The organism is Amycolatopsis samaneae, from assembly GCF_039541975.1.
Lineage (GTDB): Bacteria > Actinomycetota > Actinomycetes > Mycobacteriales > Pseudonocardiaceae > Amycolatopsis > Amycolatopsis samaneae.
Genome location: NZ_BAABHG010000015.1, coordinates 55254 through 110034 on the forward strand (window position 1 = coordinate 55254; position 54781 = coordinate 110034).

Genomic DNA, 54781 nt, shown 5'->3' on the forward strand with positions numbered 1-54781 from the left:
TGATCCTGACCTGGCAGGCGCTGCGGGGACAGTCGGTCGCGCACCCCGACTTCTGGACACTGCTGGCCGCCGCGGGCGTGCTGGCGGCGATGGCGGGCGCGGCGGCGCTGTCGGTGCGCGCCCGGCCGGTATTCCGCTCGGAAACCGTCGTGGGCGTCGGCTAGTCTTCCCGGTGGAAAGAGGGGGTAACAGTCGATGCAGACCAACCTGAACATGTCCGCCGCGAGACCCGGTTCCGTGGGTGTCCGCCTGATCGGCGCCGGTCTCGCCGCCGTGGTGCTCACCGTGGTGGTGGGCTGTTCGTCCGGGACTGAGACCGGTACCGCGCCTTCCGCCGCGCCCGCGCCGGAGGCCTTCGGCCCGGCAGGCTACCGCGGCCTGGTGCCGGGGATGGCCAAGGAGGCGGCACTGGCCTCCGGAAAGCTCGCACCGGCGCCGACGTCCACTTTGGACGGCTGCACGGACTTCAGCTACACCGGCGGCCCGGCACCCGATCCGGCCAGGATGGCGGCCGAGGACGCGGCGGAGAAGAAGGCGAAGGAGCTGCGGCAGAAGTCCGAAGACTCCGCCGGCGCGGGGCAGGTCCGGCAGGGGGCCTCGGCCCGGGAATACGCCGACTCGGCGGCGAAGCTGGCGGGATCCGCGAAGCTGGCCGCCGACGCGGCGCTCGCGTCGGCCGATGTCGCGGGCAAGCGTGAGGCACGGGACAAGGCCTTCGCCGCGGCCGGGGGCGCGTCCTTCGGCAAGGACGGTTTGCGCGAGCTGGGTGCTCCGCAGGACGCGAAGACCGCGGAGGGAATCGGGGCCGGATCCTCGCTGGAGGAGCTGAAGAAGGCCTACGAACCTCGTGGACTGAAGCTCGGCGAGAACAAGCGGTACCAGCTGCCGATCGCCGAGAAACCGGGCTGGAGCTACGAGTTCACCACCACACCGGACGGGAAGGTGGGCGCGGTGTCGCTCATCAGCTCGGCGAAGTGCGGCTGAGCCCCGGTCAGTCCACTGTGGACCAGTAGCCCGCCATGAGTTCGCGCGACCACGCGGGCTGGCGGACCGGGCCACGGGGACCGAACTCCGTCAGGTACGGCTTGACGTCCAGTACCGGGGTGCCGTCGATCGCGTCCAGTCCGGCCAGGGTGAGCGTCAGGCCGTCGACGCCGACGAGCGCGCAGGTGGTGACGCCGATCCGGTTCGGCCTGCCCTTGCCGCGCTGGGCGAAGATGCCGACCGGGGGCCAGGCCGGGTTTCCGCGCGGGCGGCGGGCGCCGTACTGGACACGATCCGGGTCGACGCGGTCGAAGAGGTAGACGACCTCGACGTGGGAGAACTCGTCGAGCCCGGCCAGCGCTTCCGGCGTGAACCGCGTGCTGTCCAGGGTGATCGTCGCGGCGACGGTGTCCCAGTCGTCGTCGAGGGGTTCGGTGCGCGCCGAGCTGACCAGCCCGATGGGTTCGACTTGCATGAGCCGCATCCTCCCACGCGGTACCGCTTCGTGGCGGTGCACGCGGAAGGTCCCCGCCGCCACGGCGAACGTGGCGGCGGGGACCTTCGCGTGTTCTTCCCGGGGGTGGTCAGACCCCGGCGGTCGACTTGATCCAGTCGCGGCTGTGCGCGACGCTCGCGTAGTTCTGCGTGCCGTGCGGGTCCGAACCGCTGTTGCTCCCGGTCGAGCAGACGCCGACCTGCACCCCGTCGGCCAGCTGCGGGCCGCCGGAGTCGCCGTGCCAGGCCGAGCCGTTGACGCCCTTGCTGGCGATGGCCTGGCCGCCGAAGGCGTCCGTGCTGGTCCCGGTGACCTTCACGTTCGCCGTCTTGAGGGTGCTCGCCGGCGGGCTGCTGCCCTCGGTGCGGCCCCAGCCGTAGATCTGGTTGGTCGCGCCGGTGGACGGGTTGCCCGTGCCCAGCTTCATGAAGGTGGTGTTGACGGCCTTGCTCAGGTGCAGCAGCGCGATGTCCCCGTTGGGCGAGGCCTTCTGCTGGTCCACAGCGGCCTCGGTGCCCTTCTGGAGCTTCACGTCGCCGACCTTGACGTGCATGCCCGGCTTGTTCAGGCAGTGCTGCGCGGTGAGCACCCACTGCGGGGCGATGATCGTCCCGGAGCACTCGAAGCCACCGTTGTCGGTGACGTTGTTCCAGTAGATCTGGGCACCCCACGGCGCGGAACTGACCGTTCCGCCGCCGATGATGTCCTCCTGGGCGTTCGCGGCCCCGGCCGAGACGATGCTCAGCGCCGCAGCGGCTCCGGCTGCCACGGCGACAGCCCTCGACATTCGCATGAAAACGTCCTCCGGCCAACGAGTTCGGGGAGTTCGTTCCGGTTGAAACGATTTCACCAACCTAGGTGTCCGGTTGGGGATTTCGTAACCTACCGAAGTCGGTAGCGCGCAGGAGGAACGTAGTGGGCCAACCGGGTGACGCTCTGGTGGCCCGAGCGCCCCAATGTGGCATTGGGTGCGTTGGACGCACCCAATGTGGCGTTCGGTGCGTTGGACGCACCGAATGTGGCATTGGGGCGCATGGGCGTTCGGGACACGGACCTCGGGGCGCGGCGTTCAGGAGTCGGTGGGCTTGGTCCAGGCGACCTGGATGAGGCCGGTGCCGTGCCGCCGTGAGACCAGGGTGCCGCGGCCGGCGGGCTGGGGCGACGGCTTCACGTCGCCGAGCAGCGGGCCCTCGTCCTTGGCGCCGGACATGATCAGACCGGGCGAGCCGAGTTCGCGCAGGCGTTGCAGCACCGGTTCGTAGAGCGCCCGGCCCGCGCCGCCGGAGCCGCGCGCGATGATCAGGTGCAGGCCGATGTCGCGGGCCTGCGGGAGGAATTCCAGCAGCGGCAGCAACGGATTGCGGCCCACGGCGGCGACGAGTTCGTAGTCGTCGACCAGGACGAACAGTTCGGGGCCGCGCCACCAGGAGCGGTTGCGCAGCTGGTCGGGGGTGACGTCGGGGCCGGGCAGGCGGTTGCGCATCGCCGTCTGGCACTGGGTGACCAGATCCGTCAGCGTGTTCTCGGCGCCCGCGTAGCCCAGCAGGTGCGGCTCGTCGACGGCGCCGAGCAGGGCGCGGCGGTAGTCCCCGACCAGGATCAGCGCCTCGTCGGGGGTGTAGGCCGCCGAGATGCCGCGGGCCAGCGCGCGCAGCAGGGCGCTCTTGCCGGATTCGACGTCGCCGAAGGCCAGGAAGTGCGGGTCCGCGGCGAAATCGAGATGGACGGGCCTCAGCGTCGACTCCGCGATGCCGAGTGTGACCCGTTTGCCCGGCGCGGCCGGGAGCGAGTCCAGCGGGACCTCGGCCGGGAGCAGCCGGACCTGCGGGGCGCGTTCTCCTTGCCAGGCGGCGGAAACGCGGCGGACCAGGTCGACACCGCCCGTCCCGACGGTGTCCGGGCGCTGGTCGCCGTCGATGCGCGGGAGCGCGGCGAGGAAGTGCAGCTTGTCGGCGGTCAGGCCGCGGCCCGGCGCGTCGGCGGGGACGTTCTGCGCGATCTTGCGGTCGATCGAGGAGTCGGCGGGATCACCCAGCCGCAGTTCGAACCGCGTGCCGATGGCGTCGCGCAGCTGCGCGCGCACCCCGATCCACTGGTTCAGCGAGACGATGACGTGGATCCCGAAGCCGAGACCCCGCGCGGCGAGCCCGGTGATCTGCTCCTCCAGCTGTTCGTACTCCTGGCGGATCGTGGTCCAGTTGTCCACGAACAGGAACACATCGCCGAATTCGCGCCCGTCGGTGCTTTCGGTGAGTTCCGCGCGGCGGGCGCGGAAGGCCGCCATCGACTCGATGCCCTGCGCGGCGAAGAACTCCTCGCGCTGCTCCAGCAACGCCGTCAGTTCGGCGACGACGCGGCGGCAGCGCTGCGCGTCGCGGCGGGTGGCGTAGCCGGACACGTGTGGCAGCCCGGCGATCGGCGCCAGCGCGCCACCGCCCATGTCCAGCACGAAGAACTGCACCTCCGACGGCGTGTGCGTCAGCGCGAGCATCGCGGCGACGTCCCGCATCAGCGTGCTCTTGCCGCTCTGCGGGGCGCCGACGATCAGTGCGTGCCCGGCGGCACCGGAGAAGTCGGCCCACAGCATGTCGCGCCGCTGCTCGAAGGGCTTGTCCACCAGCGCGACCGGGATCATCAGCTTTCCGTTGCCGCCCCAGCCGAGCGGGCACAGGCCCCGCTCCGGATCCTCGCCGAGCGGGGGAAGCAGCTGGTCCAGAGTGGGCGGTTCGGCCAGCGGCGGCAGCCAGATCTGGTGCGCGGCGGGACCTTGACCCTCCACTCTGGACAGCATCGCGCCGATGATGGTCTCGCCGGTGCCCTTCGCCTCCGGCACACTGTCTACAATGGTCTCTTCGGTCACCGGGACTTCCACCGCGGCCAGGGAAAACGGCAGGACGCCGAGCCGTTCGCCGTCTTCGCGCACGACCTCGCTACGCGGCGGGAGCTCGCCGGAGACGTAGGCGGCCTTGAGCCGGGTGAGCGAGTCGTTGTCCGACTTGAGGTAGGCCGAGCCCGGCACCGGCGGCAGCTGGTAGGCGTCGGCGACACCCAGCACCGCGCGGCTTTCCGCGGCCGAGAAGGTCCGCAGCCCGATCCGGTAGGACAGGTGCGAGTCCAGCCCGCGCAGCCGCCCCTCCTCCAGCCGCTGCGACGCGAGCAGCAGGTGGATGCCGAGGCTGCGGCCCAGCCGCCCGATCGCGACGAACAGGTCGATGAACTCCGGTCGCGAGGAGAGCAGCTCGCTGAACTCGTCGATGATGACCAGCAGCGACGGCAGCGGCTTCAGGTTCGCGCCGCCCTCGCGGGCCCGCTCGTAGTCCCGCACCGAGGCGTAGTTCCCCGCCGCGTGCAGGAGTTCCTGCCGCCGCAGCAGTTCCCCGTTCAGCGCGTCCGCCATCCGGTCGACCAGCGCGAGGTCGTCGGACAGGTTGGTGATGACCGCGCAGGTGTGCGGCAGCCCGGTCATCCCGGCGAACGTCGCGCCACCCTTGAAGTCGATCAGTGCCAGGTTCAGCTTTTCTGAGGAGTGCGTGACGGCGAGCGCGGTGACCAGCGTCCGCAGCAGCTCGCTCTTCCCGGACCCGGTCGCGCCGATGACCAGCCCGTGCGGCCCCATGCCGCCCTCGGCCGACTCCTTGAGGTCCAGGTCGACCGGCCGCCCGTCCGGATCGACGCCCAGCGGGATCCGCAGCCGGTCCCGCGCCGAACGCGGCGCCCAGGTCACCGCGACGTCGGTGTCGCGCGGATCGCCGATGCCGAGCAGCCCGGCCAGCCCGAACGTCGCGGACATCGGCTTTTCGGCCACCACGGCGGCGGCCTGGTGCCGCGGGGTCAGCATCCGGGCCAGCGCCTCGGCCGCGCCCCGGTCGAGCTGGTCGGGCGTACCGAGGAAGCCGAGCCGCTGCTCGGTGCCGTCAGCGACCACCATGCCCAGCTGTTCCGGCGCGGCGTGCAGGCTCAGCAGCAGCTCGCTCGACGCCGTCCGCGGCTGCTCGCCGGCGATCTCCAGCACGGAGACCCCGAGCCTGCCGTGCTCGTCCACCAGCCGGGAATCGCCGAACGCCTGGCCGCCGTCGACGACGACCACGAGGTGCGGCAGGTCGGGCAGCGCGGCCGGGCGGCGGCTGAACACCGGGCGGTCGCCGAGATCGGGCCCGAGCAGCTCGGCCAGCGGCCCCAGCTCGGCGGCCACCAGCCGCCGCGGCCCGGTCGCGTCGGCCGCGGTGGCCGACGCGGCGTGCGGCAGCCACTTCACCCATTCCCAGTCGTGCCGCCGATCGTCCGCGACACACAACGCGATCCGCAGATCGGCGGGGGAGTGGAAGGTGGCGAGCTGGGCCAGCAACGCGCGCGTCATGCCGAGTGTGTCCGGGCGCCGTCCGGACAGCGACACCGCGGCGAACGACCGCAGCGACACCGCCACCGGCAGCCCGTCGACCGTGGAGTACGTGCGGATGAAGTGCTTCAGGCTGGTCGAGGACACCGGGTCGAGGTCCTCCAGCGGCACGGTCTGCGGCGCCTTGAGCGGCGTCGCCAGGCGCTGCGGCCCGGTCCCCGCGCGCACCTGCCCGAAGTGCCCGTCGCCGCGCCGCCGGTCCCACAGCCTGCCCGTTTCCACGTAGGCCCACAGATCCGCCGGGGCGGGCTGCGCCGCCACCAGCGTGGCCCGCTGCGCGTCGGCGATGTCGCGCACCTGGCCGCGCAGCCCGGTCAGGTACCGCTGGTAGTCCCGGCGCTCGTCGTTGATCTGCGCCTTCTTCGCCATCCCGCCGCGGCCGAGCGACATCACCACCATGCCGCCCATCGCGGTGACGAACAGGGCACCGAAGATCCAGGTCATCACCCCGCCGTCGCGTCCGATGTAGACGAACGACATGGCACCCATGCCCAGCATCATCGGCAGGAACATCATCAGCTGCATCAGCCCGCCGGAGCCGCTCTTCGGCAGCAGGGGCGGGGACTGCAGGACGATCTCGCCGGGCAGGTCACCGAGGACGTCCAGACGATCGCGGGACGGGTTCATCGAGGGGCGCTTCCTGGCTGCTCTGTGGGTAGTTCGCCGCCCATTCTGGTCACTCTTCCCGCCGTGCTGGTGGGTACTTTTGCCGTCCGCCCGCCCGCGAGAGCGAACTTAACCTGCTCGTCAGCACAACCCAGCGGGAAGGAGGGCCATGGTCAGCACGGGCGAGTACCGGGCCGAACCCGAGGCCATGCGCTCGGCCGTCGGCAACGTCGGCGGCATCATCGCCCACGGCATCAACGCCGTCGCCGACCTGGAGCGCATGATCGTCCAGCCGACGTCCTTCGCCTCCTTCGGCAGCGCGGTCGCGGCGGCGAACGCGGCGCTGCACAGCAGCCAGATCACCGCCGTGCGCACGCTGTTGCAGTTGCTGCAACAGATCAACAACCTGGTCAAGGACAGCGCCGACGCCTACCAGGCCGCCGACGAGGCGGTCGCGGGCGGCTACGGCGGTGGCCACGCGCCCGGTGGCGGCGCGACGACGGGCACGTCGATCTGGGGCAACTCGCACGCGGCGGAGCTGGCCACCCTCGCCATCAACGACAGCGCGGGCGCCACCGGCGAACCCGGCTCGGTGGGCAACGTGCTGCGCTACCTCGGCGACGCCCAGCTGGGCCAGCTCGGGCACCACCCGATCACCGACGCCCGCTTCCACGGGGTCGCCGACTTCAACGACTGGCTCGCCCGCGACGCCGACAACCAGGCGCGGGCCGGGCTGATCGAGGTGTACGCGGGCACCGCGCGCAGCTTCGGCGACGTGCCGGGCGGCGTGCAGAGCGGCGACGTCGTCGTGGTCGAGCCGTTGCTGGCCGCCGACCGCGCCCCGGTCATCGGCGTAGCCGGTGACGGCGGGCAGCTCTACAACCACGGTCTCGTCGACGCCGGGACACACGGTCTGGCGAAGCTCAGCGTGTACCGGCCCGCCTCCGTTTGACCTTCCTCCCCCGGCCGTTCCCTAAGTGAGGTCCGATGCTGACTTTCCCCAACTCCAGCGCGATGGACGCCACCGCGTCCTCCGGCGGGCCGATCACCGTGCTGCCGCAGATCGTCACCGGCCAGCCGGAGCAGATCGCCAAGCACGTGCTCGACATGCTGCGCAAGGCCAACGAGTTCCTGTCCCTGTATAACGACCTACACAAGGCGGCCGAGCAGCTCGGCAAGATCTGGTCGGGTTCGGCCTCGGAGTCGGCGATCAAGAAGATCACCGACTCGCTGGACCAGCTGACCAAGATCGTCGGCGTGGTGCAGAAGGGCGCCGAACTGCTCGGGGTGTCCGGCACCCTGATCAAGGCCGCGCAGGAGGCATACCGGGCGGTGGTCTCGGCGGTGAACCCGACCGTCGCCGCGCTGATGTCGAACTGGTGGACCTACGGCGCCGCGGTGGCGCTGTCGACGGCGACGAGCGCCTCGCTGCGGGCGTTCATCACCGCGATCGGCGCGCTGCTCAAGGCACTGGGCGTGGTCGACCTCGCCAACCAGGTCACCCAGCTCGCGCAGATCATCGGGGAGATCGAGAAGCTGTTCGGCCACCACGATTCCGGGGCGGGCGCGGGATCCGCGGGCAACGCCGCGGTGGCGGGCAAGCCGGTCACCGCACCGCAGCTGCCGCCGCCGGTGGCCAGCGAGACGGGCCAGCAGGCGATCGGCGGCTCCGGCGGTGGCGCCGGTGGTGGTGCCGGTTCCGGGGGTGGCGCGGCGATCCCGACGCAGCCGTCGTTCACCCAGTACCAGCCGCCCGCGCTCTCCGGGGGCGGCGCGTCCTCGGGAGCCTGGGGCCACGGCGGCGTGGACGCGTCGAACAGCTGGATCCCGGTGGACCGCCCGGCCACCCCGCCGAGCGTCCCGGCGCCCTCGCCCGCGCCCGGCGGGGCGAACGAGGTCGTCATCCGCACCGACCTGTCCACCGGCCAGTCGGTGATCGAGGCGCCGGGCGGCAAGGACATCGACATCGATATCGACATGACCTACGACGGCAAGCACTTCGAGCAACATGTCGACATCGACTCGGGCGCCGACTCACCGGTGAAGGGCCGCTGACGATGTGGGGCTCCGGGGTCGTCGACGCGTCGGGGGCGGTCGGTTCCGTGCTCTCGGCCTACCGGCGCGTGCTGGTGGAATACCGCCGTCGGGTGACCGGCGACCCCGGTGCCCTGTCCGCCTCGGCCCAGCGGTGTGCCGCGCGGGCCTCGACGATTTCGGGGCGGGCCACTGCGATCGGGGACTCCGCGCGGGCGCTGAACGCGGACTGGGAAGGCGCGGCCTACACCGCGTTCGCGGCAGCCGCGCGGGAACTGAGCGCCGACCTGACGGCCGTCGCGTCCGAATTGGACGATCAGGCGAAGCGGCTTTCCGTTGCCGCCCAGCTGTTCCGCTCGGCGGCCTCGGCGGTGGACGCGATCCTCGCGCGGTTCGACCAGTACGCGGCCCTGCTGACCGCCCAGTCCCGCGCGGTCAGCCCCGGCGCCGTGAGCGCGTTCCTCACCGCGGCACGGGACTTCGGCGAGCAGGCGGTGACGGCGGCGCGGCAGATCGCCGACGAGGCGGACGACGCGCTCGCCGGGCTGTTCCCGCCCGAACGGCCGGGCAGACTCGAACACGAGCTCGGCAAGTGGGGATCCGGCGCGCTGCACTGGCTCAACGGCGAACCGCTGGACGGCCGCTCCCGGCCGCGCACGGCGGCCTACTCCTGGTTCGGGAACTCCGGCTGGAAGAAACTCACCTGGGACGGTCTCCAGGGCACCCGCGCGCCGAGGAAGGCCGACACCCCGTTCGGGCAGCCCGAGCCGGAAGGCTTACGCGACAAGGCTTTCCGCAACACCGAGATCACCTACGCGAAGTGGGCCCACGAGCAGGACGGCTTCACGCCGGGATGGGACGCGAAGATCTCGTCGCAGGGCTGGGACGTGAAGGCGTCCGGGCACGCCGAACTCGCCGCGCTGCGCGAAGAGAGCGAGCTGAAGGGCGAATGGGGCGTCGCCGAAGCGCACGCGAAGGGCACGGCGTTCGCCGGCGGTGAGATCGGCGGCTCGCTGCAGGGCGGCGCGCACGGTGTCGGGCTGCACGCCAACGCCTTCGTCGGCGGCAAGGTCGAGGGCGAGGTCGCCGCCGACGTCGCGGGCCTTGGCGTTGGCGCGAACGGGACCCTCCAATATGGACTCGGTGCCCAGCTGGACGGCCAGGCCGTGTACGAGTCCGGGCACCTCAAGGTGAACTTCAAGGCCGGGGTCGCGCTCGGCCTCGGCGCGGGCGTCGGCGCCAAGATCGACATCGACCTGCCCAAGATGGCCGACACCATCGGCGAATACGGCGGCGCGGCGGTCGACGCCGTGGGCTCGGCGGCGGGCGAGGCCGCCGACGCGGTCGGATCCGCCTGGGACGACGCGGTTTCCGCGGTGAGCTCGTGGTGACCGCCGTGACCACCCTGCCGCTCGGCTTCGACGTCCCGGACGGCTGGACGCCGGTGGATCCCGGGCAGGTAGGCGCGGAGGGCGCGGCGTTCGTCGCGGTGCGGTCCGGGCCAGGCGGGGAGTTCACCGCCAACATCACCGTGGGTGTGCGGCAGCGGCCCGATCCGGCGTCGATCGCCGAGATCGCCGAGGAGGCCGTCGAAGGGCTCGGCCGCACCGTGGCCGGGCTGGAGGTGCTCAGCCGCCGTCCGGTCGGCGGGCAGGCCGCGCCCGGGATGACCCAGGTGCTGCGGCTGCGGACCGGCGAGGGCCTCGACCTCGTGCAGACCCAGGTGCACCTCACGGTGCCCGGCGCGGAACCGGCCGGCCGGATCGTGCTGGAACTGGCCTGCACGGCCACGCCCGAGGACGCGCGGGCACTCACCGGGGATTTCCAGCGGTTCGTGGGCAGTGTCCACGTGCGACACACAGAAGGAGAAACGCAGTGACCGACCCGTACGCGGCGCCGGACATGGACGAGCTGCTCGCGCAGGTGCGCAGGCAGACCGAAGAGGTCCAGCGCATTCAGCGCACCGTCGAGGCGATGGAGGTCAAGGCCCACTCGCGGCAGAACGAGGTCACGGTCGTGCTGCGGGGCGACGGCCGCTTCACCTCGATCGACATCGACCCGCGCGCGATCCGCGAGTACGACGCGCGCAACCTGTCGGAGATCGTGCTGGAGGCGGTGAACGCGGGGCTGCAGAAGCTGGCCGAGACCTCCAGCGCCAAGTTCGCGCCGGTGATCGAGGCCGCCAAGGCGGTCGGATGAGCGGCGGCGGACGCACCGAGGGACGCCTTCGGTGCGGTGGGGGCGACGAGGGCGTCCCTCGGTGCGCCCAACGCGCCCAGGGCGTCCCTCGGTTTCGGCGCGCCCAACGCACTCAAGGCGTCCTTCCGCTTCCGGCGGTGCGGACGTGAGCGCGCCGAGCGTCCCGGCCATCTCGGGGACGACCCGGCGCGTCACGGTGGTGACGCCACGGGCACGCGTCGACGTCGCCCTGCCGCAGCAGAGCACGTTCGCCGAGCTGGTCCCGCAGCTGGTGCGGCTGGCGGGCGCGTCGGGACAGGCTTCGGCCGAGCATCCGGGCTGGGTGCTGTCCCGCCTCGGCGGGGCCCCGCTCGCGCTCGGCCTGACTGTCGCCGCGGCCCAGGTCCGCGACGGCGAGGTGCTGCACCTGACCCCGCGGGAACGCCCGCGGGGTCCGCTGCTGTTCGACGACGTCGTGGACTCCATCGCCAGCGTCGCGGACACGCGTGGCGGCTGGGGACCCGCGGTGGCCCGCCGCGCCGGCATCGTGGCCGCGTTCGTGCTGCTGCTCGCGGGCGGGCTGCTGGTGCAGTCCGCGGCGGCGGGCAGCGTGCTCGCCCCGGTCGGGACCGGGCTGCTCGCCCTGGTGCTGCTGCTCGGCGGCGGCGCGCTCAGCCGGGCCTACGGCGACGCCGAGGCGGGCGCGGCCGGCGCGTTCGCCGGGGCCGGGGTGGCGCTGCTGGCCGGGATGTCGATCCTGCCGCCGCACCCGCTGTTCTCGCTGTCGGCGGGGCCCCTCGCCGCCGGGCTCGCGGCGGTGACGGTGTACGGCGTGCTCGCCGCGGTGTCGGTCGCCGACCGGCTGCCGTGGTTCGTGGCGATCATCGGCGCGGCGGGGCTCGGCGCGCTCACCACCGGAGTGGTCCTGGTCGGCGACGTCCGCCCGGTGGCCGCCGCGTCGGTCGTCGCGGTGCTCGCGACCGCGCTGGCTTCGGTGGCGCCGATGCTCGCACTGCGTCTCGGACGGCTCCCGCTGCCGCGGGTGCCCGACGACATGGATTCCTTCCGTGCCAACGAACAGCCCTCACTCGGCGCGGACATGGTCGGCCGGACCACGCGGGCGCAGGCGCTGCTGACCGGGTTGCTGGTCGCGCTGGGCCTGGTGGTGCTGGCCGGTGGCGTGGTGCTCGCCGGTGCGGGCGGGCCGTGGGAGGCGGGGCTGGCCGGACTGCTCGGGCTCGCCTGGATCCTGCGGTCGCGCTCCTACGCCGGCCGCGCGCAGCGGCTCGTCCTCCTCGGCTTCGGCGTGCTCACGCTCGTCACGGCCGGCGTGTGGCTCGCCGCGAGCGGGCAGCGGACCGCGGTGTTCGCCGCCGGGTTCGCGGTCGTGCTCGCGGCGATCGTGTGCCTCGTCTACGCGACGCGGGTGGCGCGCGGGGTGCGTTCGCCGTACTGGTCGCGGCTGCTCGACGTCACCGAGTTCCTCACCCTGCTCGCGCTCATCCCGTTCGCCGGCGTGATCGCCGGGGTCTACGACCTCGTCAGCGGCTGAGCTTTCCCGAAGGTCCGTGGGGGCCTCCTTGAGGGACTCTAGGTCCCTCAAGGAGGCCCCCACGGACCGTTTCAGTGTTCCAGCGCCAGGGGCAGGGTGCGGCGGACGGCGGAGGCGTGCCGTCCGTACAGCGGGACCGCCGAGACCCCGGTCAGCGACGGCACCGGCGAACCGGGCCGGGCGCCGACGCGGATGGTGACGTCGGCGCGTTCCCGGCCCCCCGGGGTCCGCCGCAGCGTATACGACGTCGCGGTGAACGCCGCGCCGGTGGCCGAGAAGTCCAGCGTCCGCGCCAGTCCCCGTGCCGAGCGCGGGGTGAAGCAGGCCTGCGCCGACTCGCCCCACTGCCAGGCGCCCCAGCCGTCGGCGGCGGGGATCTCCGGCGAGTCCGGTTCACGCCGGACACCCAGCGCGACACGCAGTTCCTTCGCCAGTTCCCCGGCTTCGAGCACGGTGCTGACGTACCCGGCCTCGGCCAGCGCGCCCATCAGCCCCAGCGCCGCGCACGCCGTGCTGCGCAGGGCTCCCAGCTCACCGCCGCCCCTGGCCAGCGCCGCGATCGGCGCCTCCTCGGGCCGGTACCGCACGGTCAGCCAGCGCACCCGGAGCACCGGGCCGTCCTCGCGCGGCACCGCCCAGGTCAGTAGCTGCGCGCTGGACAGCGGGATCGCGGCGTCCCGGAACCGGTCCCGTAGGATGTCCACGAGTGCCTCCGGTGACGGCGTTCCCGGCCCCGGCGTGAGCCGCACGATCGCGCTCCAGCCGTCGTCGATTTCGGCCACGCCGAACCGGTTCCCGGCCCGGTCGACGTGCTGGCGCACCCGTACCGGACCGGCGATCACGTGCAGCGGGTCCGGGCTGTCGCGGCGGTCGTCGTGCCGGCGCAACCGGTATCCGAGCCAGGTGAGCGCCCAGCCCGCGGCGTGCTTGCCCGCGAACCGCACCGAGGTCACGGCCACCAGCACCGCCGCGACGGACGCGACGGTGATCCGCACCGGCTGGGCGACCCCGGGGAGCGCGAACACGACGAGCACCGCGATCCCGGCGATCTCCCACACGGCGGCCTGCAACGGCCGGATCGGCAGCAGCCACGGCAACGGCGCGGACCCGGCGGGGCCGGACCGCGGCGGCGGGCGATGAGCCCCCGGTGGTGTGGCGGGCGCGGTTTCGGCGGGTGCAGCGGCTACGGCGTCGGCGGACACGGCGTTCCCTCCCTTACCCGGACCGGCAGGGCGACGCTAGTCCTTCCGCGTGCGCGCGTGGGCGTAAAAATTACCCTCGTCATCCGGGCGGACCCACGCTTAGCATCGGCGCCTCGGCAAGGGGCGATCGAGGACGACCGGGGGTCTTGGGAAGCGTGTGGACGCAGCGGGACCAGATCCAGGCGTACCAGTTCCTCCGCCGCAGGCTGGTGTCCGCGCTCGTCGCCGCCGACGCCAATCACCCGGTCTCGCCCAGCCGTCGTCTCGTGCTGGGCACCGTGCTCGGGCTCGCGGTGGCGCTGCTGGTCACGGCGGTGGTCGGGGTGATCGGCCTGCTCAACCCGTCCGGCGGCAAGGACTGGCTCGCCGGCGGGAAGGTGATCGTCGAGGAGGGCACCGGCGCGCGCTACGTCCTCGGCCAGGACGGCGCCCTGCACCCGGTGCTCAACTACGCCTCCGCGCGGCTGCTGGCCGGCGGCAACGGCGACGCCACGGTGTCGGTCCCGGCGAAGAAGCTCGGCACCGCGCCGCGGGGTACGCAGATCGGCATCCCCGGCGCCCCCGACTCGCTGCCCGCCGCGGCCGCGCTGGTCACGACGCCGTGGATCAGCTGCAGCCGGACCACCACCGACGCCCCGGCGTCCGCCGAACCGCTCACCGCGGTCGTGCTCGGCGTGCCCGTCACCGGCACCGAACTGCCGCGCGACCAGGGTGTCATCGTCCGGATCCCGGCCGGTGACCAGTACCTGATCACCGCGGGCCGCCGGTTCCGGCTCAGCCCCGAGGCCGCCACCGCGCTCCAGTTCGACAGCTATCCGACGATCGCGGTCTCGGCGCGCTGGATCGACACCGTCCCGGCCGGACGCGACCTCGGCGCGATCCCGGTCGCCGACGCCGGGGCGCCGGGACCGCGGGTCGGCGGCACCGCGACCCGCGTCGGCGAGGTGCTCTCCGTCGTCGACGCGATGGCCTCCGCGGCCGAAAACACCTCCTACTACCTCGTCCGGCGCGAGGGCCTCGAACCGATCGGCCAGACCCAGGCGAGCCTCGTGGTCACCACCGCGGAGAACGCGCGCGCCTATCCCGGGCGCCCGGCGCCGGTCCCGGTGAAGGCCGCCGACGTCGCCGCGGTGCGGAAGGCGGGCGAACCACGCTCCGGCGGCGCCGACCCGGCGGGCTACCCCGACCGCATTCCGGGGAAGGCGGCGATCAGCGGTACCTCGGTGACCCTGTGCGCGCAGGACGGCCGCGTCGTGGTCTCCGCCGACGTCCCGCTGCCGCGCGGCGCACGGGCGATCGGGGTGCCCGCCCGCGCCGACGCGCGCGTGGCCGACCAGGTTTTCGTGCCGCCCGCCGGCGGCGCGGTGGTCGCCGAGGCCGGTTCGGGGACGGTCTACGTGGTGACCGAGATGGGATTGAAGTACCCGGTGGCGGACGCCAAGGCGCTGGCGTCGCTCGGTTACGGTTCCGTAGCCCGCCAACCGGTTTCCAGTGGTTTGCTGGCACTGATGCCGACGGGACCCGCGCTGGACCCGGCCGCGGCCGGGCAGGCGGTGCCCTCGGGTGGAACGGGGTGAGCGAGTCTTGCAGATGACGGACGAACGACCGGGCGGGACGGCGGAGACCGCGGGCAGCACGCGGATCCGGGTCGCGGTGATCGAGGACCACCCGCTGTACCGGCGGTCGGTGGAACGGGTGCTCGCCGAGGCCGGGGGCATCGAGCTGGGTGCCGTCGTGGACTCGGTCGCCCGCTTCCACGTGCACCGCCAGCCGCCGGGCAGCGTCGTGCTGCTCGACCTCGGGCTGCCCGGGGTCGCCGGTGCCGCCGCGGTGCTGGAGGTGTGCGAGCTCGGGCACCACGTCCTCGTCGTGTCGGCGCAGGCGGAGTCCGAGCAGGTGCTCGGCGCGATCGCGGCCGGGGCCAAGGGTTTCCTGTCCAAGGACGTCGACATCGACGAGCTGCTCATCGCCATCCGGACGGTCGCCGAGGGTGGCGCGTACGTCTCCGCGGTGGTGGCCGGGATGATCATCAAGGACAACACCGACCGGCCCGCGGTGGGCCCCGACGCGGAGCTGTCCCGCCGGGAGGAACAGGTCCTGCGGCTCGTCGCGGCGGGCGAGCGGGACATCGACATCGCGACCATCCTGGACATCGGCGTGCGCACCGTCCGCGGCTATCTCGACCGGGTCCGCGACAAGACCGGGTACCGGCGGCGGCCCGACCTGGTGAAGGAGGCGATCCGGCGCGGGCTCGTCGGGCCGTCCGGCGCGCCGCGGCGTCCGGCAGGGCGGTGACCGGCGTGACCTCCGAGGGCGACCGCATCCAGGTCGCGGTGATCGAGGACCACCCGCTCTACCGCGACGCCGTCGCGCGGGTGCTCACCGAGGCACCCGACATCGAACTCGGTGCCGTCGCCGACTCGGTGGCGCGGTTCGCGGTGCAGCAGCAGCCTCCGGGCAGTGTCGTCGTGCTCGACCTCAAGCTGCGCGGTGTCGCGGACGCGGCGGCCGTGCTGGAGGTGGGGCACATGGGGCACAAGGTGCTCGTGGTGTCCGCGCACGCCGAACAGCCCGAGGTACTGGGCGCGATGCAGGCGGGCGCGAAGGGTTTCCTGTCCAAGGACGTCGACGGCGACGAACTGCTGCGGGCCATCCGCACCATCGCCGAGGACAACGCGTACGTGTCGCCGACACTCGCCGGGATGATCATCCAGGACAGCGACGATCGGCACGCCGGGCCGAAGATCGTGTTGTCGGAGCGGGAAAAGCAGGTGCTGCGGCTGGTCGCGGCCGGTGAACGGGACGTCGACGTCGCGGAGATCCTGAACATCAGCGTCCGGACCGTCCGGTCCTATTTGGACAGAATCAGGGACAAGACCGGGGAACGGCGGCGCGCCGGGTTCGTCCGCGTCGCCATCCGCGAAGGCCTGCTGCGCTAAAGCGGCGTGAGGGCGAGGATCCGGACGCATCACGAGGCCAGCGCCTGGCGCAGCCGCCGGGCCTGTACGGCCAGCTGGCTGGAGCCGTTCCGGTCGGCCAGCGCGTCCAGTTCGGGCAGGGGCTCGCGGATTTCGGCCTGCCCGGCCAGTTCCACCGCCAGCGCCAGCAGATCGGCCAGCCGGTTGGCGGGCTTCTCCGCCGCGGGTGCCACGGCGTAGGGCAGCCCGGCGGCCAGCATCTCCCACACCTGCGGCCCCGCACCCGCCGCCGCCAGCTCGCGCAGCGCGGGCCGGTCGCCGCCGCAGGTGACCACCGGGTCCAGCCACGACGACCGGGCCGGGAGGCGGTGGTCGGCCCTGGCGACCTGCGCGATCGCCTGGAGCCCGCGCGCGGCGATCGCCGGGCTGGTGAGGAAACCCGTGAAGAACCGGGGACTGGCGGACGGACCGGCGAGCGTGGTGCCGCCCGCGGTCTCCAGCCGGAGACGTCCGCTCGGCAGGTCCAGCGCGGACGAGCGCGGATAGCGGTAGACGTGGGTCCCGGTCATGCGGGAAAGCGCGGTGCTGCCGACCGCCTCCTGCTCATGCGAACGGCATACCAGCGGCACCGTCCCCGCTGACCGAGAAAGGTCGGAAAGTCCACAATGGCTGCACTTTCGGCCCGGTTGTGCCGTTGACGGCACACCGCGCTAGGCGGACGCGTAGAAGTCCGGATCCTCTTCGTCCGGTGTGGCGGGCGCGAACTGCCGGAGCGTTCCGTCGCGGAACATCCAGAGCCGGAAGAACGACTCCTCCTGATCCATCAGGAAGACCTGGACCTGGTTGGGCTGCCGCCACGGGAGCCGCCCGACCCGGTCGAGCAGCGCGTCCAGGTCGGCATGGTTGAGCGCGCCCGCCCAGACCACGCATTCCGGGTACTTCCAGCCGCCCCACTGGGAGTCCTGGCCGGTGGTCTCGGCGAGGAAGCCGCAGCCCCGGCCCGGCCTGCCGTCCCGCAGCGGCGCCTGCGTCCGCAGCCACTCGCTCAGCGCCTCGGCCTGACGGTTGTCATCGAGGGCGACCGACATCATCATGTTCGCGACCCAGCTCACGGTGGCATCTTCGCCGACCGGTCCGCCGCGCCGCGAGCGAATTGAGTCACAGCCGCCGGTTCGCCAGCGCTCCGGTGGCCTCACGCGCCTTCGCCGCGACCGCCTCCTCGACGTCCACGACCACCGTCTCCGGTCCGGCGCCCAACTGGGCCCGCACCCGGCCGAAGCCGTCGGACACCGTCGAGTACCCGATCCCGGTCGGCGCGTTCGGGTTCACCTCGATCCCGCTCGCCGCCGGGTCGGCCTGCCCGCAGCCGAGCACCCAGCAGCCCGAGTCCAGCGCGCGGGCCCGCACCAGCACCTCCCACTGCTCGCGCTTGCCCTCGCCCGCGCCCCACGAGGCCGGCACCACGACGACGTCCGCGCCGTCGTCGGCCAGCGCGCGGAACAGCTCCGGGAAACGGACGTCGTAGCAGGTGGCGACGCCGAAGACGGTCCCGCCGACGTCGAAGGTGACCGGTTTCGTCCCGGGCGCGACGGTGTCGGACTCGGCGAAGCCGAACGCGTCGTACAGGTGGATCTTGTGGTAGCCGAGATGGTGCCCACCGCCGGTGACGAGCACCGTGTTGCGGACGCGCCCGTCGTCGGCCGGGGTGAACATCCCGGCCACCACGACCACGTCGTGCTCGGCGGCCAGCGCCGCCACCGCGCTCGCCCACGGGCCGTCCAGCGGCTCGGCGACCGGGCCCAGCGGCCGCCCGAACCGGGCCATCGTCGCCTCCGGGAACACCACGACCTCGGCGCCGCCCTCCCGCGCGGCCGTGACCCCGGCGCGCACGAGATCCAGGTTCGCGCCCGGATCGTCGCCGGAACCGATCTGGCACAACCCGATACGCGGCACGGCGTCTCCTCGTCTCTCCGGGGCTCGCGGGGCACCACCGAGTATCCCTGCCGGGCGGCTCGCGGCCACCTCGTACCCTGGAGTCCATGTTGAACCGCACCGACCTGCGCGGGCAGGTCCCGACCGCCGCCGAACTGCGCGCCACGCTGCCTCGCGCCGAATACGACGTGGACGCGGCGCTGCATCACGTGCGCCCGGTGGTCGAGGCCGTCCGGGAGCGCGGGGTCGAGGCGGTGCTCGAGTACACCGAACGCTTCGACAAGGTGCGCCCGGCCGCGGTGCGGGTCCCGGCAGCGGAGCTGGCCAAGGCCCTCGACGAGCTGGACCCGCAGGTGCGCGCCGCGCTGGAGGAGTCCATCGCCCGTGCCCGCGCGGTCCACACCGGACAGCGCCGCCAGGACGTCACGACCACCGTGGTCGAGGGCGGCACGGTCACCGAGCGCTGGGTGCCCGTCGAGCGCGTCGGGCTGTACGCGCCGGGCGGGCTCGCGGTGTATCCCTCGACCGTGGTGATGAACGTCGTCCCGGCGCAGATCGCGGGCGTCGGCTCGCTGGTGCTGTGCTCGCCGCCGCAGGCCGCGTTCGGCGGGCTGCCGCACCCGACCATCCTCGCCGCCGCCCGGCTGCTGGGCGTCGACGAGGTGTGGGCGGCAGGCGGGGCGCAGGCCGTGGCGCTGCTGGCCTACGGCGGCACCGACACCGACGGCGCCGAGCTGACCCCGGTCGACATCGTGACCGGGCCGGGCAACATCTACCTCACCGCCGCCAAGCGGCTCCTGCGTGGCCTGATCGGCATTGACGCCGAGGCCGGGCCCACCGAGATCGCCATCCTCGCCGACGGGACCGCCGACCCGGTGCACGTCGCGGCCGACCTGATCAGCCAGGCCGAGCACGACCCGCTCGCGGCGAGCGTGCTCGTCACGACGTCGGAGGAGCTGGCCGACGCGGTGGAGAAGGAACTCGCGACGCGCGTCGCGGCCACCAAGCACGCCGAACGGGTCGCCGAGGCGCTGGGCGGCAGGCAATCCGGCGTCATCCTGGTGTCCACAGTGGACGACGGGATCCGGGTCGTGGACGCCTACGCCGCCGAGCACCTGGAGGTCCAGACGGAGAACGCGCGCGAGGACGCGGCCAAGGTCCGCAACGCGGGCGCGATCTTCGTCGGCGCGTACGCCCCGGTGTCGCTCGGTGACTACTGCGCCGGGTCGAACCACGTGCTGCCCACCGGCGGGTTCGCCCGCCACTCCTCGGGCCTTTCGGTGCAGAGTTTCCTCAAGGGCATCCACGTCGTGGACTACTCCGAGCAGGCGCTGCGCGAGATCGCCCCGCGCGTGGTCGCGCTGGCCAACGCCGAGGACCTGCCCGCGCACGGCGAGGCCGTCACGGCCCGGTTCGGAGGTGAGGCCCGATGACCGTCGGCGAGGAGATCACCCTGGAGCAGCTGCCGCTGCGCGAGGATCTGCGTGGCGGGTCGCCCTACGGCGCGCCGCAGCTGGACGTGCCGATCCGGCTCAACACCAACGAAAACCCGTATCCGCCGCCGCCCGAGCTGGTCGCCGACGTGGCCGAGGCGGTCCGCCGCGAGGTCGAGTCGCTGCACCGCTACCCCGACCGCGACGCGGTCGCGCTGCGGGAGGATCTGGCCGATTACCTGAGCGTGTCCACCCGTGTCGTGCTGTCCGGGGCGAACCTGTGGGCAGCCAACGGGTCCAACGAGGTGCTCCAGCAGATCCTGCAGGCCTTCGGTGGCCCGGGTCGCACCGCGCTGGGCTTCGAGCCGTCGTACTCGATGCACCCGATCATCTCGGCCGGGACGCGCACCGACTGGGTGCCGGCACCGCGCCGCGCGGACTTCAGCCTCGACACCGAGGCCGCCGCGCGGGTGGTCCGCGAGCGGCGGCCGGACATCGTGTTCGTGACCAGCCCGAACAACCCGACCGGCGGCTCGATCCCGCTGGACGGGCTGCGCGGCGTGCTGGAGGCGGCGCCGGGCATCGTCGTCGTCGACGAGGCGTACGCGGAGTTCTCCTCGCAGCCGAGCGCGGTCGAGCTGCTCGCGGAGTTCCCGGCGCGGCTGATCGTGTCGCGCACGATGAGCAAGGCGTTCGCCTTCGCGGGCGGGCGGCTGGGCTACCTCGCCGCCGCGCCCGCGATCATCGACGCGTTGCAGCTGGTGCGGCTTCCGTATCACCTCTCGAAGCTCACCCAGGCGGCAGCGCGGGCCGCGCTGCGGCACGCCGACGCCACCCTCGCGTCGGTGCACAAGCTGGCCGCCGAACGGGACAGGGTGGTGGAATCCCTGCTGGGGCTGGGTTTCACCCCGGTGCCCAGCGACGCGAACTTCGTCCTCTTCGGACGGTTCGCGGACGCGCCCGCGAGCTGGAAGTCCTATGTGGACCACGGCGTGCTGATCAGGGACGTCGGCATCGAGGGGCACCTGCGGGTGACCATCGGGACGCCGGAAGAGAACGACGCCTTCCTCGAGGCGAGCAAGGAAATCTCACGATGACACGCGTAGGCAAGGTGGAACGCACCACCAAGGAGTCGGCCATCCTGGTCCAGCTGGACCTGGACGGCACGGGTCAGGTCGAGATCTCGACCGGCGTGCCCTTCTACGATCACATGCTGACCGCGCTGGGCGTGCACAGCAGCATGGACCTCAAGATCGAGGCGAGCGGCGACGTGCACATCGACGCCCACCACACGGTCGAGGACACCGCGATCGTGCTCGGCCAGGCGCTGCGCCAGGCCCTCGGCGACAAGAGCGGCATCCGGCGCTTCGGCGACGCGTGGATCCCGATGGACGAAACCCTCGCGCACGCCGCGATCGACGTCTCCGGCCGTCCGTACTGCGTGCACGTCGGCGAGCCGGAGCAGTTCAACACCTTCACCATCGGCGGGAATTATCCGTTCGTGCTGACCCGCCACGTGTTCGACTCGCTGTCGTTCCACGCGCAGCTCGCGCTGCACGTCCGGGTGATTCACGGCCGCGACCCGCACCACATCGCCGAGGCGCAGTACAAGGCCGTCGCCCGCGCGCTGCGTGCCGCGACCGAGCCGGACCCGCGCGCCGGCGGCATCCCGTCCACGAAAGGCGTGCTGTGAGCAAGGAAATCGTCGCGGTCCTGCTGCTCGCGCTCGGCGGATTCCTCATCGGCGGCGTCTACTCGACGTGGAAGACCGCGAAGTTCATGGCCGGGGTGCTCGGCGTCGCCGCGCTGCTCGCGATCGGCGGCGCGATCGCCTGGCTGGCAAGCTAGGGGAATGACACGAGCACCGGTCGTCCTGTGGTTCCGCCGCGACCTTCGGCTGGGTGACCACGCCGCGCTGCTGGCCGCGGCGGAACACGGCGACCGGGTGCTCGCGCTGTACGTGCTCGACGACGCGCTGATCCGGCCCGCCGGTTCGCCGCGCGTGGCGTTCCTGCTCGGCTGCCTGCGCGCGCTGGACGAGCAGCTGGGCGGCAGGCTCATGGTCGTCGAGGGTGAGCCCGCCACCGAGGTCGTGAAGGCCGCCCGCGCGATCGGCGCGAGCGCGGTGCACGTCAGCGCGGACACCGCGCCGTATGGCCGCCGCCGCGACGCCGAGGTCGCGAAAGCCTTGGCGGAGCACGGAATCGAGTGGGTCGAGACCGGTTCGCCGTATGCCGTGAAGCCGGGCAGGGTGACCAAGCCGGACGGTGACCCGTACCGCGTGTTCACCCCCTTCCGCCGCGCGTGGGGACGGCACGGCTGGCGGCGTCCCGCCGACACCGGACCGTCCCTTGTGGACTGGTTGGAACCGCGCGGGTCCGTGTCGCTGCCGGAGGTGCCGGCACCGGAGGGCATGACGCTGCCCGAACCGGGGGAGGAGGCCGCGCTCCGGGTGTGGGACGCGTTCCTCGGCGACGGCGTCGAGACCTACCACGAGGACCGGGACCGGCCGGATCTGCCGGGCACGACCCGGCTTTCGCCGTACCTGCGCTGGGGTTGCGTGCACCCGAGGACGCTGCTGGCCGATCTCGACGGGGACACCCGGCCCGGCGCCGAGGCGCTGCGCGGGGAGCTGTGCTGGCGCGAGTTCCACGCCGACGTGTTGTTCCACCGGCCCGAGACCGCCCGGCGGAACTACGACCGGCGCTTCGACGCGATGCCCTGCGACACCGGAAAAGCCGCGCAGGTCGCGTTCGAGCAGTGGTGCGAGGGACGCACCGGCTACCCGATCGTCGACGCCGGGATGCGCCAGCTGCTCGCCGAAGGCTGGATGCACAACCGCGTCCGCATGGTCGTCGCGAGCTTCCTGGTCAAGGATCTGCATCTGCCGTGGCGCTGGGGCGCGCGGCACTTCATGCGCCACCTCGTCGACGGCGACCTCGCCTCCAACCAGCTCAACTGGCAGTGGGTCGCCGGGTGCGGCACCGACGCCGCGCCGTACTTCCGGATCTTCAACCCGCTCACGCAGGGGGAGAAGTTCGACCCGTCCGGCGACTACGTCCGCGCCTACGTGCCGGAGCTGCGGGAGGTGTCCGGCAAGGCCGTGCACAAACTCCGCGAGCGGCCCGAGGACTATCCGGAGCCGATGGTCGACCACGCGGCCGAGCGTCAGGTGGCCCTGGAACGCTACGGCGCCGTTACCGGCCGCTGAGCCGCGTCAGTCCTTTTCGGACCGCAGTACCGGACGCGGCTCGCCGGCGGGCAGTGGCGCCGGTTCCCCGGCGAGTCCGAGTGCGCACAGGATGTCCCTCGGCGACTTCAGCAGTTCGGGCCGGTGGTCGAGCGCGAGCTGCTGGGCGGCGGTCAGCTGGTGCACCATCAGCTCGCCTTCGGCCTTGACGATCAGCAGCGCGCCGACCCGGACCACGGCGTTGGTGAACGGCTGGAGCGAACTCAGCACGGGAGCCAGGTTCTGCATCATCGTCGCGGTCACCGTCGCGTCGGTGCTGTGCACCAGCCGGGACTCCAGCGCGTGCGCGCCGAGCAGCTTGGCTTCGGTGCCCAGCGGCGAGGCGGTCACGGTCCGGAACTTCGCGCGCAGCCGCCGGAACCACGACCCGATGACCGGTTCGTCCCGCGCGACGACCTCGCCGCCCGCCGCGCGGATCAGCGCTTCGACCGCGTCCTGGACGCGTGCGGTGTCCCTGTTCTCGTCCAGGTAGATCGAGACCGGCATCGAGCGGGCGCAGACCTCGCCGCCGTCGACGACCGGGGGCGCCTCGTCGAGTTCGCCGATGACCGGCGGCGCCGGGCTGAGCCGCCCGAAGATCTCCCCGGACTCGACGGCGAGCTTGGGGTGGGGCTTGTCGGTTTCCCCCGGGTGGTCCTTCCCGTTTCCCCTGCCGTGCGGTGCCGCCGGGTCGTCGTCCATGGGTAGAGTCTGACCGCCCGGCGGCGGCTTGTCACCGTCGCGGACCGGCTCCGACCAGTTCGCGCCCGCCGTCCCCGCGGTCCTCGTCGAGGTGCTTGGTGAGCTTCTCACCCTCGACGTCGACGTTCGGCAGGATCCGGCCGAGCCACTTCGGCAGCCACCACGCGCCGCGCCCGAGCAGCGACATCACCGCGGGCACGATCGTCATCCGCACCACGAACGCGTCCACCAGCACCCCGAAGGCCAGCGCGAACCCGATCGACTGGATCAGCGAGGACTCTGCGAGCACGAACCCGGCGAACACGCTGATCATGATCAGCGCGGCCGCGACCACCACGCGGGAACCGTGCCGGAACCCGGTGACCATCGCCTCCTGCGGGTCGGCGCCGTGCACGTGCTCCTCGCGCATCCGCGTCACCAGGAACACCTGGTAGTCCATCGCGAGTCCGAAAAGGACACCGATGAGCAGGATCGGCAGCATGCTCATGATCGGCCCGGTCGTCTTCACCCCGAGCAGGTCGGTGAGCCAGCCCCACTGGAACACCGCGACCACGGCGCCGAAGGTCGCGATCACCGAGCCGAGGAAGCCCAGCGTCGCCTTGAGCGGCACCACGACCGAGCGGAACACCAGCATCAGCAGGATGAACGCCAGCCCGACGATCAGCGCGAGGTAGGGCAGCATCGCGTCGGCCAGCTTCGCCGAGACGTCGATGTTCGCCGCCGTCTGCCCGGTCACCATGAGCTGTGCGCCGGTGCGGTCGTGCAGTGCCGCGCCGCGGTCGCGGATCGCCGAGACCAGGTCCTCGGTCTGGGTGCTGCCGGGGCCGCTCTTCGGGATCACGGTCAGCAGCGTGGTGGCGGTGACCGGGTTCGTCTTCGGCGGGCTCACCACGGCGACGTCGGGCAGCGCGAGGCTTTCGGTGGCCTGCTTGACCGCTTCCTCGGGGTTACGGCTGGCGCTGGTGTCCACCACGACCACGAGCGGCCCGTTCGCGCCCTCGCCGAAGCTGCGGCTGACCAGGTCGTACGCCTTGCGCTGGGTCGAGTCCGGCGCCGCGGTGCTGTCGTTGGGCAGGCCGAGCTGCATCGACGCGGCGGGCAGCGCGACCACGGCCAGCCCGGCCAGCGCGAGGACCAGCACCGGGATCCGGTACCGCGCGACGAACCGCGCCCAGCGCTCGCCGTGCGTCCGCGCGGACGGCTTGCGGCGCAACCGGATCCGGCCGCCTGCCACCCGGCGCCCGGCGAAGCCGAGCACGGCGGGCAGCAGCGTCAACGCGATGAGGACCGCGATCGCCACGGTGATCGCCGCCGCGACGCCCATTTCGCCGAGGAACGGGATGCCGACCACGGTCAACCCGGCCAGCGCGATGATCACCGTCAGCCCGGCGAACACCACCGCGGACCCGGCGGTCCCGGTGGCCCGCCCGGCCGCTTCCTCCGGATCCCGGCCCTCGGCCAGTTCGTGCCGGTAGCGCGACACGATGAACAGCGCGTAGTCGATACCGACGGCGAGCCCGATCATCAGCGCCAGCACCGGGGTGTTGGAGTTCAGTTCGAGGAATCCCGAGGCGAGCATGACGCCCGCCATGCCGATCCCGACGCCGATCAGCGCGGTCAGCAGCGGGATCCCCGCCGCGACCAGCGAGCCGAACGTGATGATCAGGACCACCGCGGCGATCGCGACGCCGATGCCCTCGGTCGCGTCGGTGGCGGGGACGCCCTGCACGGCGTCCCCGCCGAACTCGACCTGGTACCCGGCCTGCCGGGCAGGCGCCGCGGAGTCGAGCAGCGCCTGGCGTTCGGCGTCGGTGAGTTCGAAGCCCTTGATCGCGTAGCTGACCTGCACGAGGGCGACGTCGTGCCGCTCCGGCGCGATCGCGCCCAGCTGGTACGGGTCCGCGACCGCGGCGACCTTCGGCGCGGCCTTGAGCTTCGCGACGACGGCTTCGACGGCGGCCTTGCCCTGCTCGTCGACGACCGTGTGACCCGGCGGCGCGGCGACGACCACGCGCGCGGTGCCGCCGCCCGCCGCGGCCTGCGGGAACCGCTCGGCCAGCTGGTCGGCGGCCCGCTGTGATTCGGTGCCGGGGATGGTCACCGAGCTCGACAGGCTGCCGGACAGCGTCAGCGCGCCGATACCGAGCGCGACCAGCACCACGGCCCAGACGGTGGAGACGAGGACACGTCGCCGGAACGACAGCCTGCCGAGCCGGTAGAGGAAGGTCGCCACGAGCCGAACTCCATTCGATCCAAGCGGTGGGCCAGTCACGGGATTTTCACTCGAAGTAGTTACCTCGAAGCTAGCCGATCGGCTAGGACGCGACAAGCCGATCGGCAAGTATGTGACTAGCCGCACGGCTAGTGCATGGTTTGCCGATCGGCAAGTGCTGGAATAGGGTCGGCCGGCTGGGCGGGGCGCGGAGGCCCCGCCGGGCACCAGCAGGGGAGGACACGATGACCGCAGGCCCGGCCGGGGACACCCGGGCGCGACTGCTGCGGACGGCGCTGAAGCTGTTCACCGAACACGGTGTCGAGGGCACGTCGCTGCAGATGATCGCGGACGCGCTCGGCGTCACCAAGGCCGCGGTGTACTACCACTTCAAGGCGAAGGACGAGATCACCGAGGCGGTCGTCGAACCCGCGCTGAAGGAGCTCACCCGCATCATCACCGAGGCGGCGCGGCTCCGGCGCCGGGGCGCCCAGGTCGACTACCTGCTCGACGGGTTCGTCGACCTCGTCGTGCGGCACCGCGCGCTCGTCGCGCTGTTCTCCAGCGACCCGGGCATCAGCCGTGCCATCGAGAAGTCCTTCTTCGACGGCGGCGACGAGGACACCAAGGAAAACCTGCTGGGCATCCTCGCCGGCCCCGACGCCGACCTCACCGCGCACATCACCGCGGTCGTCACCCTGACCGGCATCGCGATGGCAGGCGGCGCGCCGCACTTCGCCGGGGTCGACGACGAAACCCTGCGCGCGGCCCTGCTCGACGTCGCCCGCCGCCTGCACCGCCGCCCCCGCCGCTGACCCGACCCTCCAGGTACGCGAGCCGACCGTCTGGGCACACGAACCGACCGTGCGGGTACGCGAACCGACCGCCCGGGTGTCCGGGCGGTCGGTGCCGGAACGGCGAACTCGCGTACCCAGCGGGTCGGCTCGCGTACCCAGGGGGTCGGACGGTCAGTTTCCGCCGAAGCCGTTGCCGAACGGGCTCTGCTGCGGGGTGATCGTGGTCTGCTGGGTGTCGGTGGTGCTGCCGAGCGTGACGGTCATGGTCTGCTCGGAGCCGTCGGCGTGCTTGACCGTGATCGGCACCTGCTGGCCCGGCGTGTGCTTGAGCACCTCGGCCTGCAGATCCGCGTACGAGTTGAGCGCGGTGTTGTCGAGCTTGGTGACCGTGTCGCCCGGCTTGATGCCCGCGGCCGCGGCCGCGCCGCCCTGCTGGACGTCCGCGAGCGGTGCGCCGCTCGCCGACTGGCGCTGCGAGCCGAGGGTGCCGGTCACGCCGAGGACCGGTTTGGTGGCCTTGCCGCTCTGCATCAGCTCGTTCGCGACGCGCTTGGCGGTGTCGATGGGGATGGAGAAGCCGAGCCCGAAGGACTGCAGGCCGCCCTGGGACTTCTGCCCGGTGTCCACGGCCGAGTTCACGCCGACGACCTGGCCGTCCATGTTCACCAGCGGGCCGCCCGAGTTGCCGGGGTTGATCGGCGCGTCGGTCTGGAGTCCGTTGTAGACGATCACCTGGCCGCCGTTGTCGTCGCTCGCGGTCACCGTGCGGGACAGCGCGCTGACGATGCCGGAGGTCACGGTGTTGGACAGCTGCTCGGGGCTGCCGATGGCGGCCACCGGCTGGCCGACCTTCAGCGTGCTCGACTGGCCGATCTTCGCCGGGGTGAGACCGCTCGCGCCGTCCAGCTTGATCACCGCGAGGTCGTAGGAGGGCGCGGTGCCGGTGACCTTCGCCGCCAGCTTCTTGCCGTCCGGGGTGCTGACCTGGATCTGACCGCTCCGGCCCGCGCCGGAGACCACGTGGTTGTTGGTCAGCACGTACCCGTCCTGGGTGAGGATGATCCCGGTGCCGGTCGCGGTGCCCTGTCCCGTCGCCACCTTGATGTCCACTGTGGACTTCATGGCGACCTCGGCGGCGTACTCGACCGAACCCGGCTTCGAGCTGACGTTCGCCGCCGACGGCGCCTCGGAGGTGAGCACGGGCGGGGTCTTGTCCGAGAACAGCGCCGCGCCACCCAGCGCGGCGCCGCCGCCGATCAGCCCGGCGATGATCGCCGTCGCGACGATCGGCATCGACACCCGGCGCTTGGCACGGGGGCCGGCGGGGGCGGGCGCGCCGAGCGGCACGGTGTAGGGCGAGGGGCCCATGCCCTGCGGGGGCGTGCCCTCGTGCGGGGGCTGGGCGGGCGGCACGCTCTGCTGCCACCACGCGTGCCCCTGGGGGCTCTGGGGGTTCTGCGGGGCCTGCGGAGTCTGCGGTGTCTGGGCGGCCTGCGGCGCCGCCGGCGGCGGCTGCGGGGTCTCCGGCGCCGGCTGCTCGTGCGGCTGCTGCGGCTGGGGGTGCTGCTCGCCCTGGGGTGGCGTGTTTTCGGCCATGCTCACACGGTCGGGCCCGAACCTGAGAAACCCCGTAGAAGCGGCTGAGAAGCGACGGTGAACTTCCTGAGGAAGGCTTCTCAGGAAGGGTCCGCCGCCAGTGGCTGGAGGAACTCCGGCGGCACGGCGGCGGTGAGCCAGACGCCGTTCGCGCTCACCTGGAACTCGTGCCCGGCGGCGGCCATGGCCGCCGCGTCGACCCGCAGCAGCACGGGGGCGCCCCGCCGCGCGCCGACCTTCGCCGCGGTGGCGCGGGTGGCCGACAGGTGTACCGCGTGCCGGTTCATCGGGCGCAGTCCCTCGGTGAGGATCGCGGGCAGGAACCGGCCGACCGTGCCGTGGTAGAGCACGGCGGGCGGCTCCGCGACGGGCAGCGCCAGGTCGACCTTGACGCTGTGGCCCTGGCTGGCCCGGATCCGCGTGCCACTCTCGTCGTAGGCGAAGCGGCGCTTGTCGTTGGTCCGGACGACCTCGTCGAGTTCGGCCCGGCTGAGCCGGAAGCCGTGCGCGGCCAGCGCGGCGAGCAGGGTGTCGATCCCGACCCAGCCGCCGGTGTCCAGGGTGATGCCGATGCGTGCGGGATCGTGCCGGAGATGGAGCGCGAGCCGTTTCGAGGCCCGGATCCTGCGTTTTTCGTTCATGACCGCACTAGTGACCCACACCGATGTGGTGCCGGGCAACCGGATTCAGAGGCCACCCTCGGTCGCGGGGCGCAGTTTGCTCGCGCCGGGGCCGAACCGGGAGAGCTGGTCCTCGGCGTTGTAGAGCCCGCAGCTGCGCAGCGAAAGGCAACCGCAGCCGACGCAGCCGGTGAGCCGGTCGCGCAGCCGTTGCAGCGCGTCGATCCGCGCGTCGAGCTCGTGCTGCCATTCCCGGGAGACCCTGGCCCAGTCCGCCTTGGTCGGCGCGTGGTCGGTGGGCAGCGAGGCCAGTGCCTCGCTGATGTCCTCCAGGCTCAGGCCGACCCGTTGCGCGGCGCGGATGAACGCGATCCGCCGCAGCACCGAGCGCGCGTAGCGGCGCTGGTTGCCCGCCGACCGCTCGGAGCTGATCAGCCCCTTCTCCTCGTAGAACCGCAGTGCGGTGTGGGGAACGCCGCTACGTTCGGCCACCTGTCCGATGCTCAGATGCTCGGCTAACCTCGTCACCGGGTCAGGCTATCCTTGACTTCGAGTTTAGTCGAGGTTGCATCGTGGCTTCATGACCACCGCGACACTGCCGGGTCGGGCGGATCTGCCGAGGCTGATCGCGCTGATGACCGGAGACGACAAGCACCAGGCGGCCGCCGAGTCCACAGTGGACGTACTGTGGGTGCTCTACGACCGTGTCCTCGACATCACGCCGGAAACCTTCCGCGAGCCGGGCCGGGACCGGTTCCTGCTGTCCAAGGGACACGGGCCGATGGCCTACTACGCCGTGCTCACCGCGAAGGGCTTTCTCGACGAGTCCGAGCTCGCCGACTGGTCCTCGGCCCGTTCCCGGCTGGGACACCACCCCGACCGCCGCCGCGCGCCGGGGGTGGAGATCTCCAGCGGTTCGCTCGGGCACGGCCTGCCCATCGCCGTCGGCACCGTGCTGGGCCTGCGGATCCGGGGGTTCGGCGACGCCAAGGTGGTGACGCTGGTGGGCGACGCCGAGCTCGACGAGGGCTCGAACCACGAAGCCATCGCGCTCGCCGGGCGGCTCGGGCTGGAGCAGCTGACCACTGTCGTCGTCGACAACTCCTCGGCCACCCATGGCTGGCCGGGCGGCATCGCGCGGCGGTTCGCGGTCGAGGGCTGGGAAACCCGCACGGTTTCCGGCCGCGACCACGAGGCGCTGTACGAGGCCTTCACCGCTCCGCACCCGGACCGGCCGCTCGCCGTGGTCGCGACCGTGGAACAGAAAACGACCGGCGAACCGAAAGGCTGACCGATGCCCACCATGCGTGACACCTTCGTGAGCACCACCGAGGACATCCTCGACACCGATCCGGACGTCGCCGTCGTGCTCGCCGACATCACCGCGGCCCAGCTGGGCTCGGCGGCGCTGCGGCACCCCGGCCGGGTGCTGAACGTCGGCATCCGGGAGCAGCTGCTGGTCAGCGCGGGCGCCGGGCTCGCGCTCGCCGGGATCCGTCCGATCGTGCACACGTTCTCGCCGTTCCTGGTGGAACGGGCCTTCGAGCAGATCAAGCTCGACCTCGGGCACCAGGACGTCGGCGCGGTGCTCGTGTCCTACGGCGGCTCCTACGACATGCCCGCCGAAGGCCGCACGCACCAGTCGCCCGGCGACGTCGCGCTGATCGACTCGCTGCCCGGCTGGGCCGTGCACGTGCCGGGGCATCCGGAGGAGGCCCGGCGGCTGCTGCTGGAGGCCGTGCCCGGCGACTGCCGGGTGTATGTCCGGCTTTCCGCGCAGGAGAACGCCGAACCCCATCTCGGCGCGGGGCTCCAGACCCTGCGGCTCGGGACGCGCGGGGTCGTCCTCGCGGTCGGCCCGATGCTCGATCGCGTTCTCGCCGCGACCGAGGGTCTCGACGTCACGGTGCTCTACACGGCCACCGTGCGCCCGTTCGACGCGGACGGCCTGCGTACGGCCGTGACGGCCACGGGTTCCACCGACGTCGTGCTCGTCGAGCCCTATCTCGCCGGGACGTCCACCGCGCGGGTCGCCGACGCGCTTTCCGCGACACCGCACCGGATCCTGGCGCTGGGCGTGCTGCGGGACACCGAGGTCCGGATCTACGGGGAAGTGGGGGACCACGACCTCGTGCACGGTCTCGACGCGGATTCGATCGCCTTGTCCGTCAAGGAGTTCCTGGACCACTGAGGCGGTACGGGCTCACCTTCGCGCAGTCGGCCGGGTGCGGGTGTCCCGCGAAGAACACCGATGGCGTGCCACGGAAATCCGGATGCGCGGGCGGCCCGGCTCTGCCACCGTGTCCCGTTGTGTGCCAAGCCGAACCCGTGCTCCGCCGCGCGGCCGCTCCCGACGCCCGCGCGGTGGCCGACCTCTGGCTGCGGTCGTTCGCGGCCGCGCTGCCGGCCGTCCGCCGCCCCCGTACCGACGACGAGGTCCGCGCCTACTTCCGCGACGTCGTCATCCCGGCGCGGGAGACCTGGGTCGCGGACGTCGGCGGCGAGATCGCCGGGCTGCTGGTGCTCACCGAAAACCAGCTCAGCCAGCTGTACCTGGAGCCGCGGTGGCGCGGACGCGGGCTCGGCGACCGGTTCGTCGCGCTGGCGAAACAACGCCGCCCTGCCGGACTGGAGCTGTGGACCTTCCAGGTCAACGGGCCCGCCCGGCGGTTCTACGAACGGCACGGGTTTCTCGCCGCCGAGCACACCGACGGCAGCGGCAACGAGGAACACGAGCCGGACATCCGGTACGTGTGGCGCCCGGAGAGCCAGGCCGAGTCAGCGCAGTAGCGAACGCGGTGCCGGCGCGAGCACGAGCCGTTGCGGCGTTCGGGAAAGCCGCGTATTCAGTTGTGGCAGAACCTCCTTTCCCCACGGGGGCAACGCGTCCAGCGCCGCCTCGAACGCGGAGACGGCCGCCTCGTCCGTGAAACGGGTGAACCACACGAACACCGTTTCCTCGCGGACGGGCAGGCGGGGGAAGGTGTTCTCCGCGGGTTCGGTCTCGAAGCACGCGAGCGGCGCTCCGCCCGCCTCGGCCAGCACAGGCCCCACCGTCTCGGCGAAGAACCCGGCGAATCCGGGCTGCGCCGGATGGCAGACCGTGACCACCAGCCGCGAGGACGGGCGCGTTCCGGCGCCCTTCGGTGGCCGTGGCTCGCCGGGCGCCGGGAAACCGGGGCCCGCCGGGCGCAGCAGCAGGACGTCCGAGGAGTCGGTCATCGTGGCGTTCGCGGTCTCCCGGTGCCGCGCCCACACCGGCCCGGTGTAGAACGCCTCCAGCGCGGCGCGGCGGGAGTCCATGTCGCGGAAACCGCGTAGCCACACGAACTTCCCGGGATCGGCGGGCTCGGTGAACTGACCGAACAGCCGCGCGCCCACGGCCTCCTGCGGCTCCACGAACTCGCGTTCGAAGAGCGTGACGAGATCGTCCCGGCGGCCGGGCACGGTGGTGTACCGGCGCAGCTCCAGGACCTGCTGGAAGGCGAGGAAGTCGTCCATGCCCGCGACGGTAGCCGTGGGCACCGACAGTTCCGGATCAGCGGAAGGCGGCGAGCCCGGTGACCGACTGCCCGAGCGAAAGCGCGTGCATCTCTTCGGTGCCTTCGTAGGTGAGCACGGTTTCGAGGTTCGCCATATGCCGCATCACCGGGTACTCCAGGGAAATCCCGTTCGCGCCCAGCATCGAGCGCGCGGTGCGGGCGACCTCCAGCGCGGCGCGGACGTTGGCCATCTTCCCGAAGCTGACGTGGTTGTGGTGCAGGGTCCCGGCGTCCTTGAGCCTGCCGATCTGCGCCGCCACCAGACCGGCCCGGTTGACCTCGACGAGCAGGTCGGCGAGCTTGCGCTGGGTGAGCTGGAACCCGGCCAGCGGCTTGCCGAACTGCTCGCGGGAAAGGGTGTACTCCAGCGCCGCTTCGTAGCACGCGCGGGCCGCGCCCACGACGCCGAAGAGAATGCCGTAACGCGCTTCGTTGAGACACGACAGCGGGCCGCGCAGCCCGCGAACCTCCGGGAACGCCGCGGAGTCCGGCAGCCGCACGCCGTCCAGCACGAGTTCCGCGGTCAGCGACGCGCGCAGCGAGAGTTTGTGCTTGACCTCGTTGGCGGTGAAACCGGGAGTGCCGGTCGGGACGACGAAGCCGCGGATCCCGTCGTCGGTGCGGGCCCACACGACCGCGACGTCGGCCACGGTGCCGTTGGTGATCCACATCTTGGTGCCGTGCAGCACCCAGTCCGAGCCGTCCCGCACGGCGCGGGTGCGCATGCTGCCCGGGTCACTCCCCGCGTCCGGCTCGGTGAGCCCGAAACACCCGAGCGCCTCGCCGGAGGCCAGCCGCGGCAGCCACTCGGCACGGTGTTCCTCGCTGCCCCAGCGGTGGATCGCGTACATCGCCAGCGAACCCTGCACCGAAACGAAACTGCGCAGCCCGGAGTCGACCGCCTCCAGCTCCCGGCAGGCGATCCCGTAGGCGACCGCGCTGGTCCCCGCGCAGCCGTAGCCCTCCAGGTGCATGCCGAGCAGGCCCAGCTCGCCGAACCCCTTCGCCAGCTCCGCCGCGGGCAGCGATCCGGACTCGTACCAGTCCGCGACGCGCGGGGCCAGCCGGTCGGCGGCGAAGGCGCGTACCGCGTCCCGGATCGCGCGTTCCTCCCCGGTGAGTCCCGCGTCGAGATCGAGGAAGTCGTGCGGGTCCGGACTGGTGGCCATGTGGAGTGCTCCTCGGGGCTCGCGGACGATCCTCGCAGGAAACCACAGTCAGCCGACGGGCCCCCGCGTGGCGTTCGTCACTCGTCGTCCCCGAAAGGTGGGCCGGCGCCGGGGTGCCCGGTCCGTCCTGCGCTGCTGCGGCGGGATCGGCAGCTCGGCGAGCTGCGGAAACGGGACGCTGTCGATGTCGTCCCGCCAGGCCTGGAACAGCCGGGCCAGTGGATCGGTCTCGGACATCGCCTCTCCCGGCGGCTCAGGGGGCGCTGGGTCCAGGCGCCACACACGGATGGGTGAGTACCCGTATTGTCCGCCGGTCAAACCTGGCCCGCGCACATCCTTTTTCACCGGTCGTGCACGTCCCGTCTACGCTGGGCCCGTGCCTTCTGTCGTGATTCTTGACTACGGTTCCGGCAACCTCCGCTCCGCCGAGCGCGCCGTGCGGCGGGCGGGCGCCGACGTCGAGGTCACCGCGGACCCGCGCGCCGCGGTCGAGGCCGACGGCCTGGTGGTGCCGGGTGTCGGCGCCTTCTCCGCGTGCATGAAGGGCCTGCTGGACGTCGCCGGGCACCGGGTCATCGGCAAGCGGCTCGCCGGCGGCCGCCCGGTGCTGGGCATCTGCGTCGGGATGCAGATCCTGTTCGCCCGCGGCGTCGAGCACGGCGAGGAGACCGAGGGCACCGGCGAGTGGCCCGGCACGGTCGAGCGGCTGCACGCCGACGTCCTGCCGCACATGGGCTGGAACACCGTGCGCGCGCCGGCGGACTCGCGCCTGTTCGCCGGGCTGGACCCGGAGGAGCGGTTCTACTTCGTGCACTCCTACGGCGTGCGGAAGTGGGAGCTGGACTCCGGCCTCGCCGGGCAGCAGCCCCAGGTGACCTGGTCGCACCACGGCGAGGAGTTCGTGGCCGCGGTCGAGAACGGGCCGTTGTGGGCCACCCAGTTCCACCCGGAGAAGTCCGGGGACGCCGGGGCCCACCTGCTGCGGAACTGGCTCGGAACGCTGTAGCGGGCTCCGGCCCCGAGACGCGCGCGCCGGGGCGGCGCCTTAGAGTGACCGCGTGACTTTCACGCTGCTTCCCGCTGTTGATGTGGCCGATGGCCAGGCCGTGCGACTCGTCCAGGGCGAGGCCGGTACCGAGACCTCCTACGGCAGCCCCCTGGAGGCCGCGCTCGCCTGGCAGCGCGACGGCGCCGAGTGGATCCACCTGGTCGACCTCGACGCCGCGTTCGGCAAGGGCAGCAACCGCGAGCTGCTCGCGGAGGTCGTCGGCAGGCTCGACGTCCAGGTCGAGCTGTCCGGCGGGATCCGGGACGACGAGTCGATCAAGGCCGCGCTCGCCACCGGCGCCCGGCGCGTCAATCTCGGCACCGCGGCGCTGGAGGATCCCGACTGGACCACCCGGGTCATCGGCGAGTACGGCGACCGGGTCGCGATCGGCCTCGACGTGCGGATCACCGAGGCGGGGCACCGGCTTTCCGCGCGTGGCTGGACGTCGGACGGCGGCGATCTGTGGGAGGTCCTCGACCGCCTCGACCACGACGGCGCGTCGCGTTACGTGGTCACCGACGTCAGCAAGGACGGCACGCTGCGCGGGCCGAACCTGGAGCTGCTGCGCGAGGTGACCGCGCGCACCGACGCGCCGGTGATCGCGTCCGGCGGAGTGTCCAGTGTGGACGATCTGCGGGCGCTCGCCGCGCTCTCGCGCGACGGGGTCGAGGGCTCGATCGTCGGCAAGGCGCTGTACGCGGGCGCGTTCACGCTGCCCGAGGCGCTGGCGGCCGTCGCCGCGCTCTGAGCTTCGGTCAGTCGCCCGGCTCGTCGAGCGCGATCGCGATGCCGATCGTGCGCCGGGTCCCGCCGCGCAGGCGGCTGAAGAACATCGTCACCCGGCCGACCAGCCCGTACTTGCGGGCGATGGCCGCGCGCGTCCGCTCGGTGTCCTCGTCGCCGAGCAGCCGGGCCCGGCCGTCCACCACCGCGCCGTGTGTCCGCGCGCCCCGGAAGTCGCATGCCTGCACGGTGACGCGGCCGCCGGCGCGGACGCGCTTGACCTTGCCCGCCTCGCGTTCGGACCACAGCACCAGCTCACCGCCGAGCCCGGCGGCCCACACCGGCGTCGGCACGGCCCGCCCGTCGCGGCGGAAGGTGGTGACGACGACGTACTTCTCGGCGGCGAGGCGGCTGAGTTCCGATCCCATGTGGACACGGTAGCCCCGCGCGGACGGAGCAGCGGGATGACGAACGCATGGGCCGTCCGGAAGACGCGGGACACCGTGTCGCGCTGTGAGGATTTCTTCTGGTGTGTCCCCGTGACGCTGGGAGGATCCATGTCCGTCACCGAACACGTTCCGCCCCCTTCCCCCTCGGCCTCGTTCGTCGCGGGGCCCTACCCGGCCCGGCGGGCCCGGGTGGTCGTCCTGGCCGTGCTGGCCGGGCTCGTCCTGACGGTGCTGTGGTCCGCGCCGTTCGTGGACAAGGTGATCGGCGACAACGTCGCCGACACGCTCCTCGGGCACGACGCGAAGGCGACGCCGATCAGCGGAGTGCTGGCCGGGACGCTCTTCGCGTTTGTTTCCGGGCTGGCCGGTTCGTTCACCGCGTGCAACATCGCCGCGTTCGGCGCCGTCGCGCCGCTGGTGGGCGGACAGGCAGCCAGCCGGAAACGCCGGTTCCTCACGACGCTGAAACCGCTGGGCTGGATCGCCACCGGGATGCTCGTCGTGTCGGTGACCTACGGCGTGGTCGTCGCGCTGGTGGGCACGCGGATGCCGCAGTTCTCCACCGCGCAGTCCGGCGGCCTGTCCGCCCGCGGTCTCCAGTCGATGATCGTGTTCGGGGTGATCGGGCTCGCGTTCATCGTGCTCGGCCTCGCCTCGCTCGGTGTCGTCGGTGACCCGCTCGGCGCGCTGAGCCGCCGGTTCCCCGCCGCGCCGCTGGTCGTCATGGGCGCGCTGATCGGCGGATTCCTCGTCGGGCGGCCGTACCCGCTGTTCCGGATCATGTTCCGTGACGCGGCGGAAAGCCACAACGTGCTTTACGGCGCCGCCGCGTTCGCGCTGCAGTCGGTGGGCAACATCGTGGTCATGGCGGTTCTGTTCCTGGTGCTCACCCACGCCACCGGGGGCCGCGTCCGGCGCTGGCTGACCGCGAAACCCACCCGCGTCGCGGTCGTCACCGGTGCCGCGCTGCTCGTCGCGGGCACGTTCACGCTGCTCTACTGGGACGTACGCGCGCTCGGGCGGGCCGGGGTGATCTGGTTCCCCTCGATCGGCTGGTGAGAGTCCACATCGGACTGACGAAGGCTCAGGAGCCGAGCCAGCGGTAGTCGGGCGCCGGGTCGAGCACCACGGCGTCCGCCACCGCGGTGAGCGTTTCCCTGGACTGCCTGCCGGTCACCGTCAGCCATCGCCCGGAGGGGAGGCGGACGGCGACCAGCGCGTCGTCGCCCTGGCGCGGCGGCACGTACCGCCCGTCGGTGCCCCGTACCGGCACCGCCGTGCCGCCGCCGAGCCCCGGCGAGCCCGGCCCGACGCCGACCCGCAGTGCCGTCCCGGCCGGCCCGGTGGCGGTGAGTTCCGTGGTGCCCGCCGCCGGGGTGTTCCCCTGGACCACAGTGGACTGTTCGCGCAGCCCGGCGGGCAGCGGGCCGAGGCGGGCCTCGCCGCGCACGAGCACCGCCCCGCCGCCGCGCACCGAATCCGCGATCCGCTCGGCGACCCGGCGTGCCTCGGGGACACCGGCGATCTTCGCGGTCAGCACGTGGTAGTCGTCGGCCATCCAGGTCAACGTCGCGGCGGTCCCGGAATCGCCGGTGACCATGCCGACCCGGCCGCGCACGATGACCTGGTCGCGCAGCGCCGCGATCCGCAGCTTCGTCTGCGACCACTCCGGGTCGTCGGTCGAGTACGCGGAGAGCACGACCTCGGCGGGCCCGGCGGCCCAGCGCCGGACCTGCGGGGTGATTCCCGGGCCCGCGGCGCGGTACTGCTCGGTGAACCCGTCCGGCAGCCAGCCGGGGGCGTACTGGAGCAGCGGCCGGTCGGTGGTGGGCGAGGAGGCGGGCGTCGCCGCCGGGTCGGCGTCGAACGCGCCCCTCGCGACCAGCGGGATCCCGGCGACGATGGCGATCACGGCGGCGGTCGCCCCGGCCAGCGCCAGCCGCGACCGGCGGCGGCGCGGCCGGGCCTGGACGGCCCTGGCCAGCGCGTTGCGGACCTCGTCGCCGTCGGGGGCGCGGGTGGCCAGGTGATCGAGGCTTTCCCGCAGCAGGGTTTCGGTTTCGAGCTCGCTGAGCTCGCGGGGCGAGGTCATTCGCAGGCTCCGGTGGTGAGTGCGGCGGGGCGCGGGGAGACGGATGCGCGGAGGGTGGCCAGCGCGCGGGAGATCTGGCTGCGCACGGTCGAGGCCCGGCAGCGCAGTACCTCCGCGATCTCGGCGTCGGAGTAGTTCTCGTAGTACCGCAGGACCAGCGCGGCGCGTTGCTTGCGGGGCAGTTCGGCCAGCCGCGCCAGCATCTCGTCGCGTTCGTCGTAGGCGTCGGCGTGGTCGGAGACCGGCGGGCCGAGCGCGTCGAGCACCTCGGGCGCGGACGGGACGCTCCGGCGTACCGCGCGGCGCCGCCACGACAGGTACTCGTTGGTCACCATGCGCCGCACGTAGGTCGGCGGCGAGTCGATCGTGGACCAGCGCTGCTGCGCGCGCAGCAGCACCTCCTGCACGATGTCCTGCGCGAGGTCCGGGTCGTCGGTCAGCACCGTCGCGTAACGCAGGAGCCCGTCCAGGCGGTCCGCGACGAACTCGTCGAAGCTCGCGGGCACGGTTTTCCTCTCCGCCATGGGTCGTCCGAACTACAGACGCGCGAGCACCCCGTTCTGATGCATCCCGCCCGCGATTCGTCCGGCCGCCGATGACTACGCTGACGGTATGTCTGTGGCGGTGAGGGTCATCCCGTGTCTCGATGTCGACGCGGGACGCGTGGTGAAGGGCGTCAACTTCGCCGGTCTGCGCGACGCGGGGGACCCGGTGGAACTGGCCGCCCGCTACGACGCCGAAGGGGCCGACGAGCTCACGTTTCTCGACGTCACGGCGTCCTCGGGGGATCGGGAGACCACCTTCGAGGTGGTGCGCCGTACCGCCGAGCAGGTGTTCATCCCGCTCACCGTCGGCGGCGGCGTGCGGACCAACGACGACGTCAACCGGCTGCTGCGGACCGGCGCGGACAAGGTGAGCATCAACACAGCCGCGATCGCCCGCCCGGAGATGCTCCGCGAGGCTTCGCGGCGGTTCGGCGCGCAGTGCGTCGTGCTGTCGGTGGACGCGCGGCGCGTGCCCGAGGGCGGCGAGCCGACCGCGTCCGGTTTCGAGGTCACCACGCACGGTGGCCGCCGCGGTACCGGCATCGACGCGGTCGAGTGGGCCGCGCGCGGTGAGGAACTGGGCGTCGGGGAGATCCTGCTCAACTCGATGGACGCCGACGGCACCAAGAACGGCTTCGATCTGGAACTGATCGAGCTGGTCCGCGCGGCCGTCCGGGTACCGGTGATCGCCAGCGGCGGCGCGGGCGCGGCCGAGCACTTCCTGCCCGCGGTGCGGGCCGGGGCGGACGCGGTGCTCGCGGCCAGCGTGTTCCACTTCGGGCAGCTGAAGATCGGCGACGTCAAGGACTCCTTGCGCGCCGGTGGGGTCGTGGTCCGGTGATCCCGAAATCCTGGAAGGCCCCGGCCGAGGTCAAGATCACCGCGTACCTGCTGGTCGGGCTGGCACTGGCCTGGATCGCCGAGGTACTCGTCCTGATGTTCGCCCCGAACTCGTCGCCGCGCAGTTTCCTGCTCCCGGTGACCGCGCTGATCCTCGGTGGCGTCGTCGTCACGGGGATCGCGTTGAAGATGCCCTTTTCGCGCTACGGCGGGTTCGCCGTGGCCGTCGTCTTCGCGCTGTTGCAGGCTTTTCTTCTGCTCGCGGCGGAGCTGGTCTGGATAAAGCTCGTCTCCGGCGTGCTCTTCGCCGGGTACATCTACGCCGTGGTCCTGTTGAACTCGATGCCGCTGAAGCGGTTTCTGCTGGGAGCTGACGCGTGAGTCTCGACCCCGCGCTGTCGGCGCGCCTGAAGCGCAATTCCGACGGCCTGATCGCCGCGGTCGTCGTGGAACACTCGACGTCCGACGTGCTGATGATGGCGTGGATGAACGACGAGGCCCTGGAAGCCACACTGACCACGCGCCGCGCCACCTACTGGTCGCGCAGCAGGCAGGAGCTGTGGGCCAAGGGCGAGACCTCGGGGCACGTCCAGCACGTGCGCGAGGTGCGGATCGACTGCGACGGCGACACCGTGCTGCTGCGCGTCGACCAGACCGGGCCGGCCTGCCACACCGGGACCCACACCTGCTTCGACTCCGACGACCGCCTGCTGCTCGCCGACGGCTGACGGTTCGTCCGCGATCGTCGTCGCTCCCGGCCTCAAGCGCCCCAATGTGGCGTTGGGTGCGTCCAACGCACCGAACGCCGCATTGGGTGCGTTGGACGCACCGAACGCCACATTGGGGTTTTCTCGGTAGCGGCGGGCGGTGCTGGTGTCGCGAATGTCGCATTGCCGACGTTCAGCGTCGCGAATGTCGCATTCGCGACATCGTCTCAGCTGAAGCCCGCGTCCTGAGCGGGGCGTTTGGGGACGGTGAGCGATGGTGGTGGCCTTTTGCGGGGGTGAGCGGGTGCTGAAAGACGCTTTCAGTGCGTTGGTTGTGCTGAAGGACGCTTTCAGTGCGCTGAGCGCATCGAAGGGGAAGTCCGATTTGGTTACCAACTTGTGACCTCGAACTCTTTGCGCCCCTGCGCCCACGGTGTGGGCTACTGGCCAGTAGCCCACACCGTCCTTGACAGATAGGCGCTTGCGCACATAAACCACAGCATGGCGACGTTGTGGTATTGAAAATCATCCTTGGCACTAATCATTGTCTGGGAGGGTGAAATGGCCAGACTTGAGAAACCAAGTCAGATCCGCGACGTCATCCTTATCAAGAGTGCCGATTGCCCTACGCGCGGCATTGATCGATTCATTCGTGCCCCAGTAAATAAGCCCCGCGACTGCGACATAAGAAAGTGACGGTCCATGAAGAAACCTAACTTCCTGAAACTCGCCGCTGCTGGCGATTTCTTCTAAAACCCTAACCAGGTTTGGGTTCGGACTCTCCCGCCCGCGGCGACCAAGATTGATCACAGCAGCCAATCGATATGATGGCGACGTGCTCTCATTAAACGCAATATCAATAATTTCTTGCATCGATTTCGCGTCATATTCGGGGTCTGGGTCAAACAAGCCAGCCATCTTCGCTACCTCCCGAGCCATTTCTTGCGTTCTTCTTCAATCATCTCTCGCAGCGCGGCGACGGATTCGTGGTCACCAATAGATTCGGCGTATTCAATTTCACGCTCATAAGCGCGACGTTCCATGTTGAATGCGTGCTCGACATCACGCATTTGACGCATCCCGGCCCAACCTTGAGCAAAGTCATCGATGAGGTGTTGATACTCGTGCCGAAGTGCCCCAATAGATGCATCCGGGTCGATAATCATTTGCCCCGGCGAGCCTGGAGTCGGCGCAGGCGCGTATGTCATCCGCCCAGAACGCAGCTCTACTTCAACTCCTAGCTCTTCGGCTCGTTTCAAAGTTTCTGACCACTCATGAGGATGTGTCTCGCGAGCTGCACCATGCTTGCGGAGCGGATCGCGATCTGAGTGATACAGAGGGCCGTGTGCAACTAGGCTGCTTTGCCGGTTCAGCAAGGTCGGTTGCGAAGATGTCACACTCTCAGGGCGTGCATGGCTGGAACTTGAGGAGTCAATCTCTTCCTCGGTCTCGCGGGCACTGTTCAGGAATTGTTCATATCGGGAACCATTTTTCTCGTTTCGACGAAAATACTTCAATAAGCCAACTTTTGAAAGCGAGTATCCGTTTAGAACGTGCCCTGGCGTGGCTAGGGTTTGCCGGAGTCTGCGGATCGGTCGCGCGGCGCGAAGGAAGAGCAGGGTGGCGATAGCTGCGATAGCCATTTGTGCAGGTAGTGGCATCCCGGCAGCGAAGGTAGCGTGCAGGAGTAGGGCGTGGATGCCAGCGAGGACGGACATGACGATGAGATGAAAAAGCACAATGCCGCCGAGCTTGGCGATTTTACGGAGGACGTCCGGATGAAATAGGGCTATTAGCCCGAGCAGGGGTGCAGTGAGGATGAGCACGCGGATGAGAACTTGGGCTATTAGCACGACTAGTTTGACGAGTAGTTGGAACAGCGCATACAGGATGCTTTGCACCAGCGCTAACGCGCCAGCTCCTGCGCGACCGCTATTTTCACCCGTGAAGTAGCCGGTAGCAGCTCCAAGTTTGCCCGCGATGTCTTTGTAGTCAGCCTTTTTGGCATCAATAGTGGCTTGAACTTTGTCTGGATGATTTTTCAGATAGTATTGCTGATCTCGCGTGAAGGCTTGCGCGTCCAACAGCCGCAGGCTATACGGCCGGGCTTGTTGATCTTTTGGGACGGCTTGCGGATCTTTCATGTCGACTTGTGGAGCCTTCGGGTCACCGAACTCGCCACGCAGCCAATTCTTATAAACAATCTGCTCGTGCAGAGCCTCCGGCAACGTGTCCCGCGTGTTGGTGTTATCAGTGTCATCGAGGAACCCGGCTTGGATCTCGGAGGTGGTACGCACCACGGCGGTGTCGAAGGGGCCGAGGAACCGCAGCAGCGTGAACGAGGAGGCGGCGAGCCAGAGTGCCGCGAGGGTGTAGAGGCCGCGTCGGCTGACCGCGGCGAGGTTGCCTCGCCACATCTGGTGGAACATGAGGACGACGATCAGGAGCGCGCACAGGGCGAGCAGTTGGGTGTAGATGTTGCCGTAGACGAGGTGTGCACCGGTTTCGATTGCGTGGTCGATCGGGGCGAGCAGGGCGTTGTTCATCACTGCGTAGTGCAGCCCGTTGGTGGCTCCGACCAGTGCTTTAGCGCCGTCGAACAGGCGGTTACCGAAGGCAGTGTCAAAGCCGCTCGTCGGCTTGGTCAGGCCGGACAACGGCCCACAATTGGTCTCGTAGGTGTGCCAAACCAGGCCCGCGTAGCCGTAGCTGTCGTAGGCCGACGGCGGAACCCGAACACCGCTGGGGCCGGGATCGATCGCTCCGACCAGGCCGTCACTCGGACGCTGTGGATTCGGCGCTTCTCCGCACGCCGCAGCATACGCGACTGGTCCGCTGAAGCTGGCATAGCAGCCAAGCACAGCGACCACCACAACCAGCACTGCGGGCCGCGTGCGGCGGTGCGTCAAGATGTGCTTCCGGCATCGCCAGGCCGAAGCAGCAGCGAGGCCGAGCGTGATAACGAGCAGCACGAGGACCCGTGCCCCTAGATCAACATGCCTCCGGCCAGGCCCAACCGCCTGACTGACTGCCACGCACCCATGAGGTACCCCCTCTAACCGTAACTACCTGCGGTTATCACCCCAGCGCAGAGAGCGTAGACCGAACGGCCTACGACCGGAAGGCCCAAAAGGGCTTAACAGCCGGGTAGTTCGACCAGCGTCCTTACCTACTGGTCAGTTCGCTGGTGAGAGTCCAGGTGAAGGCTACGCCGGATTTGGGGTGGACCCAGCCATCGGTACTGATGGAGATCGGCGCGGCGGCTCCTGGTTGGCTGCGGCGGATCAGCGGCGTGCCGGGGTTGGTGAGGAAGTCGAGCGGGGTGATGTGCTCGATGCCCGTGTTGGTGTGGTTGAACTCGACGCTGAGGCCATTGGTGGGTTTGTCGATGTCGATCCACAGTGCGTGTCCACGAGGCTCGACCAGGGTCGTGTAGCTGTAAGACACGAGGTAGTCTGAGCTTCCCCCGGTTGTCCGGACACCTCACCTGAGGTGACCGCCGGTCACCAGGGAGGATGTTCTGGTGCCTGCACCACACCCGCCTGAGTTTCGTCAGCCTTCCGTTGTCACCAGTCCCGCCTTGTTCCACTCATCCACCACAGCGCACTGACTCACCCCGGCCAACAGCGCCTCAGCAGCGTCCCGGATCGCTTGCCGTTCCCGCGCCACCTGCGCGGCCGACACCATCGGACGCCGACTGGTGCCGTTCTCGTCGAACTCGCTCTCACCCGGCGCAGGCGTCCACGCCCGATCCCTGCCGGGAAACCCGAACCGACGCGGACCACCAACATGCCCACGACCCTGCGCGCGGAACGTCTCGAACCGCTTCTTGATCCGCCGTGACGTGTCATCACTGGACCGTGCCGCGTGCGCAACCTCGATCCGCAAAATAAACCGATCATCCGGGTCCGCCAGATCCCGCGAACCATGCGCGCTGTAGACCGTGAACCCGCGATTCGCAAGCTCAATCAACGTCTCCAGATCACGCGGCTGCCGAAACAACCGGTCGGTGTGCCAGACCACAATCCCATCCGACACACCCGACTCAACCCGCTCTAACAGCGTTTCCCAGCCAGGGCGACGAACGCCACGCTTCCACGCCGACAGTCCGTCCTTGAGTTCCTTACCCAGACACGCACCGACCCGTTCGATCACCTTCCGGTTATCAGCCCACTGTGTCTCGACCTTCTCCAAATCACCGGTATCGGGCATCCTCGACAACCGGCCATAGGAGTCCAACACGAGAGGCCGCTCCGGGTCCCCACGCGAACACTCCTGACGCTTCATCCACTTCATGCTGCTCATGCATGTAAACGTACGGCAGCAAACCAGAGTTCCCCAAGGCGTCCTTCAGCACACCTCGGGCGCCGGAACTCACCACTCCCAGTGAGAAAACCTCATTGGGGCGCAAGACCGCGCCGAACCGGACCCGGGCGGATTTCCGGATGCACGGGCGGAGCGGGTCAGAGGCCGAGTTCGCCGGTGAGATAGCGCTGCACGTTCGGGGCGACCGCGACGACCATCGTCTCGATCTCCGTCGAGGCGAGCGGCTCGAACTTGGCCACGTAGCGGATCATCCCCATCCCGATGATCTGGGACGCGGCGAGGGTGGTGCGCAGGTCGACCTGGTCGGAGCCGAGCGCGGCGATCAGCTTCGTGAAGAACTTCTGGAAGAAGTCGCGCAGGACGGTGCCCGCCTGCTCGTGCCCGGTGACGCTGCGGATCAGCGCCTGGAAGGTGTCGCCGCCGGCGCCGTCCCAGCGGGTGAGAAAGGCACGGACGATCCGCTGGCCCAGTTCCTCGTCCGGGCCCTGCCGCAGTTCTTCGAGCAGTTCGAGGGGCGAGAAGGGCAGTTTCAGCACCGCGTCCGCGAACAGGCCCTCCTTGCTGCCGAACCAGTGGTTGACCATGGCCGCGTCGACCCCGGCGCGGGCGGCGATGGCGCGCACGGTCGAGCCTTCGTAGCCGTTCTCGGCGAACACCGCGCGCGCGGCCTCGACCAGCGCGGTGCGGGTGTCCTGGCCGGCGGGCCGCCTGCCGCGCCGCCGCCCGGTAGTCTCCGTGTTGTCCGTGCTCACTCCTCCATCATGACGACGCCGGACCGATAATTCAACGTTCGCTGAATTACTCCCCGGCGCAGGCGCTCCGGCGTGGTGCAGCACAATGAACCGTATGGTCGCCGCACAAGCCGGGCTCGGCTCGGTCAGCCTCAGCCGCACACAGTTCCGGGACCTCGCCGAAGACCGCCGGGTCGTTCCCGTGGTCCGCCGGGTGCTCGCCGACGGCGAGACCCCGCTCGGGGTGTACCGCAAGCTCGCCGCCGACCGGCCGGGCACGTTCCTGTTCGAGTCCGCGGAGAACGGGGCGTCCTGGACCCGCTGGTCCTTCATCGGCGTCCGCAGCCCGGCCGCGCTGACCGTGCGTGACGGCGAGGCCGTCTGGACCGGGAGCCCGCCGGTGGGGCTGCCCAGCGAGGGTGACCCGCTGACCGTGCTGCGCGAGACCATCGAGGCCCTGCACACCGAGCCGCTGCCCGGCCTGCCCCCGCTGACCGGCGGCATGGTCGGCTACATCGGCTACGACGCCGTGCGCTGGCTGGAGAAGCTGCCCGAGCTGGCCGAGCGGGACATCGACATTCCCGAGCTGACCATGCTGCTGGCCACCGACCTCGCCGCGTTCGACCACCACGAGGGCACGGTCACGCTGATCGCGAACGCGGTCAACTGGGACAACTCGCCCGAGCGCGTCGACGCCGCCTACGACGACGCGCTGGCGCGGCTGTCGGCGATGACCGAACAGCTGCGCGTGCCCGCGCCGCCGACCGTGGCCACCTTCGACCGGCCCGCGCCGGAGTTCGTCCGCCGCCGCGCCAAGGAGGACTTCCACGCCGCGGTGGACAAGGCGGTCGAGGCGATCAAGGCGGGCGAAGCGTTCCAGATCGTGCCCTCGCAACGGTTCGAGATCGAGACCGGCGCCGACGCGCTCGACGTCTACCGGGTGCTGCGGACCTCCAACCCCAGCCCGTACATGTACCTGCTGCGCCTGGAGGGCTTCGACATCGTCGGGTCCAGCCCGGAGTCGCTGGTCACCGTGCGCGACGGCCGCGCGACCACGCACCCGATCGCCGGCACGCGCTGGCGCGGCGCGGACCCGGAGGAGGACGCGCAGCTGGCCAAGGACCTGCTCGCCGACGACAAGGAGCGTGCCGAGCACCTGATGCTCGTCGACCTCGGCCGCAACGATCTCGGCAAGGTCTGCAAGCCCGGGACCGTGCGGGTGGTCGACTTCTTCCAGATCGAGCGCTACAGCCACGTCATGCACATCGTGTCCACGGTCACCGGTGAGCTGGCCGAGGGCAGGACCGCCTTCGACGCCGTCACCGCGTGCTTCCCGGCGGGGACGCTGTCCGGGGCGCCCAAGGTGCGGGCGATGGAGCTGATCGAAGAGCTGGAGCCGACGCGACGCGCGCTGTACGGCGGTGTCGTCGGCTATCTCGACTTCGCGGGCGACGCGGACACCGCGATCGCCATCCGCACCGCGCTGATGCGCGACGGTGTCGCGTACGTGCAGGCCGGGGGCGGGGTGGTCGCCGACTCGGTGCCCGACTACGAGGACACCGAATCACTCAACAAGGCCCGCACCGTGCTCTCGGCCGTCGCCGCCGCGCAGACGATGGTGCCCGCGGGCGAGCTGGACCCGGCCGGGGACTCCGCCCGTGTCTGAGTCATCCCCGCCCCCCTGCCCTTCGGGCCCACCCCCCGAGTCGGTCCCACCCCCCGCTCCCGCACGGCGTCCACTGTGGATGATCGTGGTGGCGCTCCTGCTGGGCGCGGCCGCGCTGTGGGGCGCGTCCCGGCTGGTGTGGTTCGCCGAGTTCCGCGACGGCGGTGTGCGCGGGACGATCCTGCACACCGAGACCGGGGAGCAGCGGGCGGTGTCGCTGGTGCCGCTGGCGATCCTCGCGCTGGCCGGGGTCGCCGGCGTGGTGGCCACCGGCGGCTGGGCCCGGCGCGCGCTCGGGGTGCTGCTGGTGCTGGCCGGGGCTGCCGGGGTGTGGGCCGCGGTCGACGGCGTCCGGTTCGGCGGGTTCGCCGACGGGCTCCCGGTGTCCCAGATGCTGATCGGCAGGGGACTGGCCGCGCTCGGCGGAATTCTCGTGGCGGTCGGCGGGTTGGCAGCCATCAAGGGTGCGGGAAGCGCTGTCCGGCTGGGCGCCCGGTACTCGGCACCCGGCGCCAAACGGAAGGCGCGGGATCCGGACACCGAGTTGTGGGAGGCGCTTTCGGAAGGTGAGGACCCCACCGCGAACCGGTGATCTTCATGGTGCGGCATTCGGAGCAACGCGCGTACCCGGGATAAGTCGGGACAGGTGCGGGGGTTAGCATCTTTTCGGCGGGAAGGGGAAGGTTTTTGTGAGCGACCTTGCGAATACACCGGTGGGTGCGGTAGTGGCCGGGGGCGGCCAGTGAGCGTGCTCGAAGACATTGTCGCCGGAGTGCGGGAGGACCTCGCCCAGCGCGAGGCCGCGCTGCCGTTCGACGAGCTGAAGGCCCGCGCGGCCAAGGCGGCGGCGCCGCGGGACGCGCTGTCCGCGCTGCGCGAGTCCGGTATCGGCGTGATCGCCGAGGTGAAGCGGCGCAGCCCCTCCAAGGGTGCGCTCGCGGACATCCCCGACCCCGCGTCGCTGGCGAAGGACTACGAGGACGGCGGCGCGCGGGTGATCAGCGTGCTGACCGAGCAGCGGCGGTTCGGCGGCTCGCTCGCCGATCTCGACGCGGTGCGAGCCGCGGTCGACGTTCCCGTGCTGCGCAAGGACTTCATCGTCAGCCCGTACCAGGTGCACGAGGCCAGGCTGCACGGCGCCGACATGGTGCTGCTGATCGTGGCCGCGCTGGAGCAGAACGCGCTGGAGGCGCTGCTCGACCGCGTCGAATCCCTCGGGATGACCGCGCTGGTGGAGATCCACAACGCCGAGGAGGCCGACCGCGCGCTGGAGGCGGGTGCCAAGGTCATCGGCGTCAACGCGCGCAACCTGCACACCCTCGAGGTGGACCGGGACGTGTTCTCCCGGCTCGCACCCGGCCTGCCGATGGACGTCTACAAGGTCGCCGAGTCCGGCGTCCGCGGTCCCGGTGACCTGATGTCCTACGCCGGGCACGGTGCGGACGCGGTCCTGGTCGGCGAGGGCCTGGTCGCCTCCGGCGACCCGAAGGGCTCGCTGGTCAAGCTGGTCACCGCCGGATCGCACCCCGCCTGCCCGAGGCCGTCGCGGTGACCGACGAGCAGCGCGGGGAGCACGATCCGGACGAGCGCGGGTACTACGGGCCCTACGGCGGCCGCTTCATGCCGGAGGCGCTGATCGGCGTCGTCGACGAAGTGGCCGCCGAGTACGACAAGGCCCGGCACGACCCGGAGTTCGTGGCGGAGCTCAAGCGCCTGCTCAAGGACTACGCGGGCCGCCCCTCGCTGCTCACCGAGGCGAAGCGCTTCGGCGAGCACGCCGGGGGCGCGCGGATCTTCCTCAAGCGCGAGGACCTCAACCACACCGGCTCGCACAAGATCAACAACGTCCTCGGCCAGGCGCTGCTCACCAAGCGGATGGGCAAGAAGCGGGTCATCGCCGAGACCGGGGCCGGGCAGCACGGGGTGGCCACCGCCACCGCCTGCGCGCTGCTCGACCTGGACTGCGTGGTCTACATGGGCGAGGTCGACACCGAGCGGCAGGCGCTGAACGTGGCGCGGATGAAGCTGCTCGGCGCCGAGGTCGTCGCGGTCAAGACGGGCTCGCGCACGCTGAAGGACGCGATCAACGAGGCGCTGCGCGACTGGGTCACCAACGCCGACACGACGCACTACCTGTTCGGCACCGCGGCCGGGCCCGCGCCGTTCCCGACCATGGTCCGGAACTTCCATCACGTCATCGGCCAGGAGGCCCGCGAGCAGATCCTGGCGCTGGCCGGGCGGCTGCCGGACGTCGTCGCCGCGTGCGTCGGCGGCGGGTCCAACGCCATCGGGATCTTCTCGGGGTTCTACGACGACCCCGGGGTCCGGCTGGTCGGGCTGGAGCCCGGCGGCGAGGGCGTCGAGACCGGGCGGCACGGCGCCACCCTGACCAAGGGCAGCCCCGGCAACCTGCACGGCGCGATGTCGTACCTGCTGCAGGACGAGGACGGCCAGACCATCGAATCGCACTCGATCTCGGCGGGCCTGGACTACCCGGGCGTCGGTCCCGAGCACGCGTGGCTCAAGGACAGTGCCCGCGCCGAGTACCGGCCGGTCACCGACGCGGAGGCGATGGACGCGTTCCGGCTGCTGTCGCGGACCGAGGGGATCATCCCGGCGATCGAGTCGGCGCACGCACTGGCCGGCGCGATCGAGCTGGGCAGGGAACTGGGCCCGGACGGCCTGATCGTGGTCAACCTCTCCGGTCGCGGGGACAAGGACATGGACACCGCGGCCAAGTACTTCGGACTGGTGAACGAGTGAGCGGGCTGGACGACGTTTTCGCGCGGACACGCGCCGAGGGTCGCGCGGCGCTGGTCGGCTACCTGCCCGCCGGGTTCCCGACGGTCGAGGGCTCGAAGGATCTGCTCGCCGCCACCGTCGAAGGCGGCGCGGACCTGGTCGAGGTCGGCGTCCCGTACACGGACCCGGTGATGGACGGCCCGACCATCCAGGCCGCCGCGGAGACGGCGCTGTCCGGCGGTTTCCGGCTCAAGCACCTCTTCGAGGTCGTCGAGGCGGTGTCCGCGCGCGGCGGCAAGGCCGTCGTGATGACGTACTGGAACCCCGTGCACCGCTACGGTGTCGACGCCTTCGCACGGGACCTCGCGGCGGCGGGCGGGCTGGGCATGATCACCCCGGACCTCATCCCAGACGAGGCGGGGGAGTGGATGGCGGCCTCGGCCGCGCACGGCCTCGACCGGATCTTCCTGGTCGCGCCGTCCTCCTCGGAGGAGCGCATCGCGAAGACCGTCGGCGCGTCGTCCGGCTTCGTCTACGCCACCGCGGTGATGGGCGTGACCGGCGCCCGTGACCAGGTCGGCGTGCACGCCGAGGACCTCGTCCGCCGCACCCGCGCGCACACCGGGCTGCCGATCGGCGTCGGTCTCGGCGTCCGCTCCGGTGCGCAGGCCGCGCAGGTGGCCGGGTTCGCCGACGCGGTGATCGTCGGCTCCGCGCTGGTCACGGCCGCGTCCTCGGGCGCGGACAGTGTGCGCGCGCTGTCGGCCGAGCTGGCCGAAGGCGTCCGGAAGGCACCCGCCTCCGCCTGAGCGTCCAAAACTGTCGGTGCCCATCGGCATACTCCCCGTGTGGTTGTTTCAGAGGGGGAGGACCGGAAATGTCACACCCGGCGACGACGGTTACGGCGAATACGGGCGGAGGTGAACTACCATGGCAGTCTCCATTGACAGGGGGCGCGAGATGGCCGGCACGGACAACAGCTGGACTCTTGACGATGTGCTCGCCCTGCCTGAGGACCAGACGACGGGCCAGCGTGTCGAGCTGGTCGACGGGGCACTGCTCGTGAGCCCCTGGCCACGAGTCGGACACCAGCGGATGCTTTCGACGCTGCAACGCCAGCTCCACCCGGTCGTTCCCTCGGTGCTGGAAATGCTTCCCGGGGTGAACATCGTCCTCGGCCACCGGGGTGACCGGCTGGTCGTGCCGGATCTGGTGATCAGCAGGGACCCCGGTTTCGAGGGTGTCTACCTGACCGAGGACCAGGTGTTCCTGGTGTGCGAGATCGAGTCCCGGTCGACGAAGCTCAAGGACCGGACGCTCAAACGCGCGCTGTACGCCGAGGGGCGGATCCCGTACTACCTGCTGGTCGACCCGGTCGAGGAACCTCCGGCGGCCACGTTGTTCGCGTTGTCCGGTGAGGACTACGAGCCGATCGCGAAGAGCGAGGGCGGGCGGCTCGAGCTGAGCAGGCCGTTCGTGGCGAGCATCGACCTGGCCTGACCCGGCGTTTGTACGGAAGGTGTACGCCGGGCGCGCAGCCTGGGCGGCATGACCTTCGACTCTGGTGCTGCGTTCTCAGCGGGAAAGCGTGCTTCGAACGGTGGAGACCTGCCCCGGCGTTCCTTCCTCCGTGGCGCCGCCGGGTTCACCGTCGCGAGTGCCGCGGGGCTGTTGCTGCCCGGGATGGCGGACGCCGCCCCGGCGCCGCCGCGTGTCTACGGGTGCGCGGAGTGGGGTGCGCGGCCGCCGTCCGATCCGCTCGTCACCCTCAACCACCGCGCGAACCGCATTCTCATCCACCACATCGACAGCGCCAACAGCACCGACTACTCGCTGGCACACGCGTTCCAGGTGGCCAGGGACGATCAGCACGACCACATGGACAACAACCACTGGTCCGACACCGGCCAGCACTTCACCGTCAGCCGGGGTGGGTACCGGCTGGAGGGGCGGCACGGCAGCCTCGACGCGCTGCGTGCCGGGAACAGGATGATCCGCGCCGCGCACTGCCCTGGGCAGAACGACAACGCGATCGGGATCGAGAACGAGGGCACCTACATGACGGTCGAACCGCCCGCGGCGCAATGGAAATCGCTGGTGGTGTTCTGCGCCTACATCTGCCGGCAGTACGGCATCCCGGTGGCGGAGATCAAGGGGCACCGCGACTTCTACAACACCGACTGTCCCGGCGACCGGCTCTACGCGAAACTTCCCCAGCTGCGCAAGGAAGTCGCCGCCGCCCTCGCCGCGTGACACCCCGAGCCGCCGTGTGCCGTCAAGGCCACCTTACCGGCGCCCGACGCCCGTAAGGTGGCCTTGACGGCATTTGTGTCCACTGTGGATACCTGCTCGCGGGTGCGCCCCAGGGTGGCGGTGGGGGCAAGGAGCGGAGCACCCAATGTGGCGTTCGGTGCGTTGAGCGCACCCAATGCCCCATGGGGGCGTTGGGCGAGCCGTCGGAGTGGCGTCAGTGGATCCAGCGCATCGCGGCGGTCAGTTCCGCCGCGCCCGCGCCGGAGAACTCGGCGAGTTCGCCGCGGCGGATGTCCATCAGCGTCGTCGCGAGTTCCTCGCCGAACCCGGCCCACAGCGCTTTGTCCGCCTCGAACGCGGTGACGGCTTCGGCCAGCGACGAAGGCAGCCGGGTGATCCCGCGTGCCGCGCGGTCTTCCTTGGTGAGGGTGGCGGGGTCGACGTCCAGTGGTTCCGGCAGCCGGGCGTCCTCGGCGATCCCGGCCAGCCCGGCGAACAGCAGCGCGGCGACCACCAGGTACGGGTTCGCGGTGAGGTCGAAGCATTTGACCTCCAGGTTCGCCGCCGTGTCGCGCTGCCCGGCGGCGCCGCGGATCATGCGCAGCGGCGTTTCCCGGTTCTCCAGCCCCCAGGCGCGGAACGCCCCGGTCCACAGCTGCGGTGCGAGCCGGAGGTAGCTGATCACCGACGGCGCCCCGATCGCCAGCAGCGCGGGCAGCCGGTCGAGGATGCCCGCGCCGAACGCCTCGGCGGCCGGGGTCAGCCCGAACCGGCGGTCCCCGCCCGCGCACAGGTTGCGGCCGCCCTCCCAGACGCTCAGGTGCACGTGCCCGCCGTTGCCGACGTCCTCCGGCGAGAACTTCGGCGAGAACGACGCGCGCAGGCCGAACCGGGTGCTCACGGCGCGGATGGTTTCGCGTGTGAGCACCGCGGTGTCGGCCGCCCGCACCGGGTCGGCCGCGGCCACCGAAAGCTCGAACTGGCCGGGCGCGTACTCCGGGTGGATCTGCTCCATCGCAACGCCCTGTTCGTCCAAAGTGGACACCAGGGTGCGGAGATAGTCGCCCTGCTGGGAAATCCGGGTGAAGCCGTAGGCGGGGCCGCTGGTGGCCGAGCGTGGGTCCGAGGGCGCGGATTCGTCGGTCGCGATCCATTCCAGTTCGAAGCTCATCCGCGCGGTGTAGCCGTGCGCGGCCAGCCGCGCGGCCGCCGTGCCGGCGAGCGCCCTGGCGTCCTGCGGGTGCGGGGCACCGTCCTGGTCGTACCTCAGTGCCGGCGCCCACGCCCAGCCGGGGCGGCACGCGAGCGGGGTGAGCGCGTCGAGATCGGGGTGCAGCCGGAGGTCGCCGACCGGGCCGAGGGAATAGGTGCCGGGCACGATCGTGTCCGTGCAGAGGAAGAAGTCGAAGGAGTTCGACGCGCCGACGCCCCAGGCCGCCGTGGAAGCCAGCTTCGCCACCGGGACGGCTTTCGATCGCAGGACACCGCTGTTGTCCACGAACGTCAGCGCCACCAGCTCCGTTCCCGCGCGGCGCAACCGGTCCGCGGCGGCTTCTCCGCGCGCGGAAAGCGCGGCCCGATCGAGCTGGCTCATCCTGCCCCCACCGTGTACGACTTGGAGATCTTCACGAAGCGAGGTGGGCATCGTGTCAGACGTCGCCGGAAACCGTCCAGCGCTGCGCCGTTCGCTGTCGGTCTGGCAGGCCGTCGGGCTGTCGGTCGCCCTGATGGCCCCGAGCATGGCCGCCAGCATCAACCCGCAGCAGACCGCGTCCGCCGCCGGGCGCGCGGTGCCGCTCGCGTTCCTGCTGTCCGGGATCGGGGTCCTGCTCGTCGCCTACGGTTTCGTGCGGCTGTGCCAGTACTACCAGCACGCCGGCTCGGTCTACGCCTTCGTCGGCGCGACGCTCGGCCCGCGCGCCGGGGTGGTCGCCGGTATCGGGCTGCTCGGCACCTACACCTGCTACGCCGTCGTGACCAGCTCCGCCGCGGGCACGCTCGGCACCGCCTTCCTCGCGCACACCGGGATCTGGCCGGAGCCGCCGTCGTGGGGCCCGTTCGTGCTCACCGGTGTCGCGCTGGCCGGGGCGTGGCTGCTGGCGGTGGTGCCCGCGCGGCGCGGCACCGGCACGCTGCTCGTCGTCGAGGGCGCGACGATCGCGCTGATCCTGCTGGTCACCGTGGTCGTGGCGGTCCGGCTGATCGCGGGTTCCGCGCCGGGCGGCGGCCGGTTCGACCTCGGCGTGTTCACCTACACCCCCGGCACGGGACTGTCCGGGGTGTTCCTCGGCGCGGTGTTCGGGTTCCTGTCCTTCGCCGGGTTCGAGGCGGCGGCGACGCTGGGGGAGGAGACCCGTGACCCGCGCCGGGCCATCCCGCGCGCGATCCTCGGGACGGCGATCTTCGGCGGTGTGTACTTCGTCGTGGTCACCGCGGTCGAGATGATGGCGTTCGGCTCGGACGCGGACGCGTTCCGGCAGTCGTCTTCGCTGCTCGGCGACCTCGGCAGCCGGTTCGTCGGCCCGTGGGCGGGCGACGTCATCAGCGCCGGGGCCGCGATCAGCGCGTTCGGCTGCTGCCTCGCCTGCGTCGTCGGCGGCTCGCGGCTGTTGTTCGCACTGGGCCGGGACGCGTTCGGTGGGCGCGCGGTCGGCCGGATGTCCGCGCAGGGGACTCCCGCCGTGGCGGCGACGACGGTAACTCTGGCAGCGGCGCTGGTCATCGTCGGCTGCGCGGTGTTCTTCGGGGCCACCGCCGCCGACACGTTCGCCTGGGCGGGTTCGGTCGGCACGTTGATCCTGCTGATCAGCTATCTGCTCACCACGGTCGGCGCGATCCTGCTGCTGTTCGTGCGCAGGCGGATGCGGGTACCGCGCCGGCAGCTGGTGTTCCCGCTCGGCGCGCTCGCGTTGCTCGGCCACACCGTCTACGTCACCGTGATCCCGTACCCGTCGAGCGGCCCGGCCCGGTGGTTCCCGGTGATCGCGGGCGCGGTGCTGGTGGCCGCGGTGGTGATCGTGCTCGCCGCGCCCGGATATGCCCGTAGGGTGGGGGAAAGGCT

General features: G+C 71.2%; 58 protein-coding genes (2 of these 58 only partly in view). 34 read left to right on the forward strand and 24 right to left on the reverse strand.

The window, feature by feature from the left end:
- Both ABD987_RS33585 and ABD987_RS33590 read left to right on the forward strand, forming a co-directional pair.
- Positions 1-164 carry the 3' end of a hypothetical protein gene (locus ABD987_RS33585; protein ID WP_345403456.1) on the forward strand. The gene continues 808 nt to the left of window position 1, outside the view, so 164 of the gene's 972 nt are visible here — the last part of the coding sequence; its start codon lies off the left edge, out of view; it ends in the stop codon at positions 162-164.
- Positions 165-195: 31 nt separating this feature from the next.
- Positions 196-984, forward strand: coding sequence for a hypothetical protein (locus ABD987_RS33590; RefSeq protein WP_345403459.1), 789 nt, complete (start codon positions 196-198; stop codon positions 982-984).
- A 7-nt stretch (positions 985-991) separates the two neighbouring features.
- On the opposite strand, the gene ABD987_RS33595 is transcribed toward ABD987_RS33590, so the two are convergent.
- The 3 genes from ABD987_RS33595 to eccCa all read right to left on the reverse strand — a co-directional run bounded on the left by ABD987_RS33595 (position 992) and on the right by eccCa (position 6503).
- Positions 992-1459: an SAM-dependent methyltransferase gene (locus ABD987_RS33595; protein ID WP_345403462.1), complete on the reverse strand. Its 468-nt coding sequence runs from the start codon at positions 1457-1459 to the stop codon at positions 992-994.
- Positions 1460-1568: 109 nt separating this feature from the next.
- Entirely contained in the window at positions 1569-2273 is a 705-nt protein-coding gene (locus ABD987_RS33600; RefSeq protein WP_345403465.1) for a S1 family peptidase, read from the reverse strand.
- Positions 2274-2549: 276 nt separating this feature from the next.
- Positions 2550-6503 (reverse strand): type VII secretion protein EccCa, encoded by a 3954-nt coding sequence (eccCa, locus tag ABD987_RS33605; RefSeq protein ID WP_345403468.1) that lies wholly within the window; start codon positions 6501-6503, stop codon positions 2550-2552.
- Between the two features lie 148 nt (positions 6504-6651).
- Between eccCa and ABD987_RS33610 the strand changes: the two genes are divergently transcribed.
- The 6 genes from ABD987_RS33610 to eccD all read left to right on the forward strand — a co-directional run bounded on the left by ABD987_RS33610 (position 6652) and on the right by eccD (position 12246).
- A complete protein-coding gene (locus tag ABD987_RS33610; RefSeq protein WP_345403471.1) occupies positions 6652-7434 on the forward strand; it encodes a WXG100 family type VII secretion target in 783 nt (260 codons plus the stop codon).
- 35 nt (positions 7435-7469) lie between these two features.
- Positions 7470-8537 (forward strand): WXG100 family type VII secretion target, encoded by a 1068-nt coding sequence (locus tag ABD987_RS33615; RefSeq protein WP_345403474.1) that lies wholly within the window; start codon positions 7470-7472, stop codon positions 8535-8537.
- Between the two features lie 2 nt (positions 8538-8539).
- A complete protein-coding gene (locus tag ABD987_RS33620) occupies positions 8540-9907 on the forward strand; it encodes a WXG100 family type VII secretion target (RefSeq protein WP_345403477.1) in 1368 nt (455 codons plus the stop codon).
- Between the two features lie 5 nt (positions 9908-9912).
- Complete coding sequence (locus ABD987_RS33625; RefSeq protein WP_345403480.1) at positions 9913-10395, forward strand: hypothetical protein; 483 nt, start codon at positions 9913-9915, stop codon at positions 10393-10395.
- A complete protein-coding gene (locus tag ABD987_RS33630) occupies positions 10392-10715 on the forward strand; it encodes a YbaB/EbfC family nucleoid-associated protein (RefSeq protein ID WP_345403483.1) in 324 nt (107 codons plus the stop codon). The genes ABD987_RS33625 and ABD987_RS33630 overlap by 4 nt, the downstream gene beginning before the upstream one ends.
- A 145-nt stretch (positions 10716-10860) precedes the next feature.
- A complete protein-coding gene (gene eccD / locus ABD987_RS33635; RefSeq protein ID WP_345403486.1) occupies positions 10861-12246 on the forward strand; it encodes a type VII secretion integral membrane protein EccD in 1386 nt (461 codons plus the stop codon).
- A gap of 71 nt (positions 12247-12317) precedes the next feature.
- Here the strand turns inward: eccD and ABD987_RS33640 are convergent, their stop codons facing one another.
- A complete protein-coding gene (locus ABD987_RS33640) occupies positions 12318-13448 on the reverse strand; it encodes a type VII secretion protein EccE (RefSeq protein ID WP_345403489.1) in 1131 nt (376 codons plus the stop codon).
- Positions 13449-13603: 155 nt separating this feature from the next.
- Between ABD987_RS33640 and eccB the strand changes: the two genes are divergently transcribed.
- The 3 genes from eccB to ABD987_RS33655 are packed head-to-tail and all read left to right on the forward strand — an operon-like array spanning position 13604 to position 16387.
- Positions 13604-15025: a type VII secretion protein EccB gene (gene eccB / locus ABD987_RS33645; RefSeq protein ID WP_345404000.1), complete on the forward strand. Its 1422-nt coding sequence runs from the start codon at positions 13604-13606 to the stop codon at positions 15023-15025.
- 13 nt (positions 15026-15038) lie between these two features.
- On the forward strand, positions 15039-15743 hold the full coding sequence (locus tag ABD987_RS33650; protein WP_345403491.1) for a response regulator: 705 nt from the start codon (positions 15039-15041) through the stop codon (positions 15741-15743).
- A 5-nt stretch (positions 15744-15748) separates the two neighbouring features.
- Positions 15749-16387, forward strand: coding sequence for a response regulator (locus ABD987_RS33655; RefSeq protein WP_345403494.1), 639 nt, complete (start codon positions 15749-15751; stop codon positions 16385-16387).
- A gap of 29 nt (positions 16388-16416) precedes the next feature.
- Here ABD987_RS33655 and ABD987_RS33660 read toward each other — a convergent pair whose 3' ends face one another.
- The 3 genes from ABD987_RS33660 to ABD987_RS33670 form a co-directional block, all read right to left on the reverse strand.
- Positions 16417-16935, reverse strand: a complete 519-nt coding sequence (locus tag ABD987_RS33660) for a hypothetical protein (protein WP_345403497.1) — start codon at positions 16933-16935, stop codon at positions 16417-16419.
- A gap of 141 nt (positions 16936-17076) precedes the next feature.
- A complete protein-coding gene (locus ABD987_RS33665) occupies positions 17077-17478 on the reverse strand; it encodes a hypothetical protein (protein WP_345403500.1) in 402 nt (133 codons plus the stop codon).
- A gap of 46 nt (positions 17479-17524) precedes the next feature.
- The gene (locus ABD987_RS33670; RefSeq protein ID WP_345403503.1) at positions 17525-18319 is read right to left on the reverse strand and encodes a carbon-nitrogen hydrolase family protein; all 795 of its coding nucleotides are present in this window, start codon (positions 18317-18319) and stop codon (positions 17525-17527) included.
- An 86-nt stretch (positions 18320-18405) separates the two neighbouring features.
- Here ABD987_RS33670 and hisD point away from each other — a divergent pair, with 86 nt between their 5' ends.
- Genes hisD through ABD987_RS33695 form a run of 5 tightly spaced genes read left to right on the forward strand, consistent with a single transcriptional unit; the run spans position 18406 to position 22942 of the window.
- Entirely contained in the window at positions 18406-19731 is a 1326-nt protein-coding gene (gene hisD, locus ABD987_RS33675) for a histidinol dehydrogenase (RefSeq protein ID WP_345403507.1), read from the forward strand.
- Positions 19728-20828 carry a histidinol-phosphate transaminase gene (locus tag ABD987_RS33680; RefSeq protein ID WP_345403510.1) on the forward strand — a complete coding sequence of 367 codons (1101 nt, stop codon included), beginning with the start codon at positions 19728-19730 and terminating at the stop codon, positions 20826-20828. The genes hisD and ABD987_RS33680 overlap by 4 nt, the downstream gene beginning before the upstream one ends.
- Positions 20825-21424, forward strand: coding sequence for an imidazoleglycerol-phosphate dehydratase HisB (gene hisB / locus ABD987_RS33685; RefSeq protein WP_345403513.1), 600 nt, complete (start codon positions 20825-20827; stop codon positions 21422-21424). Before ABD987_RS33680 ends, hisB begins: the two co-directional genes overlap by 4 nt.
- Positions 21421-21579 carry a hypothetical protein gene (locus ABD987_RS33690; RefSeq protein WP_345403516.1) on the forward strand — a complete coding sequence of 53 codons (159 nt, stop codon included), beginning with the start codon at positions 21421-21423 and terminating at the stop codon, positions 21577-21579. The genes hisB and ABD987_RS33690 overlap by 4 nt, the downstream gene beginning before the upstream one ends.
- 4 nt (positions 21580-21583) lie before the next feature.
- Positions 21584-22942: a cryptochrome/photolyase family protein gene (locus tag ABD987_RS33695; protein WP_345403519.1), complete on the forward strand. Its 1359-nt coding sequence runs from the start codon at positions 21584-21586 to the stop codon at positions 22940-22942.
- Positions 22943-22948: 6 nt separating this feature from the next.
- On the opposite strand, the gene ABD987_RS33700 is transcribed toward ABD987_RS33695, so the two are convergent.
- Together ABD987_RS33700 and ABD987_RS33705 are read right to left on the reverse strand one after the other, a co-directional pair.
- Positions 22949-23662 (reverse strand): hypothetical protein, encoded by a 714-nt coding sequence (locus tag ABD987_RS33700; RefSeq protein ID WP_345403522.1) that lies wholly within the window; start codon positions 23660-23662, stop codon positions 22949-22951.
- Between the two features lie 31 nt (positions 23663-23693).
- Positions 23694-25895, reverse strand: a complete 2202-nt coding sequence (locus tag ABD987_RS33705; RefSeq protein ID WP_345403525.1) for an MMPL family transporter — start codon at positions 25893-25895, stop codon at positions 23694-23696.
- Positions 25896-26119: 224 nt separating this feature from the next.
- Between ABD987_RS33705 and ABD987_RS33710 the strand changes: the two genes are divergently transcribed.
- Positions 26120-26689, forward strand: a complete 570-nt coding sequence (locus tag ABD987_RS33710; RefSeq protein WP_345403528.1) for a TetR/AcrR family transcriptional regulator — start codon at positions 26120-26122, stop codon at positions 26687-26689.
- Positions 26690-26842: 153 nt separating this feature from the next.
- On the opposite strand, the gene ABD987_RS33715 is transcribed toward ABD987_RS33710, so the two are convergent.
- The 3 genes from ABD987_RS33715 to soxR form a co-directional block, all read right to left on the reverse strand.
- Entirely contained in the window at positions 26843-28267 is a 1425-nt protein-coding gene (locus ABD987_RS33715) for a S1C family serine protease (protein ID WP_345403531.1), read from the reverse strand.
- Between the two features lie 80 nt (positions 28268-28347).
- Positions 28348-28908 (reverse strand): RNA 2'-phosphotransferase, encoded by a 561-nt coding sequence (locus ABD987_RS33720; protein ID WP_345403534.1) that lies wholly within the window; start codon positions 28906-28908, stop codon positions 28348-28350.
- A 45-nt stretch (positions 28909-28953) separates the two neighbouring features.
- Complete coding sequence (soxR, locus tag ABD987_RS33725; RefSeq protein WP_345403537.1) at positions 28954-29415, reverse strand: redox-sensitive transcriptional activator SoxR; 462 nt, start codon at positions 29413-29415, stop codon at positions 28954-28956.
- Between the two features lie 52 nt (positions 29416-29467).
- Between soxR and ABD987_RS33730 the strand changes: the two genes are divergently transcribed.
- From ABD987_RS33730 to ABD987_RS33740, 3 genes are all read left to right on the forward strand, one after another.
- The gene (locus ABD987_RS33730; RefSeq protein WP_345403539.1) at positions 29468-30178 is read left to right on the forward strand and encodes a thiamine pyrophosphate-dependent enzyme; all 711 of its coding nucleotides are present in this window, start codon (positions 29468-29470) and stop codon (positions 30176-30178) included.
- Positions 30179-30181: 3 nt separating this feature from the next.
- Positions 30182-31078, forward strand: coding sequence for a transketolase family protein (locus ABD987_RS33735; protein WP_345403542.1), 897 nt, complete (start codon positions 30182-30184; stop codon positions 31076-31078).
- Between the two features lie 119 nt (positions 31079-31197).
- Entirely contained in the window at positions 31198-31677 is a 480-nt protein-coding gene (locus ABD987_RS33740) for a GNAT family N-acetyltransferase (RefSeq protein WP_345403545.1), read from the forward strand.
- Here ABD987_RS33740 and ABD987_RS33745 read toward each other — a convergent pair.
- The 3 genes from ABD987_RS33745 to ABD987_RS33755 are packed head-to-tail and all read right to left on the reverse strand — an operon-like array spanning position 31666 to position 33835.
- Positions 31666-32388: an NIPSNAP family protein gene (locus ABD987_RS33745; RefSeq protein ID WP_345403548.1), complete on the reverse strand. Its 723-nt coding sequence runs from the start codon at positions 32386-32388 to the stop codon at positions 31666-31668. The genes ABD987_RS33740 and ABD987_RS33745 overlap by 12 nt on opposite strands.
- A 37-nt stretch (positions 32389-32425) precedes the next feature.
- Positions 32426-33598: an acyl-CoA dehydrogenase family protein gene (locus tag ABD987_RS33750; protein WP_345403551.1), complete on the reverse strand. Its 1173-nt coding sequence runs from the start codon at positions 33596-33598 to the stop codon at positions 32426-32428.
- 48 nt (positions 33599-33646) lie between these two features.
- A complete protein-coding gene (locus tag ABD987_RS33755) occupies positions 33647-33835 on the reverse strand; it encodes a hypothetical protein (protein ID WP_345403554.1) in 189 nt (62 codons plus the stop codon).
- A 139-nt stretch (positions 33836-33974) separates the two neighbouring features.
- On the opposite strand from ABD987_RS33755, the gene hisH reads away from it, so the two are divergent.
- Together hisH and priA are read left to right on the forward strand one after the other, a co-directional pair.
- Positions 33975-34604 carry an imidazole glycerol phosphate synthase subunit HisH gene (hisH, locus tag ABD987_RS33760; protein ID WP_345403557.1) on the forward strand — a complete coding sequence of 210 codons (630 nt, stop codon included), beginning with the start codon at positions 33975-33977 and terminating at the stop codon, positions 34602-34604.
- 52 nt (positions 34605-34656) lie between these two features.
- Positions 34657-35394, forward strand: a complete 738-nt coding sequence (priA, locus tag ABD987_RS33765; protein WP_345403559.1) for a bifunctional 1-(5-phosphoribosyl)-5-((5-phosphoribosylamino)methylideneamino)imidazole-4-carboxamide isomerase/phosphoribosylanthranilate isomerase PriA — start codon at positions 34657-34659, stop codon at positions 35392-35394.
- A gap of 7 nt (positions 35395-35401) precedes the next feature.
- On the opposite strand, the gene ABD987_RS33770 is transcribed toward priA, so the two are convergent.
- Positions 35402-35797 (reverse strand): PPOX class F420-dependent oxidoreductase, encoded by a 396-nt coding sequence (locus ABD987_RS33770; RefSeq protein ID WP_345403562.1) that lies wholly within the window; start codon positions 35795-35797, stop codon positions 35402-35404.
- A gap of 129 nt (positions 35798-35926) precedes the next feature.
- Here ABD987_RS33770 and ABD987_RS33775 point away from each other — a divergent pair, with 129 nt between their 5' ends.
- Positions 35927-36877, forward strand: a complete 951-nt coding sequence (locus ABD987_RS33775; protein ID WP_345403565.1) for a hypothetical protein — start codon at positions 35927-35929, stop codon at positions 36875-36877.
- 25 nt (positions 36878-36902) lie between these two features.
- Here ABD987_RS33775 and ABD987_RS33780 read toward each other — a convergent pair whose 3' ends face one another.
- Both ABD987_RS33780 and ABD987_RS33785 read right to left on the reverse strand, forming a co-directional pair.
- Positions 36903-37910 carry a hypothetical protein gene (locus ABD987_RS33780; RefSeq protein WP_345403568.1) on the reverse strand — a complete coding sequence of 336 codons (1008 nt, stop codon included), beginning with the start codon at positions 37908-37910 and terminating at the stop codon, positions 36903-36905.
- Positions 37907-38434: an RNA polymerase sigma factor gene (locus ABD987_RS33785; RefSeq protein ID WP_345403571.1), complete on the reverse strand. Its 528-nt coding sequence runs from the start codon at positions 38432-38434 to the stop codon at positions 37907-37909. The genes ABD987_RS33780 and ABD987_RS33785 overlap by 4 nt, the downstream gene beginning before the upstream one ends.
- Positions 38435-38522: 88 nt before the next feature.
- On the opposite strand from ABD987_RS33785, the gene hisF reads away from it, so the two are divergent.
- The 3 genes from hisF to hisI are packed head-to-tail and all read left to right on the forward strand — an operon-like array spanning position 38523 to position 40023.
- Positions 38523-39296 carry an imidazole glycerol phosphate synthase subunit HisF gene (hisF, locus tag ABD987_RS33790; protein WP_345403574.1) on the forward strand — a complete coding sequence of 258 codons (774 nt, stop codon included), beginning with the start codon at positions 38523-38525 and terminating at the stop codon, positions 39294-39296.
- Positions 39293-39676: a hypothetical protein gene (locus ABD987_RS33795; RefSeq protein WP_345403577.1), complete on the forward strand. Its 384-nt coding sequence runs from the start codon at positions 39293-39295 to the stop codon at positions 39674-39676. Before hisF ends, ABD987_RS33795 begins: the two co-directional genes overlap by 4 nt.
- Entirely contained in the window at positions 39673-40023 is a 351-nt protein-coding gene (gene hisI / locus ABD987_RS33800; protein WP_345403580.1) for a phosphoribosyl-AMP cyclohydrolase, read from the forward strand. Before ABD987_RS33795 ends, hisI begins: the two co-directional genes overlap by 4 nt.
- Before the next feature lie 516 nt (positions 40024-40539).
- Here the strand turns inward: hisI and ABD987_RS33805 are convergent.
- The 5 genes from ABD987_RS33805 to ABD987_RS33825 all read right to left on the reverse strand — a co-directional run bounded on the left by ABD987_RS33805 (position 40540) and on the right by ABD987_RS33825 (position 45080).
- Positions 40540-40920, reverse strand: a complete 381-nt coding sequence (locus ABD987_RS33805; RefSeq protein ID WP_345403583.1) for a hypothetical protein — start codon at positions 40918-40920, stop codon at positions 40540-40542.
- A 5-nt stretch (positions 40921-40925) separates the two neighbouring features.
- Positions 40926-42974, reverse strand: a complete 2049-nt coding sequence (locus tag ABD987_RS33810) for a magnesium transporter (RefSeq protein WP_345403585.1) — start codon at positions 42972-42974, stop codon at positions 40926-40928.
- A 193-nt stretch (positions 42975-43167) separates the two neighbouring features.
- Entirely contained in the window at positions 43168-43449 is a 282-nt protein-coding gene (locus tag ABD987_RS33815; RefSeq protein ID WP_345403588.1) for a hypothetical protein, read from the reverse strand.
- A gap of 105 nt (positions 43450-43554) precedes the next feature.
- Positions 43555-44307, reverse strand: coding sequence for a recombinase family protein (locus ABD987_RS33820; RefSeq protein WP_345403592.1), 753 nt, complete (start codon positions 44305-44307; stop codon positions 43555-43557).
- Between the two features lie 158 nt (positions 44308-44465).
- Positions 44466-45080: a TetR/AcrR family transcriptional regulator gene (locus tag ABD987_RS33825; protein ID WP_345403595.1), complete on the reverse strand. Its 615-nt coding sequence runs from the start codon at positions 45078-45080 to the stop codon at positions 44466-44468.
- 94 nt (positions 45081-45174) lie between these two features.
- Between ABD987_RS33825 and ABD987_RS33830 the strand changes: the two genes are divergently transcribed.
- The 7 genes from ABD987_RS33830 to ABD987_RS33860 all read left to right on the forward strand — a co-directional run bounded on the left by ABD987_RS33830 (position 45175) and on the right by ABD987_RS33860 (position 51720).
- Entirely contained in the window at positions 45175-46725 is a 1551-nt protein-coding gene (locus ABD987_RS33830) for an anthranilate synthase component I (protein ID WP_345403598.1), read from the forward strand.
- 79 nt (positions 46726-46804) lie between these two features.
- Positions 46805-47317, forward strand: coding sequence for a Trp biosynthesis-associated membrane protein (locus ABD987_RS33835; protein WP_345403601.1), 513 nt, complete (start codon positions 46805-46807; stop codon positions 47315-47317).
- A gap of 150 nt (positions 47318-47467) precedes the next feature.
- Positions 47468-48277: an indole-3-glycerol phosphate synthase TrpC gene (gene trpC, locus ABD987_RS33840; protein WP_345403604.1), complete on the forward strand. Its 810-nt coding sequence runs from the start codon at positions 47468-47470 to the stop codon at positions 48275-48277.
- Positions 48274-49488 carry a tryptophan synthase subunit beta gene (gene trpB, locus ABD987_RS33845; protein ID WP_425551098.1) on the forward strand — a complete coding sequence of 405 codons (1215 nt, stop codon included), beginning with the start codon at positions 48274-48276 and terminating at the stop codon, positions 49486-49488. Before trpC ends, trpB begins: the two co-directional genes overlap by 4 nt.
- Entirely contained in the window at positions 49485-50276 is a 792-nt protein-coding gene (gene trpA / locus ABD987_RS33850) for a tryptophan synthase subunit alpha (protein WP_345403607.1), read from the forward strand. Before trpB ends, trpA begins: the two co-directional genes overlap by 4 nt.
- Positions 50277-50397: 121 nt before the next feature.
- On the forward strand, positions 50398-50967 hold the full coding sequence (locus tag ABD987_RS33855) for a Uma2 family endonuclease (RefSeq protein WP_345403610.1): 570 nt from the start codon (positions 50398-50400) through the stop codon (positions 50965-50967).
- Between the two features lie 48 nt (positions 50968-51015).
- Positions 51016-51720, forward strand: a complete 705-nt coding sequence (locus tag ABD987_RS33860; protein WP_345403613.1) for a peptidoglycan recognition protein family protein — start codon at positions 51016-51018, stop codon at positions 51718-51720.
- Positions 51721-51934: 214 nt separating this feature from the next.
- Here ABD987_RS33860 and ABD987_RS33865 read toward each other — a convergent pair whose 3' ends face one another.
- Positions 51935-53314 carry a type I glutamate--ammonia ligase gene (locus tag ABD987_RS33865; RefSeq protein ID WP_345403616.1) on the reverse strand — a complete coding sequence of 460 codons (1380 nt, stop codon included), beginning with the start codon at positions 53312-53314 and terminating at the stop codon, positions 51935-51937.
- A 52-nt stretch (positions 53315-53366) separates the two neighbouring features.
- Here ABD987_RS33865 and ABD987_RS33870 point away from each other — a divergent pair, with 52 nt between their 5' ends.
- Positions 53367-54781, forward strand: partial view of an APC family permease gene (locus ABD987_RS33870; RefSeq protein ID WP_345403619.1) — the 5' portion only. Its footprint extends 25 nt past the window's final position; the window shows 1415 of its 1440 coding nt (coding positions 1-1415); the start codon lies at positions 53367-53369; its stop codon lies off the right edge, out of view.

Excerpts from the sequence above, each read along its gene's own strand:
- ABD987_RS33590 (WP_345403459.1), top strand. The coding sequence starts at position 196 with ATGCAGACCAACCTGAACATGTCCGCCGCGAGACCCGGTTCCGTGGGT.
- ABD987_RS33595 (WP_345403462.1), bottom strand. The coding sequence starts at position 1,459 with ATGCAAGTCGAACCCATCGGGCTGGTCAGCTCGGCGCGCACCGAACCC.
- ABD987_RS33600 (WP_345403465.1), bottom strand. The coding sequence starts at position 2,273 with ATGCGAATGTCGAGGGCTGTCGCCGTGGCAGCCGGAGCCGCTGCGGCG.
- eccCa (WP_345403468.1), bottom strand. The coding sequence starts at position 6,503 with ATGAACCCGTCCCGCGATCGTCTGGACGTCCTCGGTGACCTGCCCGGC.
- ABD987_RS33610 (WP_345403471.1), top strand. The coding sequence starts at position 6,652 with ATGGTCAGCACGGGCGAGTACCGGGCCGAACCCGAGGCCATGCGCTCG.
- ABD987_RS33615 (WP_345403474.1), top strand. The coding sequence starts at position 7,470 with ATGCTGACTTTCCCCAACTCCAGCGCGATGGACGCCACCGCGTCCTCC.
- ABD987_RS33620 (WP_345403477.1), top strand. The coding sequence starts at position 8,540 with ATGTGGGGCTCCGGGGTCGTCGACGCGTCGGGGGCGGTCGGTTCCGTG.
- ABD987_RS33650 (WP_345403491.1), top strand. The coding sequence starts at position 15,039 with ATGACGGACGAACGACCGGGCGGGACGGCGGAGACCGCGGGCAGCACG.
- ABD987_RS33660 (WP_345403497.1), bottom strand. The coding sequence starts at position 16,935 with ATGACCGGGACCCACGTCTACCGCTATCCGCGCTCGTCCGCGCTGGAC.
- hisD (WP_345403507.1), top strand. The coding sequence starts at position 18,406 with ATGTTGAACCGCACCGACCTGCGCGGGCAGGTCCCGACCGCCGCCGAA.
- ABD987_RS33680 (WP_345403510.1), top strand. The coding sequence starts at position 19,728 with ATGACCGTCGGCGAGGAGATCACCCTGGAGCAGCTGCCGCTGCGCGAG.
- hisB (WP_345403513.1), top strand. The coding sequence starts at position 20,825 with ATGACACGCGTAGGCAAGGTGGAACGCACCACCAAGGAGTCGGCCATC.
- ABD987_RS33695 (WP_345403519.1), top strand. The coding sequence starts at position 21,584 with ATGACACGAGCACCGGTCGTCCTGTGGTTCCGCCGCGACCTTCGGCTG.
- ABD987_RS33700 (WP_345403522.1), bottom strand. The coding sequence starts at position 23,662 with ATGGACGACGACCCGGCGGCACCGCACGGCAGGGGAAACGGGAAGGAC.
- ABD987_RS33710 (WP_345403528.1), top strand. The coding sequence starts at position 26,120 with ATGACCGCAGGCCCGGCCGGGGACACCCGGGCGCGACTGCTGCGGACG.
- ABD987_RS33715 (WP_345403531.1), bottom strand. The coding sequence starts at position 28,267 with ATGGCCGAAAACACGCCACCCCAGGGCGAGCAGCACCCCCAGCCGCAG.
- ABD987_RS33720 (WP_345403534.1), bottom strand. The coding sequence starts at position 28,908 with ATGAACGAAAAACGCAGGATCCGGGCCTCGAAACGGCTCGCGCTCCAT.
- ABD987_RS33730 (WP_345403539.1), top strand. The coding sequence starts at position 29,468 with ATGACCACCGCGACACTGCCGGGTCGGGCGGATCTGCCGAGGCTGATC.
- ABD987_RS33735 (WP_345403542.1), top strand. The coding sequence starts at position 30,182 with ATGCCCACCATGCGTGACACCTTCGTGAGCACCACCGAGGACATCCTC.
- ABD987_RS33745 (WP_345403548.1), bottom strand. The coding sequence starts at position 32,388 with ATGGACGACTTCCTCGCCTTCCAGCAGGTCCTGGAGCTGCGCCGGTAC.
- ABD987_RS33750 (WP_345403551.1), bottom strand. The coding sequence starts at position 33,598 with ATGGCCACCAGTCCGGACCCGCACGACTTCCTCGATCTCGACGCGGGA.
- ABD987_RS33755 (WP_345403554.1), bottom strand. The coding sequence starts at position 33,835 with ATGTCCGAGACCGATCCACTGGCCCGGCTGTTCCAGGCCTGGCGGGAC.
- ABD987_RS33770 (WP_345403562.1), bottom strand. The coding sequence starts at position 35,797 with ATGGGATCGGAACTCAGCCGCCTCGCCGCCGAGAAGTACGTCGTCGTC.
- ABD987_RS33775 (WP_345403565.1), top strand. The coding sequence starts at position 35,927 with ATGTCCGTCACCGAACACGTTCCGCCCCCTTCCCCCTCGGCCTCGTTC.
- ABD987_RS33780 (WP_345403568.1), bottom strand. The coding sequence starts at position 37,910 with ATGACCTCGCCCCGCGAGCTCAGCGAGCTCGAAACCGAAACCCTGCTG.
- ABD987_RS33785 (WP_345403571.1), bottom strand. The coding sequence starts at position 38,434 with ATGGCGGAGAGGAAAACCGTGCCCGCGAGCTTCGACGAGTTCGTCGCG.
- hisF (WP_345403574.1), top strand. The coding sequence starts at position 38,523 with ATGTCTGTGGCGGTGAGGGTCATCCCGTGTCTCGATGTCGACGCGGGA.
- ABD987_RS33805 (WP_345403583.1), bottom strand. The coding sequence starts at position 40,920 with ATGGCTGGCTTGTTTGACCCAGACCCCGAATATGACGCGAAATCGATG.
- ABD987_RS33820 (WP_345403592.1), bottom strand. The coding sequence starts at position 44,307 with ATGAGCAGCATGAAGTGGATGAAGCGTCAGGAGTGTTCGCGTGGGGAC.
- ABD987_RS33830 (WP_345403598.1), top strand. The coding sequence starts at position 45,175 with ATGGTCGCCGCACAAGCCGGGCTCGGCTCGGTCAGCCTCAGCCGCACA.
- ABD987_RS33835 (WP_345403601.1), top strand. The coding sequence starts at position 46,805 with ATGATCGTGGTGGCGCTCCTGCTGGGCGCGGCCGCGCTGTGGGGCGCG.
- ABD987_RS33855 (WP_345403610.1), top strand. The coding sequence starts at position 50,398 with ATGGCAGTCTCCATTGACAGGGGGCGCGAGATGGCCGGCACGGACAAC.
- ABD987_RS33860 (WP_345403613.1), top strand. The coding sequence starts at position 51,016 with ATGACCTTCGACTCTGGTGCTGCGTTCTCAGCGGGAAAGCGTGCTTCG.
- ABD987_RS33865 (WP_345403616.1), bottom strand. The coding sequence starts at position 53,314 with ATGAGCCAGCTCGATCGGGCCGCGCTTTCCGCGCGCGGAGAAGCCGCC.